Genomic DNA, 57,671 nt, shown 5'->3' with positions numbered 1-57,671 from the left:
TCGCCCCGCCGTGCGTCCTGCTGCGAAGCGCCCGGGTCGGCCGACGCCGCGAGCCTCCTCAGCCTGCGCAGCGCCTCGGTGCCGATCGGCCCCTGCCCCGAGCGGGTCCCGGCCTCCTGCCCGGCCTGCCCGTGGGACTCGGCGTCCGAAGCGACCTCCGGCTCGGTGCGCGGCCCGGACACGACCTCAAGTCGGCGCTCGGGCTCAGGCTCAGGCCGCGCCGACCCGTGTACGGCGGAGCCCCGCGTCGCCGCGTCCACGCCGGACACGGCATCTTTGCTCTGGGAGGGAGTTCGCGTCTCCGAGATCGCCGAGGGGGCTACATCCTTCGCGCCGGCCTCCGTCGCGACCACGACAGGCCCGGAGACACCACTCGCCGGGGAACCGGCGCTCGCGGGAGCGGCCTCCTCGTGAGCGCTCCCCGCGCCGTCCCGCTCGACCTCTCCTCCGGCATCCGCTCCACGCGCCGCCGCAACGGCCTGGCCTGTCCGGGGCTCGGGCTTCGTACGGACCACCTCTGCGACGACGGCCGCGTCGGCGGCCTCGGCCCGGTCGGCCGGGGGCAAGGCGGCGGATTCGCGGGGGACGACGGGGGCGGAAACGTCGGGCGTCCCTGGCGTGAGCGACGCCGCCGTCGCGGAAACCTCCGGGGCGGCGGGCGGGACAGCGGACGGGACAAGGGTGGTGGACGCCCGGGACGGCTCGTTGCCGTCGGGCGCGGTGGTGGTGCCCACGGGGTGCGCGGCAGCCGTGTCGGCCCCGGTCGCGTCGGACGAGGCCGCTTCGCCACGCGCGGTGGCGGGGTGGGGGGCGGGAGCCGTACCGGGCTGGGGGCGCACCCGCTCGTCGGCCGGCGGGCGTGCGGGCTCGGACCACGGTGTGGCGGGCACGCGGGGTCCCGCCGGCGGGCGGGAGGTGGCGGGCAGGGCGGGGGCATCGGCGAGCGGCGCGCGGGCGGCAGCGGCCACGGCGGGCCGGACCTGGCGCGGCGCGGGCGCGGTCTCGCGCTTGTCGGTCTTGCCGGCCTTCTCAGGCTTCCCGGCCTTCTCCGGCTTCCCGGCCTTGACCTTGGCGCGGCCCTTGGCCTGCGCGTGGCGGGCCTTCACGCGCACGGCGTCGGCCCGGCCGGGGCCGACACGCCACACACGGCCGGTGAGCGTGATCTCCGAGGGCTCGGAGAGCGGCGCCATACGGCACCATGTGCGGGGTTCGCCGAGGTAGCGCGCCTGGGACTGGATCAGCTCGGTGAGACGCTTGCTCTCGATCACGGGGCGTGTCGACAGCCAGGTGACCACGCCGGGGGGCACGAGGTAGAGCACGTGCCAGGGCGCCTCGAAGTTGATGCCGACCAGCCAGAGTAGGAGCGACCACGGGACCAGGACGCCCACGAACACGCCGATCCAGACGATCGGAAGGGGCATCGGGAGCCGTAGGTCATACAGCTTGTAGAGCCGCTTCTCGATTCGCCAAATATTCGTATACGTGGGTAGATCCACTCGCTCCTCCTCTCACCCCTCGTTCAATCACCGCCAGGGGACGATCTCAACCCTCATTGGATTCCCAGGGCCCCCGCGATCGCCCTGGCCATCATCTCGATGATGTCGGGCACGTAGAAGATCACTCCGATGGCGATGGCCAGGATGATGAACTGCACGAATCTCGTGATCTCCCTCGTGAAGAGGAAGAAGAGCGCGACCACCGACACTATGACAAGGAAAAGCGGCGCGAAGAACCGCCGTAGGAAGTCCGCCAACCCCTCCGTGTTGACGCCGGTCGGAGCCGGGGACGGCGCCGCGGCCAGGTCGGCGACGTGATCCATCGCCTGCAACAACATGATCTTCAACATGAAATCAGCTCCTCCTCGGGGGTTGGATCAGCCGCGGTGAGCCTCTTTCATCCGTCCGGGCGGATCCGGCCCCGAGCGGCGAGAGCCGTACGCGGCGCCCTTCCGCGACGACCGAACGGAGCTCCACGGGACGGGGTGCGATGAGGCCGGTCGGGAAGTGGTGGTTCACCGGTCAACCCAGGTTCCGAGCGGCACCGCTGATCTCCTTGACGAACCACTTGCCGCCGGTCTTCACGACGGTCAGGCTGTACGCCTGCTCAAGCTTGCCCGTGGACCTCGCGGGGTCCTCCGCTGCCGCGGGGTCGCCCGGGGCGCTCGACGGCACAGACCAGACCACCACGGCCCGGACCCGGCGCTCCGCCTCGCCGGGCGGCACGCGCACATCTTTGAGCGAGGAGAAGTCGAAGGCCCCGTTCAGGCTCTCCAGGCGCACATCGGCGGCCAGGAAGCGCTGCAGCTCGACGGTGTCGCCCTCGGCGTATTGCCGGAAGAAGCTCTCCAGCTGGGGCCGGAGCTCGCTCTCGGCGGCCTCGTCACGCGGGCTGTCGGGCGGCGACGGATACGTGGCCTTGGCCGGCGCGGGAAGCACCGCCGGCAGTCCCGAGACCAATAGGGAATTACCCGAGGAATATACGGGAACCGACAGCATCATGCGCCGGTTTCCCGATTGAAAAAGCACAGTGACCAGCGCATTTCGGTCATCGATAACCTTGGTTTCATACGGTCGGATCGCTCCCGCCCTCATGAGACCGAGACCGTCCCAGCCGAATTGCGCGCCGGCCTCGTCGCGAATATAAGGCGCGAGGCGCCCCGCCCGCTCGTCGGGCCGTGAACCGTCGATGTTGAGGTAGACCTCGGCGAACTGGCCGGCGAACGACTCCGCTCGCTGGACGGGGAACTCGACCTCCGGCGCCGGGGGCGGCGCGGACGGCGAGGACCCCTGCATGAACCGCTCGAACGGAGCGCGCACGCCGTTGACCACGATCACGATGATCAAGGCCCACAGCACCGCGCGCCCGGCCCACACGAGCCAGCGCCCACCGCCTCCGGCCCACCCGCCGCGGCGCGGCGCGCCCCTGCCCCGCGCCGGCGGCTGGTCGAGGTCGGACGAATCCGAGTATGCCGGTAGCTCAGGGTCGCCAACCGTCCGAGGACCGTGCTGGACAGTTGCCCTTCGAGCCATCACGCCTCCGCTCGCCGCCGATCCCCCGGCCGGCGCGGTCTCGCCCTACATCTCGACCCGGCTGATCCGTGGTGAAGTAATCACCCTATCGGCCTCGCCAATTGTTTCAGGAAAGCCACGCTGATGCTGCAAGCATCGCCGCAACCGGGTAACCGAGACCGAATACGGAGTCAGAGCCCCGCGGCATGAGCCGTACCCGCCGCGCATTAGCGCAGGCCAGCGCACTATGCCATTACCTAAAGGCAACCGATGCCTACCCAAAAGGGGCCAAGAGTGTTTCGATCTTCACATTAGCCACCAAACACCCCAAACAGGCATATACAAGGACATAGACCCCAAGCGAAACCCATCACACACGGCCGGCGGACGCCGCCGCCGCAGCGCGGCCCAGGGGGTCTCCTCCCCGCGGGCGTCACGCCGATTTGCACCTGACGTCAACGTCAGGTTCTAGCGTCGGCGACACAGCCATCCGCCGAGTATCACCGGCGTCCTTGAGGAGAAAAGACCATGCGTGCAGCCCGCTTCCACGAGCACGGCGAGGCAGACACCCTTGTGATCGAGCAGGCGCCGGAACCCCACTCCGGCCCCGGTCAGATCCGTATCCGTGTCGCGGCGGCCGGCGTCAACCCCATCGACTGGAAAGTGCGCAGCGGTGCACTGCGTGCAGGCACCGAACCGGCCGACACCGACAATCACCGACTGCCGACCGGTCCACAGGGCGGCCTGCCGGGCTCTCAGGCGCCGACTCGACCGGCCTTCCAGGCGTGGTAGTGCTCGCCCGGGGGCACCTGTGAAGGAAGCTTGCCGAGGGCGGCGACCGAGCAGGCGGTACGCTTTGGCGCTGGTGACGAGCTCGTGCTGGTTGGTGTCCGCTAGACGTTGAAGCGGAACTCCACGACGTCGCCGTCGCGCATGACGTAGTCCTTGCCCTCGATGCGGGCCCTGCCCGCGGAGCGGGCGGCGGCGATGGAGCCGGCCTCGACGAGGTCGGCGAAGGAGACGACTTCGGCCTTGATGAAGCCGCGCTGGAAGTCGGTGTGGATGACGCCGGCGGCCTCGGGGGCGGTGGCGTTCCTCCGGATGGTCCAGGCGCGGGCCTCCTTGGGCCCGGCGGTGAGGTAGGTCTGCAGGCCGAGGGTCTCAAAGCCGACCCGGGCGAGCTGGGACAGGCCGGACTCCTCCTGGCCGACGGACTGGAGGAGTTCGAGCGCCTCCTCGTCGGACAGCTCGACGAGCTCGGACTCGATCTTGGCGTCGAGGAAGACGGCTTCGGCGGGCGCGACGATGGCGGAGAGCCGGTCGCGCAGCTCGGTGTCGGTGAGCTCGTCGGCGTCGAGGTTGAAGACGTAGAGGAACGGCTTGGCCGTGAGCAGGTGCAGTTCGCGGATGTCGGCGGGGTCGATGCCGGCGGCCTTGGCCCCGGCGTAAAGGGTGGTGCCGGAGTCGAGCACCTTGACCGCGGCCTCGGCCGCGTCCAAGGCGACCTTGCGGTCCTTGTTGAACTTGGCTTCCTTGGCGAGGCGCGGCAGCGCCTTCTCCAGAGTCTGGAGGTCGGCCAGGATCAACTCGGTGTTGATCGTCTCGATGTCGCGCTGCGGCGACACATCGCCGTCGACGTGGGTGACGTCGGGGTCTGCGAAGACGCGGATCACCTGGCAGATGGCGTCGGTCTCGCGGATGTTGGCGAGGAACTGGTTTCCGCGCCCCTGCCCTTCCGAGGCTCCGCGGACGAGCCCGGCGATGTCCACGAACTCCACCTTGGCGGGGAGGATGCGGGCGGAGCCAAAGATCTCGGCGAGCTTGCCCAGACGCGCGTCGGGGACGCCGACGATGCCGACGTTGGGCTCGATGGTGGCGAACGGGTAGTTCGCCGCGAGGGCGTTGCCGCTCTTGGTCAGCGCGTTGAAAAGCGTGGACTTGCCAACGTTGGGCAGGCCGACGATGCCGATGCTCAGGCTCACGTAGGCCGAGTTTAGAGGGCCGGACGCACTGCCCGCGCCCCGGGCGGGCGCATGCGGCACAGCCGGAGAGGGCCGGAAGGGCCGGAAGAGCCGGAAGAGCCGGTACGGCACGGCCCGGCGGTGCCGTACGCGGCGGATCTCGGCAGAAGGTCAGCAGAAGGTCAGCGGAGGTCAGCGGGAATCGGCGGATGTCAGGCGCAGGCAGGTCACGGGGCGCGGCGACCGGTGGTCGCCCGCGCGCAGCGACCGGTCGGACCCCTTCGGGCACTCGCCGGGGCCGGCGGCGAAGGCCGTCACGCGGGCCCAGGCCCGCTTGGACGCGCAGGGCACCTTGCGCAGGTCCGCCCTGGTCAGGTCCCGCGACGCCGGTTCGGCCAGGCAGTGTCCCCGGGCGGGCACCCGGCCGCCGGGGCCGAGGCAGATGACGGGGCCTCCGGTGAGCGCGACCGTGGTCAGGGTGGAGGACGGGCAGCGTGTCGCGCCGCGGACGACGGCGACGGCTTTGCCGTACCACGTGCCCCCGGCGCATGGGAGCTCCTGTCCGCGGGCGGTGACGCAGTCGCCGCTTCTCAGCAGGCCGCCGCCGGCGCCCGGGTCGCCCGGGTGGGGTGCGCGCAGGTTGCGCAGGCAGGCCGTACGGCTGCCGCCGATCGCGGCGAAGTCGTCGGTGTCGGGCGGGCAGGCGGTGGGTTTCCCGGTGACGACGCGGGTCACGGCGGTCTGGCCGACCGCGCAGGGGGCGAGGGCGTACCCGGCGCCTTCCCTGCGGGCGCAGGCGCCCGCCGCCCACGTGGGCGGGCTGGGGCGGGCGGTGGCCTGGGCGGTCGGCGTGTAGTTGTCCGCGACGTGTACGACGACGACCGCGACGCCGGCGATGATCACGGCCAGGGACACCGCCACCGCGATCCAGAGGGAGAACGCCCACTTGGGGCGCACGCCGTACGACATTCACACTCCTAGCACTCCGCATTCGTATCAGTACTTTGGGTGACAATGACCGTTCACACAAGCGGAACGCGGCAGTCCACAACGGCCCCCGCCTCAGGGCGTGTCGTGGGGCATGAGCCGTACGAGCCCTGAAATCATGCGGATGTGGACGTCATGGCACTCGCTTTCCAGCTCGCCGTGGGCCTCGCGGCCGGCCTCGCCATCGGTTACATGCTCGGCCGATCCCACGGCGCGGCCGGGTCGGCCAAGGTCGCCGAGGCGGAGGCCCGCGCCAAGGCCGCCGAGGAGAAACTCGCGTACGTCGAGGGGCAGCTCACCGACCGCTTCCAGGCCATCTCCACCCGGGCGCTCGACGTCAACAACCTGCGTTTCCTGGAGCTGGCCGAGTCGCGCCTGGCCGCGTCCCGCGCCGAGGCCGCAGGCGACCTCGACCAGCGCAAGCTGGCCGTGGAGCACATGATCGAGCCGCTGCGCACCGCCCTCGACAAGATCGAGGCGCAGCTTCGCGACACCGAGTCCGGCCAGCGCGCCGCGCGGGCGGAGCTGACGCAGCAGATGGAGTTCGTACGGCAGAGCGCCGACCAGCTCAAGTCCCAGACCATGGCCCTGGTCCGGGCGCTGCAGCGGCCCGAGGCACGGGGACGCTGGGGGGAGCTGCAGCTCCGCCGGGTGGCCGAGATCGCGGGCATGCAGCACCACTGCGACTTCGACGAGCAGGCCAGTGCGGCGACCGCGGAGGGGACGCTCCGCCCCGACATGGTCGTACGGCTGGCCGGCGGCAAGAACATCGTCGTCGACTCCAAGGTCTCCCTCGCCGCCTACCTGGAGGCGGCGGAGGCCGAGGAGCCGACCATGCAGACCGCACGGCTGGACGCGCACGCCAAACACCTGCGCGACCACGTCGACCGGCTCGCCGCCAAGGCGTACTGGCAGGCGTTCAACCCCGCGCCCGAGTTCGTGGTGCTGTTCATCCCCGGCGAGGCGTTCCTCGCGCCGGCGTTGGAGCGCGATCCCGCGCTGCTGGAATACGCGATGGGGCGCCGGGTCCACATCGCCACGCCGACGACGCTGATCACGATGCTGCGCACCGCGCAATACGCCTGGCAGCAGGCCGCGCTCAGCGAGAACGCGCGGGCCGTGTTCGAGCTCGGCCGTGAGCTTTACGACCGCCTCGGCAGTCTCGGGCGCAACGTCGACCAGTTGGGCCGGTCGCTGAACCGGGCGGTGGAGACGTACAACAAGACCGTCGGGTCGCTGGAGAGCCGGGTGCTGGTGACCGCGCGCAAACTTCACGATCTCGGCGTCGTGGACGGCAGACTGGACACGCCGAACGTCGTCGAGGAGGTCCCGCGTGCTCTCAGTTCACCCGAACTGATTCAGGAAGAGGACGTAAGCTCACCTCTGATCTCCCGGCTGAACGGTAAATTGGCCAACGACCTGTCATGACGCGCGCCGACTCGGCGGCCGGCTCCACCGAGCAGACCCGTGGAGTCCACGACATCACTCGCGCGGGCGGGCTAAGGGGGGATGATGAGCGGGGGAAGCCGACCGGAGCAGCGGTCCCGCGTCAAATTGACCGCCCGGGGTGCCGTCGCGTTCGTCCTGGTGGCCTCGGTGGCCGGGCACGCGCTCGCCGCCCTCACGGGCGTGGCCGCGCTCAGCGGGCTGTCCTTCGTGGCCGCCTGCCTAGCGGGCGTGGCGCTGGTCAACCCGCGTGACCTGCTCGCACTCGTCGTCGCGCCGCCGCTGGTGTTCCTGGTCGCCGGGATCGTCGCCGAGGCCGTGCGCGCCATCGGCGCCGAGTCGGTGGCGCAGACGTTCGCGCTCGGCATGTTCACCGCCCTGTCGGCGGGCGCTCCATGGCTTTTCGCCGGATCGGCCGTGGTCCTCGTCGTGGCGTGGCGCCGCGGCCTGGGCGGCAACGTGCGCGAGCTGCGTCAGGAGCTCGCCGCCACCCGGCCGGAGTCGCGGCGGGGGAAGCGCTCCGAGGCGGCTCCCGCCGTGCCGAAGGCCAGGTCGGCTGGGCGCGACCGCGCGCGTTCCAAGGACAAGAGCCGCGAAAACGCCGTCTACGCGCCTGAGCCTGAGGGATACTTCGAACCCACGGTTTACGGCACAGCCCGCAACACCGAGCGCTGACGCGACCCGGCCCCGGCGCCACCCGGGTGGTCGACGTCAGGAACGCAGGTCGCGGCGGAGTTCGTGAGGGAGGGCGAAATGCACCTTCTCCGCCATCGCCTCGACCTCTGTCACGTCTCCGTAGCCGCGCTCGGCCAGGTAGGCGAGCACGCCCTCCACCAGCTCCTCCGGGACGGAGGCCCCGCTGGTGACGCCCACGGTCGAGACGCCCTCCAGCCACTCCTCGCGGATGAAGCCGGCGTTGTCGACCAGGTAGGACGCGGCGGCGCCGGCGTCGAGGGCGACTTCGACAAGCCGCTTGGAGTTGGACGAGTTGTCCGAACCGACCACGATCACCAGGTCTGCTTCGCGGGCGATCTCCTTGACGGCCACCTGGCGGTTCTGCGTGGCGTAGCAGATGTCGTCGCTCGGCGGGTTGACCATGTCGGGAAAGCGCTCGCGCAGCCGGTCGACGGTCTCGATCGTCTCGTCGACCGAGAGGGTCGTCTGGGACAGCCACACCACGCGGCTCGGGTCGCGCACCTGGACGTTGCGCACACCGTCGAGGCCGTCCACGAGCTGGATGCGCTCGGGCGCCTCGCCCGCGGTGCCCTCGACCTCCTCGTGGCCCTCATGGCCGATGAGCAGGATGTCGTAGTCGTCCTTGGCGAACCGCTGTGCCTCTTTGTGCACCTTGGTGACCAGTGGGCATGTCGCGTCGATCGTGCGCAGCGACCGCTTCGCCGCCTCCTCGTGCACCGCGGGCGACACCCCGTGTGCGGAGAACACCACGATGGAGCCCTCGGGCACCTCGGCGGTCTCCTCCACGAAGATCGCTCCACGCTTCTCCAGGGTCTGGACCACGTGGGTGTTGTGCACGATCTGTTTGCGCACGTAGATCGGCGCACCGTAGCGTTCGAGAGCTTGCTCGACCGCCAGGACCGCCCGGTCCACCCCCGCACAATAGCCACGAGGCTTGGCCACAAGAACGCGTCGGGTTGTCGGGGTCGCCGCACCAGTCATGTTTCCTATGCTACGTGGAACGGCGTAGGGCACCGCGCGCATGGACGCGCACTCAGGGCCATTCGGTCTTGCCTGACTTATCAATCAATACCTGACCTCCCAGGGAGTCGGCATGTCTCTCACGGACCTAGTCCGTTCCATCGCAAAGTCCTTCCGCGACACCCTCACAGGTCGAGAGGACGGCAAGGAACCCGGCGAGCCGAAGGACACGCAGCAGGCCGCGACGGCCGACAAGACCGGTGACCCCGCCGAAGCGAAGAACGCCGAGCCGAAGGACACAGAGCCGAAGAGCACAGAGCCGAAGAGCACGGAGCCGAAGGACACGGGCACGGACCGGGGCGCGACCCAAGGCACCGCCCAAGGGGCCGCTCAGGGCACTGCTCAAGGGGCTGCCGGCGGTCCGTCCGAGGGGCCGTCCGAAGACAGGGAGAAGCCGTCGGAGGCCAAGGCCGACGATCTCCCGACCTCGCTGTTCAAGAGCGCTCTGAACGCGTTCACCAGGCTCAGGGGCTCAAGCGACCGCGACGAGGACGCCGCCACCGGCAAGACCGCGCAGGCCGAGTACGGCAAAGCCGACGCGGTCGGCGACCCCTGGGGCGATGCCGTACGCGACGACACCGCGGACAAGGCCGCAGCCGCCTCCGGAACCCCTGGCAAGACGACCTCCGCCGCCCACGCCGACACCGGGAACGCCAGTGAGGCCGGTGAGGCCAAGGACGCCGCGGACGCCGAGGCCAAGCCCACACGCCGCCCGCCCGTGATCTTCGCCCCGCGCCCGGCCAAGCCCGACGCCACCGTCTCCAACGGGACCTCCGCCCCCCGCCCCGAACCGGTCATCTTCACCCCGGCCACTCCCCCGGCTCAGGCCGAGCCGAACGGCTCCGCCGCCCCGGTCGCCCCGGTCGCCCCGGCCGCCCCGGTCGCCCCGGCCGCCCCGGCCGCCCCGGCAGCTTCGGCTGCGCAGACCGATCCGGCTCCGGCTGAAGTGTCGGCCAACACCCCCGCCTCGGCCGCTCCGGCCACCGCCGAGCCGTCCCCGTCCGCCGATACCGAGACCGCCGACGCCGCCGGAGACGCTCCCTCCCCGGGCGCGACCACCGTGGCGTCCACCAGCACGGCCGAGGCCGCGACCAAGAGCGGGAGCAAGGGCACCAGCAAGGACACCGCCGCAGACGTCACCGCAGGCACGGCCGACGCCACCGCCGAAGGCACGAAGGCCGCTACCCGCAAGACCACCAGGGCCAAGGCGACGGCCACGGACGCGAGCGCGACCGAAACCGCCGCCCGAGCCACCGCCCAGGCCGACGCCACAGGCCCGGACACCGCTGTCGCCGAAACCAAGGCCGGGAAGGCGACCACGCGGAAGACCGCCAAGCCCAAGGCCCCGGCTACGGCTGCGGACGCGGACGCGGCCGGGGGTACGGCCGACGCCGGGGGTACGGCCGACGCCCCGGCGAAGACGAGGACCCGGAAGACCGCCACGCCGAAGGCCGCGGAGGCCGAGGCGCAGGCCGAGGTCGCCGTGACGGCGGCCGAGCCCGCTCCGGAGGCGGCCCCGGCTCCCAAGAAGCGCGCCCCCAGAAAGACCACCGCGAAGGCCGAGGCCGCGGAGGCCGGCCCGGCGGCAGCGAGCCTCTCGGCCGCGGAGACCGCGGAGACCAAGACCGGCGGCAAGGCCACCACCAAGACCCAGCGCGCCACCAAGGCCACCACCAAGGCCACCGCCGAAACGCAGGCCGCGGCCCGGCCCGGCGGCACCGGCGCGGCAAAGGCCACCGAGAGCACGGCCACGGCAGAGCCCCAAGCCACGGCAGAGAGCCGAACCCCGGCCCAGCCAAGCGACACCGGCGAAGCCCCGGCCACCGGTGCCCGGGCCGGGGAGGCTTCCGCCGTACCGGCTGAGCCGATTCCCGGTTACGCGGAGATGACGCTGGCGTCGCTTCGGGGGCGGCTGCGCAGCCAGTCGGTCGAGCAGATCCGCGGCCTGCTCGCCTACGAGCGGGCGACGGCCGACCGGGCGGCGGTGGTGAAGATGTACGAGAACCGGCTCGCGAAGTTGGAAGCCGGAGAATAGTCGGTCGTGCCCTTTAGGCTCGCTCCATGAGCGCGAAAACCTCGCCGGAGCAGCCGCTGCCGGTCCGCACGGTGCTCCAGATGGTGGCCGGGTGGATCGGCAAGTTGGGCACGATCTGGGTGGAAGGTCAGATCACCGAGTTGACCGCGAGAGGCGGCACGGTGTTCATGACGTTGCGTGATCCGGTGGCCAATGTGTCCGCCCGGGTGACGTGTCCGCGTGGCGTTTACGAGGTGGCGGTGCCGCGGCCTGTGGACGGGGCGCGGGTCGTGGTGCACGTGAAGCCGGATTTCTGGGTCAACCGGGGGTCGTTCGCGTTCACGGCGCTGGAGATCCGGCCGGTCGGCGTGGGCGAGCTGCTGGCGCGGCTTGAGCGTCTGCGCCGCCTGCTCGCCTCCGAGGGGCTGTTCAGCGCCGACCGCAAGCGGCGGCTGCCTTTCCTGCCGGGCACGATCGGGCTGGTCTGCGGCCGTGATTCGGCGGCGGAGCGCGATGTGCTGGAGAACGCGCGGCGGCGCTGGCCGGCGGTGCGGTTCAAGGTCGAGCAGGTGGCGGTCCAGGGCCCTTACGCGGTGGGTGAGGTGACCGAGGCGGTGCGCAAGCTCGACGCCGACCGCGAGGTCGACGTGATCATCGTGGCGCGGGGAGGCGGCTCCCTTGAGGATCTCCTTCCGTTCTCGGACGAGTCGCTGGTGCGGGCGGTGGCCGCATGCCTCACCCCGGTGGTGAGCGCGATCGGCCACGAGCAGGACAGCCCGATTCTGGATCTCGTGGCCGATCTTCGGGCTTCGACGCCGACGGACGCGGCGAAGAAGGTCGTTCCGGATGTCGGGGAGCAGCTTGTGATGATCCGCCAGCTCCGCGATCGGGGCCGGCGTGTCGTCGGGGGCTGGGTGGAGCGGGAGTGGTCGTGGCTGGGGTCGATGCGGTCGCGTCCTTCGCTGGCCGACCCGGTGCGTGAGATCGAGCGCCGCGCCGAGCAGGTGGATCAGTTCCGGGACCGCGCCCGCCGCTGCCTGGCCGGGTCGCTCGACCGCGCGGAGGACGGCATCCGCCATCTGAGTGCCCGCCTGGTCGCGCTGTCGCCCGCGGCGACGCTGGAGCGCGGCTACGCGATCGCGCAGCGCCCGTCGGGCGAGGTCGTCCGGCGTGCGGCCGACGTGTCGCCGGGCGACGAGCTGACCGTGCGTTTCGCCGACGACCGGGTGCGGGCGCGGGTGGAGCCGGCCGACGAGGGCTGAGCCGGGCCGCCTTCCGGGGCGTCGCGGCGGGGCGGGCATGCGGCGCGCGGCGCGCGGGCGGGCCTTAGGGTGTGCGGCGGGGCGGGCTTTGGGGCCGTGCCGTACTGGGGACTGAGGGTCTGTGCGGGGTGGAGGGTCGCTTGATCTACGTTGAGACGCCGCTGACCGACGCCATGCGGCGGTCGGTCGAGGAGGCGTGGGGCCGGGGTGTCGACGGCGACGCGGTGCGTTTGCACGGTGGGGAGGAGTCGGCTGCCTACCGGCTCGGCGATGTGGTGTTGCGTGTGGGGCCGGAGTGGCGGAGCGCCGCCGAGGCGGAGTGGTGTCACGGGGTCGCCGTGCATGCGGCGCTGACCTTGCCGGAGGCCGTCGCTCCGATTCCTGCGCGCGGCGGGGCGACGGTGCTTCGCGTCGATGGCCGTCCGCTTTCGCTGTGGCCTTATGTGGAGGGGGCGTGGCCGGACAGCGACCGGCCGTGGGTGTGTGCGGAGGGTGCGCGGCTTCTCGCCCGGTTGCACCGTTCGCTCGTGTCGTTTCGCCCGCCGCCGCGTCCGGTGGCCGCGTCGGTGGAGATCGGCCTGTACGGCGAGCCGCCCCGCGATGTGCCGTATCTCGCCGACCCGGAGCTCGACCGGTGGCTGGCGGATTTCCACGCCCGTGGTCTTGCGCGTCATGCGCTGCACGGCGACTTCTACGCGGGCAACACGCTGGCTTCGGAGGGTCGTCTGGTGGCCGTGCTCGACTGGGATGAGGCCATCGTCGGGGCGCCTGAGCTGGAGGTGGCGTGGGCGGCGATGGAGTGGGCGGACGAATACGGCGGTTCGCCCACCCTGCTTCGCCGTTTCGTCGCCGATTATCACCGGGCGGGCGGGACGGCGGGCGACATGGACGACCGCATGATCGCGCAGTTGATCAGGCATCGGCTGCGCCGTGAGGCGGCCTACTTCGAGGGGGCGCGCAAGCGGGGGGTCGAGCATGACGAGGAAGGCCTTGACTACCACAAGCGACGCGTCGAGGCGTTTTTCGATCTGGCCCCGTGATCTGGCCCCCTGATCTGACCCGTGATCTGACCCGTGATCTGACCCCGTGATGTGGCCGCGTTGGGGGCGTGCGGCGCGGCCGGCCGACATTCGGCGTGTCCTCGGCTTGGCGCGGGGTCGGCGGAGCGTTCGCGGCGGCGGCAGGGCCTAGGGTGGGGGTGTGGCTGAGGAGACGACGACACCGTCCTATGAGCAGGCGCGCGAGGAGCTGACCGAGGTGGTGCGCCGCCTTGAGGCGGGCGGCCTGACGCTGGAGCAGTCGATCGAGCTGTGGGAGCGCGGGGAGCGGCTCGCCGCGGTGTGCGAGGAGTGGCTGCAGGGCGCGCGGGTGAAGCTCGCGGCCGCGATGGCCCGCAGGTCGGAGCCGTCGGGCAAGGGCGACGACGAGGGCGGCAGGCCGTTCTGAGCGCGGGCGGCCCGTGCGACCGTCCGACGGGCTAGTCGCTGATCTTGGTCTGGGGTTGCAGGGACGACGCGAGGGCGACGAGTTCGTCCCAGTCGGCGGTGCCCGTGACGATCACCGTGGTGTCGGGGAGGAAGCGCACGAGGGTGCGCTGCTTCTTGTCCTCGCGGAAGCGCTCTTCCCAGGTGGCCCCGCCGATTTGGCGTGTGCCGACGACGGCGTTGGAGTTGGCGAGGCGGTCGGCGAATTCCGCGGGGGGCTTTTCGCTGCTCTGCGCCAGCATGGCGTGGGCCCGCTTGGCGGTGGCGAAGCCGAGGCGCCATGTGCCGGCGCCTTTTTCGTTGGTGATGCGGGAGCTGGTCGGCACCCATCCCTTGGCGACGGCGGATGGGGCGTAGATGGTGTGGTCGGCGGTGCGCCGCAGACCGGCGAGGTCCATCGAGTAGTTCACCTGGGGAATGTGCTCGGTCCTGCTCTGCGGGGTGACGAACAGGAATAGGCCGACCCCCGCCAAGCACACGGCCACGGCGACCACATATCCGAGGAATCCCTTGGTGAAGCGCTCCACGGATGCCGAGACTACCCGCTCTGCGGACCGGTCGGGCTTGCGGGCCTGCGGATCTGGCCGATGATCGCGAGCACGTCGTCGGAGAGTCTGCGGGCGGCGTCCTCGTCGTCGGAGAGCACGACTTCGGAGACCGCGGCGGCGAGCGCGCCGGTGATCACGACGACGAGGGCGCCTTCGTCGCCTTCGAACAGGGCGGCGTTGCGCTTGGCCCACTGCCGGAGGCGGTCACGCATGGTGACCTCGAAGCCGGGCGGCCCGTCACCGCGCAGGAAGAGGGCGGCGAGGTCGCGTTCGGCGAGGGATCCTTCGAGGTAGGCGCGGGCGCCGGCGATGAAGTGGCGCATCGGGTCGGTCTCCCCGGCCGCGCGGACGGCGTGGACGGCCTGCTTGGTGCGCTGGGCCTGCCGGGTCTGGAACTCTTCGAACAGCGTCAGGTAGAGATCGGCTTTCCCAGAAAAATGATGGTAAAGGCTGCCGACGCTGGCGCCGGCCCGGGCCACGACGTCGGTGACCCCCGCCTCGGCGAAGCCGTTCGTGACGAAGATCTCCCGTGCCGCCTCCAGAAGCGCGGTGCGCGTGGCCGCACCCCGCTCCGACGTGCGAACCGCCACACCCGTCACCGACTGTTCCGCGTCACTGCTCATGGTGGGCACATTATCCTCCCGATGATCGGCGAAAGGCTGCTGACTACGATCGGTGCAGTAGTCCATGAGAGGGGTCTGTCGCCATGTCCGGTCAATTGTCCGATCAGACGTCCGTTCCTGCCGCACTCGCCACCGGCAAACACGCGCCCGACCGAAACCTCGCTTTGGAATTGGTCCGGGTCACCGAGGCCGCGGCGATGGCCGCGGCACGATGGGTGGGCCGCGGCGACAAGAACGGCGCGGACGGCGCCGCCGTCAATGCCATGCGCCAACTCATCAACACGGTGTCGATGAACGGCGTCGTCGTTATTGGTGAAGGTGAAAAGGATAACGCCCCCATGCTTTTCAACGGGGAGCGCATCGGTGACGGCAGCGGGCCGGAATGCGACGTGGCCGTGGATCCGATCGACGGCACCCGCTTGACGGCGATGGGGATGCCCAATGCGGTCTCGGTCATCGCGGTGAGTGAGCGCGGTTCCATGTATGACCCGTCGGCGGTCTTCTACATGGAGAAACTCGCCACGGGCCCGGAGGCGGCGGACGCCGTGGACATCGAGGCGCCGGTCGCCGACAACATCCGGGCCGTGGCCCGGGCGAAGGGCGCCTCGCCTTCGGACGTGACCGTGGTCATCCTTGACCGGCCGCGCCACGAGAACATCGTCAAGGAGATCCGGAGCGCCGGAGCCCGGATCAAGTTCATCACCGACGGTGACGTGGCGGGGGCGATCATGGCGGCCCGCGAGGGCACCGGGGTGGACCTCATGCTCGGCATCGGCGGCACGCCCGAGGGCATCATCGCGGCCTGCGCGCTCAAGTGCATGGGCGGCGTCATCCAGGGCAAGCTGTGGCCGCAGAACGACGAGGAGCGCCGCCGCGCCTTGGACGCCGGGCTCGACCTGGACCAGGTCCTCAGCACAGACGACCTCGTGACGTCCGACGACGTGTTCTTCGCCGCCACCGGCATCACCGAGGGCGAACTGATGCACGGGGTGCGTTTCCGCGGCGGCCACGCCACCACGCACTCGCTGGTCATGCGCGGACGTTCCGGCACGATCCGCCACGTGGCGAGTGAGCACCAGCTCGCCAAGCTCCGCGCCTACAGCGCGATCAACTTCGACAGCGCCACCTGACCCCACCCCGTCTGGTGCCTCCTGAGGGCGTACGGCACGGGCCCACCCGGCCCGCCCCGCCGAAGGCCGGCCACGCGGCACGGGCCCGGCGGCGGCCACCGGCCCGGCTTGTGCCGTACGGCCACCGGCCCGGCTGGTGCCGTACGCATGGCTCCGGGTGCCAGGCGGTCAGGGCAGGGAGCGGCGGCGCAGCAGGCCGCCCAACCGCGGCTGCTTGGGGGGTTTGGGGGTCTTGGCGATGATGGTGCCCATGCTCACAAAGCCGGTGATCTCGATGGTGGGGGCGTCGGGCCGGGCGTCGCCCGCGACCTGGCTCTTCTTGCTCCCGAGGAACGAGGACGCGGGCATGAGCACCTTCACCCCCTGCGGCACGAGGAGGGTGAGCGTGCCGCCGACCACGGTCGCCTGGAGGCGGATGTGGCCGGTCTGGAGCACCGCGTCCCGAAGGTCCAGGGTGACGTTGGCGCAGAGGGCGGTGGCGGAGTAGTGCGGTGGCACGACCCAGCGGCCCTCCTTGCGCTCGGTCCGGAAGAACGCCAGCACCGGCCGCGTGTCGGTGCGCAGCGGCTGCTCTTCGGGCGGGAGCAGGTCGGCGGTGAGGCCGCTCAGCTCGCCGAGGGTGCGGGCGCTGTAGGCGAGCGTGGCGCGTTCCTCCAGCTCGTCGGGGGTCAGTCGACCGTCGGCCGCGGCGTCGCTCAGGACGGCGACGATGCGTTCGCGGTCGGAGTCGGCCGCGCGCAACTGGTCGGGACGCGGGGTGCCTCCCGCGTATGAGGGAGGGCCGCTCGGGCCGTGTGACATGAGACCGTCCACCCTTCGACGATAGATCAGGCAGCGGGAAAACCTCGTGGAGAACTTTCGGTGCCGACTTCTATGGTGGCGGTATGACGATGCCCGGCTCTGCCGTCTCCATCCGCGGCGCAGTCAAACGCTCTGGCGAGATCACCGTTGTGAACGGCCTTGACCTGGAGGTGCCCGAGGGCCGGTGATCGTCGGGGAGGTCGGCGGCGAGGGCGGCCACCACCTCGTCGGCGCGGCGAGGGGGCAGGCGGCCGAAGCCGACGACGAGCGCGGGCGGGCCGGGCCGGGTGCGCATGATGGCGAGCGGCTCGGCGGGCAGCCCGCAGGCGGTCGCGGCCTTGGCGACGGCCCGCTCGTCCCAGTGCGGCGGCAACTCCAGGCAGGCGTGCATGCCCGCCGACACGCCGAGGGGTCTCACCTGGGGCAGATGGCGGCGGAGCGCGCCCACCAGGGCGTCGCGCTTGATGCGATACTCGCGGCGCATCCGCCGCAGATGCCTGTCGTAGGACCCGACGGCGATGAAATGCGCGAGCGCGTACTGGTCGATCACCGGAGAGCCCAGGTCGAGCAGGGCGCGGGCGCGCCGTACGGCTCTGGCCAGGTGGGGCGGTGCGGCGACCCAGCCGAGCCGCAGCCCGGGGGCGAGGGATTTGCTGACGGAGCCGGTGAGCACCACGGAGGCGGGGGCGAGCCCCTGCAGGCACCCGACGGGTTCGCGGTCGAACCGGAACTCCGCGTTGTAGTCGTCCTCGATGATGACGGCGCCGGTGTCCGCCGCCCACGCGGCCAGAGCCGTACGGCGAGCCGGCGAGAGCACGACCCCGGTCGGATACTGGTGCGCCGGCGTCACGAGGACCGCGTCGACGTCAACGGCGCGCAGGGCCGCCACGTCGATGCCCTCGTCGTCGACGGGCACCGGCACCGTGGTGACGCCGATGGCGGTGATGACGGCGTTCTGGCGGTGGCCCGCGGGGTCCTCGACGGCGAGCCGCGCCCCGGGGCCGAGGGCGCGGAGGGTGAGGGTGAGCCCCTGCACGACTCCGCCGACGACGACGACCGTGTCGGGGGTGACGGCGGCGGCCCGCACCCGGCCCAGGTAGGCGGCGATCTCCTCGCGGAGCTCGCGCACCCCTCCGGGGTCGGCGTAGTCGAACGCCTCGACCGGCATGGTGGCGAGGGCGTGCCGCACCGACGCCAGCCAGCGCTCCCTCGGGAACGCGCTGAGTTCGGGCGAGGTGGGCCTGTAGGGCGGCAGGACCGGGCGCCGCGGACGCACCTGGTCGGGGACGGCGACCGCCGCGTCGGCCAGCGGCGCCACGAAGGTGCCCGCACCCACGCGGGACAGCAGAAAGCCTTCGGCCACGAGCTGCTCGTACGCCTCGACGACCACGCCGCGTGAGACTCCGAGGTCTTTGGCGAGCTCTCGGCTGGCGGGCAGCCGTACGTCGGCCACCAGGCGCCCGCTCCTGATCGCGCCGCGGAGCTCACGCGCGATCTGGCCGGCGATGCCTCCGGCGGCCCGGTCGACCGCGAGGTGAAGGTCTGCCAATTGGTCCTCCGATCTGCCCTTGGATTGGACAGGAAGTGCGATCCATTGCCTTCCTAGCATTCCGACATATGAACGCGACTGTCCACGGCATTTCCCCGTGGCGAGGACGCGCCGCGGCGGGCTCGGCCGCCGCGGCGATGTTCCTGATGGGGACCCTCGCACCGGTATCCGACCTGATCAAGGACTATCCCGTGTACGGGGGGATGGCCGTGCGCTACACGATGGGCGCCGCGGTGCTGGTGGCCGTCTGCGCGGCGATGCGCCTGCGTTTCGTACGGCTGACGCCTCGCGAGATCGTCCTCCTCGCCGCGCTGACGCTGGTCGGCCTGGTGCTGTTCAACGTGGGCGTGGTGGAGGCGACCCGGCACGGTGGCGCGACGCTCGCGGGCACGGTGCTGGGCGCGGTGCCGCTGGTGTTGGCGCTGGTGGGCGGGGGCAGGCCGACGCCGCGGCTGCTGGCCGGGGCGGGTGTGGTCGTGGTGGGCACCACGGTGGCCACGGGGCTCGGGACGGGCGGGCCCACGGCACTGATGTGGGCGCTTTTCGCGCTGGGCTGCGAGACCGGTTTCTCCCTGCTGGCCATACCTCTGCTGCCGAAGCTCGGGGCAGTGCGGACGTCGGCTTATGTGTCGGCTCTGGCCGTACCGATGCTGCTGGCCATGGGGTGGGTCGCGGACGGGCCCGCGATGCTGCGGGCGCCCGATCGGGGCGAGCTTCTGGGGCTGGCCTACCTCGGTGTGATCGTGACGGCGGCCGCGTTCCTGCTCTGGTACTTCGCCCTGCCCCGGCTGGGGCCGGGACGCGCCGGCCTGTTCGCCGGGGTCGTCCCGATCAGTGCGATCCTCACGGTGACGGTGCTCGGCGGCGGGCCGCCGTCGGTGGGTGAGGCGGTCGGCGCGTTGATGGTGGTCGGGGGGATTCTGATCGGGTTGAGCGCGCCACAGACCGCAACGGGTACGACCCGCTCAAAGAGCCCCTCAAAGAGCTCGACGCGCTCGAAAGGCATCGAAGTGGGTCTCTCGCAAGGCATGGCGAACGCGGCCGGGGCTCAGAGCGCGCCGGCCGTCGAGGTCTCACGGGTCAACGCACCGGCCACTGGCGGTCGGGGCCTCTGATGCCCCGCAGGACGATCGCGATCAGAGTGACCACGAGCCCTACGATCATGAAGATTCCGAAGCCGATCATGACCCAGATGCCTGCCGCCATGACTCCCCCTCGCCGTCATGGAATACGACGTATACCTCACACTAAGCCCGACTTATGGGGATTTCGATAGCGGAGTTTTCGAGGGGCGTCACGGTTCCCCCAAGAGTCGGGAGCGAAAGTCGAAAGTCGTACCCTCGTGGGGACGCCGCTCGGCTGCGACCCGCGGCGCCGGTGACCGCGCGCAAACAGAGGATCAACGACGATGCCCGAGTTCGACTACACCGATCTGCTCCCCCTCGGTCCAGATGAGACCGAATATCGCTTGGTCACCGCAGAGGGGGTGCGGGTCGTGGAAGCGGCGGGGCGCCGGTTCCTGGAGGTCGAGCCCGAGGCCCTGCGCCTGCTGACCGAGACCGCGATCCATGACATCTCCCACTTCCTGCGGGCCTCGCACCTCGCCCAGCTCCGCAAGATCATCGACGATCCCGAGGCCAGCGGCAACGACCGTTTCGTCGCGCTCGACCTGCTGAAGAACGCCTCCATCTCAGCGGGCGGCGTGCTGCCGATGTGCCAGGACACCGGCACCGCGATCGTGATGGGCAAGCGTGGCCGCCACGTGCTGACCGACGGGCAGGACGCCGAGCACATCGCGCGCGGCGTCTACGACGCCTACACCCGGCTCAACCTCCGCTACTCGCAGATGGCCCCGCTGACGATGTGGGAGGAGAAGAACACCGGCAGCAACCTGCCCGCCCAGATCGAGCTCTACGCCGAGGACCCGTACGGCCACGCCGACGAGTACAAGCTCCTCTTCATGGCCAAGGGCGGGGGAAGCGCCAACAAGTCCTTCCTCTACCAGGAGACCAAGGCCGTGCTCAACGAGAAGCGCATGCTGGCCTTCCTGGAGGAGAAGATCCGCTCGCTCGGCACGGCGGCGTGCCCGCCGTACCACCTGGCCGTCGTGGTCGGCGGCACGAGCGCGGAACACGCGCTGAAGACCGCGAAGTACGCCTCCGCCCGCTATCTGGACGCGCTGCCCACCGAAGGATCCCCCAACGGACACGGCTTCCGTGACCTGGAGCTTGAGGCCAAGGTGTTCGAGCTGACGCAGAAGCTCGGCATCGGCGCGCAGTTCGGCGGCAAGTACTTCTGCCACGACGTGCGGGTGATCCGCCTGCCGAGGCACGGCGCGTCCTGCCCGGTGGCCATCGCCGTCTCGTGCAGCGCCGACCGCCAGGCGCTCGCGAAGATCACCCCCGAGGGCATCTTCCTGGAGAAGCTGGAGACCGATCCGGCGCAGTTCCTTCCCGACACAACGGACGAGCACCTGTCCGACGACGTCATCAGCATCGACCTGAACCGCCCGATGAGCGAGGTCCTCGCCGAGCTCACGAAATATCCGGTCAAGACCCGCCTGAGCCTGACCGGCCCCCTGGTAGTCGCGCGCGACATCGCCCACGCCAAGATCGCCGAGCTTCTCGACGAGGGCGGCGAGATGCCCGCCTACCTGCGCGACCACGCGGTCTACTACGCCGGCCCGGCCAAGACCCCCGAAGGCTACGCCTCCGGCTCCTTCGGCCCCACGACCGCCGGGCGCATGGACTCCTACGTCGAGCGCTTCCAGGCCGCCGGCGGCTCCTTCGTCATGCTGGCCAAGGGCAACCGCTCACAGCAGGTGACCGAGGCGTGCCAGAAGTACGGCGGGTTCTACCTGGGCTCCATCGGCGGCCCTGCCGCCAGGCTGGCTCAGGACTGCATCAAGAAGGTCGAGGTCCTGGAGTATCCGGAGCTCGGGATGGAGGCCGTCTGGCGGATCGAGGTCGAGGACTTCCCCGCCTTCATCGTCGTCGACGACAAGGGCAACGACTTCTTCACCGACACCACGGGACCGGCGCTGACCATCGGCCGCCGCCGGAGCTGACCCCGAAGCCGATCACAGACGAACCGATCAAAAAGGAGCTGGTCACAGCCGAGCCGATCACGGCCGGCACAGAGGGCCGGCACAGAGGAACGACCCCCGTTGAGGTGACCCGGATCTCCCGCGCCGCCGCCGAAGTGACGGCGGCCCGGGAGACCAGAGACCAAACTGACACTTGCCATCATGCAGTAGTTGCAAACAACTCGCAATTACCGTCACGTTAGATCTACCGTGACACGCGCGAGCCTGGTCCTAGGACGCAAGGCTGATGCACCTGCACATGGCTTGCAATAGTGTCGGTGCGATCAACGAGGAGGTTGACCATGGGGACGTACTCTCTCCCTGACATGCCCTACGACTACGCGGCCCTGGAGCCCGCCATCACGGGCGAGATCCTGGAGCTGCACCACGCCAAGCACCACGCCGCCTACGTGAAGGGCGCCAACGACACGCTGGACCGCCTGGCCGAGGCCCGCGACAAGGGCGAGTTCGGCGGCCTGGTCGGCCTGGAGAAGACCTTCGCCTTCAACCTGTCCGGCCACGTGCTTCACACGATCTTCTGGGAGAACCTCTCCCCGGACGGCGGCGACCGCCCCGACGGCGAGCTGCGGGCCGCGATCGACGAGCACTTCGGCTCCTTCGAGGCGTTCCAGAAGCAGCTCACCACCGCGACCTCCACCGTGCAGGGGTCGGGCTGGGGCGTGCTGGCATGGGAGCCGCTCGGCCGCCGCCTGATCGTCGAGCAGGTCTACGACCACCACGGCAACGTCGGAATGAACACCGCTCCCTTGCTCGTGTTCGACGCCTGGGAGCACGCGTACTACCTGCAATACCGCAACGTGCGCCCCGACTACGTGGAGAAACTGTGGGGTCTTGTGAACTGGACCGACGTTCAGAGGCGTTTTACTGACGCCACCAGTCAATCCCGCTGACTGAAGATCTCAACAAATTATCGGCGCTGTCTCTACAGGTCGCATTACGCAAATCGGTAAGCTGCCACCCATGCGTGCGCCCTCCGGATACCTCCTCGCCGCGCGCTACCGGCTTCTGGAGCCGGTCGGACGCGGCGGCATGGGCACCGTCTGGCGGGCGCGCGACGAGCTTCTCCACCGCGATGTCGCGGTCAAGGAAGTCCGGCTGCCGGCGGTGTTGGACGAGGAGCTCCGCGCCGAGCTGTGCGCTCGGACCGAGCGTGAAGGGCGGGCGACCGCGATGGTCGCCCACCCTTCGGTCATCCACGTCTTCGACGTCGTGACCGAGGACGACCGGCCGTGGATCGTCATGGAGCTGCTGGAGGCCCGCTCCCTTGAGCAGATGATCCGCGAGGAGGGGCCGCTGCCGCCCCGGCGCGTCGCCGAGGTCGGACGCCAGATCCTCGGCGCGCTGCGGGCCGTCCACGCCAAGGGCATCCTCCACCGCGACGTCAAGCCCAGCAATGTGCTCGTGGTCGAGGAGCGGGCCGTGCTCACCGACTTCGGCCTGGCGGCGCTGGAGGGCGACGCCTCCATCACGCAGGCGGGCATCGTGCTCGGGTCGGCCGGCTATATCGCGCCTGAGCGCGTGCTCGGCGCCAAGGCCAGCCCGGCGGCCGACCTGTGGTCGCTCGGCGCGACGCTCTACACCGCCGTCGAGGGCCGGGGCCTGTCGGGCCGCCGTACGGCTGCCGCCGCGCTCGCCGCCCTCACCAGTGGCGAGCCGATCCCGATGGAGAAGGCGGGCCCGCTGGCGCCGATTCTGCGGGCGCTGCTGCGCATCGACCCCGAGACCAGGCTGGACGGTGTCCGGGCCTCGCTGATGCTGGCCCGCGTCGCCGCGGGCGGGTCGGCCGAGGAGCCGCTCGGCCAGGCGGCCAGCAAATCGGTGCGCACCTCGACGGCGATTTCGGTGCCCTCGTTCACCCGGCGTCCGGCGCATCGGGGCCTGCACCGCGCTGACGCCAAGCCGGTGCCGCCGCGTCCGTCCGCTCCCGCCGCACGGGCTCCGGCGCGTCCCGTGCTCGACATGACGCCGCCTCCTCAGGTGCCGCCGCCGAGGACGCATCGCCGGGCCGGCGAGGGGACGCACCGCAGATCCGTGGAGTCGAGACCGGCTCCGCGGCCGATCATCCGGCTCCTCGCCCCGCTGATCCAGACCCTGTTGCCCCGCCGCTTCTGGCCGCGCGAACTTCGCAAGCGCGGATAAAACCAAACCCAAGGGGAAATCGCTATCGTCATAGCATGCCGGAACTGCGCATGCTCGCTGGCCGCTACGAGCTGATCGCGCCCCTCGGCCGAGGAACGATGGGAACGGTCTGGCGTGCCCACGATCGTTCACTCGGGCGTGAGGTCGCCGTCAAGGAGATCCGCCAAGACCCGGCGCTCAGTGAGGAGCAGCGCGCCGAGCTGAGGGAGCGGATGATCCGCGAGGGGCGCAGCGCCGCCCGTGTCACCCACCCCTCCGTCGCGACGGTCTACGACGCGATCGTGGAACGCGGCAGCCCGTGGATCATTATGGAGCTGGTCGAGGGCCGCTCCCTGGAGCACGTCATCGACGAGGAGGGCCCGCTGCCGTCCCGGCTGGTGGCGGAGATCGGCGTCGAACTGCTCAGCGCCCTGCGCGCCGCGCACGCCCAAGGCATCCTGCACCGCGACGTCAAGCCGGCGAACGTGCTCCTCACGCACACGGGCCGGGTGGTGCTGACCGACTTCGGCATCGCCAAGGCCGAGGGCGACAGCAACCTCACCAAGACCGGCATGGTGATCGGCTCCCCCGGTTACACCGCTCCCGAACGGGCCAGGGGCGACTACACGGGTCCGGAGTCCGACCTGTGGTCGCTCGGCGCGACGCTGTACTTCGCGGTCGAGGGCAGGCCCGCCTACGAGCGCGCGACGGTCGCCGCCACACTCGCGGCGCTGATGACCGAGAACGCCGACCCGCCCACGCAGGCGGGGCCGCTGCGCCAGGTGCTCGACGGCCTGCTGGAGAAGGACCACCTTCAGCGGCTCGGGCCCGGCAGGGCCGCGGCCATGCTGCGCTCCGTGGCCGACACCCCGACGACGGAGATCCCGGTGTTCCCCGGGCCCGACGCCGACCTGGAGGACGAGCCCGCGGGGTGGCCGCCCGCCGCCCGCGCGGCGAGGGCCTCCGGCGGCTCCGCCGTACCGGACGGGAGTGTGCCCGGGCCGCGCAGGCCGGCGGACCGGCGGGAGCAGGCCCCTTCCCCGGAGCCTCTCGCCGACGTCGGGTCCTTCACGGCGGACGAGGACGACGCCGCCAACCGCACCGTCATGATCGCCAGGCCGGCGAAGCGTCCGCTGCCGCAGCATCTCCTCGCCGGGCGGGCACCGGAGCGGGAGCCCGAGGCCCCGCCGGAGGCGCCTGATCCCGTGCCGTGGCAGCGGGACGGCACCGGCCCGCCGCGGGCCCACGGGTACGACGACGGGCATGACGACGGGCACCACGGCGGGCACCACGGCGGGCATCACGGCGGGCACGACGGCCCCGGGCAGGACCGGGACGGCCACGCCTGGGGCGGTCAAGGCTGGGACGGCCGCGGCCAGGACGGCGGCGCCTGGGACGGCGGAGGCCGGGACGGCGAGGGACACGCCGGCCATCCGCAGCGGGAGACGGCGGGCGGGTTCCCGGCCGAGCCGGCTCCGCCGTACGGGTGGGAGACCACGGGCGAGGGCAACGTCGGCATGGACCTGTTCGGGCCGGCGGACGGCAGGGAGCGGACGCCCGCGGCGAAGCCGGCAGGCGGCCGGGTCGGCAAGATCATCCTCATCGGTGTCGGCATCATCACCCTCGTCCTGATCATCGTCATGGTGGCGTCCATCCTCTGATCGGGGCGACCTACCACGACAGGCCCCTCCAGCGGAGGCACCCGTGAGGCCCGGCGGAGGGGCGTCGGCCAGACTGAACACATGACGGACTTTCGAATCGAACACGACTCGATGGGCGAGGTCAGCGTGCCCGCGGCGGCCAAGTGGCGGGCGCAGACCCAGCGGGCCGTGGAGAACTTCCCGATCTCCGGGCGGGGCCTCGACCCCGCCCACATCGCCGCCCTCGGCCTGGTCAAGGCGCTCGCGGCCGAGGCCAACAGCGAACTCGGGGTGATCGACCGGGACATGGCCGAGGCCATCGCCCAGGCCGCGACCGATGTGGCGGAGAACGAATACGACGCGGAGTTCCCCGTCGACGTGTTCCAGACGGGGTCGGGCACCTCATCCAACATGAACGCGAACGAGGTCATCGCCACGCTCGCCGAGGAGCGCCTGGGCCGCCCGGTCCACCCGAACGACCACGTCAACGCCTCCCAGTCGTCCAACGACGTCTTCCCGACGACGATCCACGTGGCGGCGACCACCGAGACGGTCTACCACCTGATCCCCTCGCTGGAGCACCTGGCGAACGAGCTGCGGTTGAAGTCCCTGGAGTTCGCCGAGGTCGTCAAGGCCGGCCGTACGCATCTCATGGACGCGACGCCGGTGACGCTCGGGCAGGAGTTCGGCGGCTACGCCACGCAGATCGACAACGCCGTGGCGCGGCTGAAGTCGACGCTGCCGAGGGTCGGCGCGCTGCCCCTCGGAGGCACGGCGGTCGGCACCGGGGTCAACACGCCTCCCGGGTTCGCCGGCGCGGTGATCGAGAGGCTGCGCGAGGCCACGGGCATCCCGTTCACGGAGGCGGCCGACCACTTCGAGGCGCAGAGCGCGCGCGATGCGATCGTGGAACTGTCGGGGCAGCTCCGCGTCGCGGCGGTCTCGCTGAACAAGATCGTCAATGACCTGCGGTGGATGGGCTCGGGCCCCCGCGCCGGACTCGGCGAGATCAACCTGCCCGACCTCCAGCCCGGCTCCTCGATCATGCCCGGGAAGGTCAACCCGGTAGTGCCCGAGGCCGTCGCCATGGTGGCCGCGCAGGTCATCGGCAACGACGCCGCGATCGCGTTCGCCGGGGCCTCCGGCAACTTCGAGCTCAACGTCATGCTCCCGGTCATCGCGCGCAACATCCTGGAGTCCATCCGGCTGCTGGCCGCCGCCTCCCGGCTGCTGGCCGACCGATGCGTCAACGGCATCACCGCCAACGTCGAGCGCTGCCGCGAATACGCGGAGTCCTCGCCGTCGATTGTGACGCCGCTGAACCGGCACGTCGGCTACGAGGAGGCCGCGAAGATCGCCAAGCAGGCGCTGGCCGAGCGCAAGACCATCCGGGAGGTGGTCATCGAACGCGGCCACACGGCGAACGGCGCGATCACCGAGGCCGAACTGGACGCGCTGCTCGACGTGCTCGCGATGACCCGCCCGCCGCAGTGACCCGCGACCCGGCACGGGGAAGATCCACGGAAAGCTGGAGAATATCCGTGTGAACGAGCTTGTGTTCCTCGAACTGCTGGCCAAGGAGGCCGGCGCTGTGGAGTTCGAGGAACCGGTGCTCGCCGCGCGGGCGGCAGGCGCCGACGCCGAGACCGTGCGGCGGCTTTCGGCCGCCAAGGTGGAGGCGCTCAAGGTCCGGGCCGTACTGCGCCGCCGCGCCAGACGCGAAGCCGAGCTGTCGGCGCTCTACGACTCGGCGAGCGACCTCGCCGGACTGCGCGATCTCGACGCCCTGCTTGAGGCGATCGTGCGCAGGGCCAGGCTGCTGCTCGGCACCGACACCGCGTCACTGGCGCTGCACGACCCCGAGCGGGGCGACACCTACATGCGGGTCACCGACGGGTCGGTCTCGGCGCGGTTCCGGGCGCTGCGGCTGGCCATGGGGGCGGGTCTCGGCGGGCTTGTGGCCCAGGTCGGCACGCCGTACGCGACTCCCGACTACTTCGCCGACGGCCGTTTCGCGCACACGGGCGACATCGATGTGGCCGTGAAGGAGGAGGGCCTGGTGGCCATCCTCGGGGTGCCGCTGCGGCTCGGCACCCGGGTGATCGGTGTGCTGTTCGCCGCCGACCGCACACCCCGAACGTTCGCCCGGGAGGAAGTGGCGCTGCTCGGTTCGCTGGCCGCGCACGCGGCCGTGGCCATCGACAGTGCCCGCCTGCTCGACGAGACCAGGGCCGCGCTCGCGGACCTGAGCGAGGCGAACCGGCTGATGAGGGCCCACACTGAGGCCGTGGAACGCGCCGCGCGCGCCCACGACCGCATGGCGGGCCTGGTGCTGCGGGGAGGTGGTGTCGAGGAGGTGGCCTCGGTGGTCACCGACGCGCTCGGCGGCACGCTCACCGTGCTCGACGGCGATGGCAGGCCGCTCCACGGCGATTCCGCCGGCACGGGGCTCACGGACGCGCAGACGGCGGAGGCCGCGCGGGAGGCCAGGGCGCTGGGCCGGGCCGTACGCCGCGGCCGTGTGCTGGTGGCCTCCGTGGAGGTGAGCTCGGAGCCGCTGTGCACGCTGGTGCTGCGTCCCGGTGCGACCGCAGCGGACGCGGACGCGGACATAAACGCGGACGCGGACATAAACGCGGACGCGGACATAAACGCGGACGCGGACGTGGAGGGGGACGCGGACGCGGACGTGGAGGGCAGCGACTCCCTCATTTTGGAACGTGCCGCACTGATCACGGCTCTGCTGCTGCTGTTCCGGCGGAGTGTGGCCGAGGCGGAGGGCCGCGTGCGAGGTGAGCTGCTCGACGATCTGATCGCGCGGCCCGTCACCGATCCCGCAGGGCTGCGCGACCGCGCCCGCCGGGTCGGTGTCGATCTTTCCGCGCCCCACGTGGTGATCGTGGTCAAGCACGGCGGCAGGCGGGAGCGTGCGGCGTTCTGGGCGGCGTCGACGGCGACGATCGCCGGCGGCCTCGCCGCCGGGCACGGCGAGGCGGTCGTGTTGCTGCTTCCCGCGCCCCAGGAGCCCTCTGGCGGCCCGTACGGCACAAGCCCCGCCACATATGCCACAAACACCGCCAAACGCATAGCAGCCGATTTGAGCGTCTCCCTGGGCAGTCCCGCGACCGCGGGGGCGGCGGGTCCGGTGCGCGGCCCCGCGGGGGTCGCGCCCGCGTACCGCGAGGCGCAGCGGTGCGCCGAGGCGCTCATCGCGCTGGGCCGCGCCGGCGACGGCGCGAGCGCGGCCGAGCTCGGTTTCGTGGGCCTGCTGGTGGGCGGGCACGGCGACGTGGCCGCGTTCACCGAGGCGACCCTCGGCCCGGTCCTCGCCTACGACGCCCGGCGGGGCACCTCACTCGCCGGCACGCTGGCCGCCTTCTTCGCCACCGGCGGCTCCCCGACCCGTACGGCGGAAGCCCTGCACATCCACGTCAACACCGTCACCCAGCGCCTGGAACGCGTCGGGCGGCTACTCGGGGACGACTGGCATGAGCCCGACCGGGCGCTGGAGATCCAGCTCGCGCTGCGCCTGCACCGGCTGCGCCACCTCGATCAGAGGTAGCGGCTCCTCCCCTTGCGCGCGGCCCGGGCCACATGCCGGGCGCCCGGGATCCGCAGCGCGACGCGCCGCAGGATCGAGTCACGTTCCAGCAGCGGCCGCTGCGCCGCGTCCACGGCCGACGACGGCCGCACCTCCGCGTGGCCGCGCCGTACGTGGATCCCGAACCGCAGCCCCTCCTCCTCGCCGTCGATGCGCAGCGTGGGCGTCCACCCCCCCGGTCCGAGGAAGCCCTCGGCCGTGAGCCTCCGTACCGGGAGTTTGGCGACGAGCTGGCCCGGCAGCCGACCGGGCACCCCCGGCTCGACCAGGGCGGGCGCGGCGACCTCCCGCCCGGTGAGGACGTGCCGCAGCACCAGCTCCACCGGCGGCCCCCCGCTCGGCGGCACGTAGGGCACGGGCACGACGACGTAGACCTGGCCGTCCCGCTGCGTGACCGACGCGCCGAAGGAGACGAGCGCGATGGACTCGGCGAACGAGCGCGGCTCGACGCACACGCCGAGCTCGCCGTCGTCGGACCAGCAGGGGACGACGAGCCGCCTCGGATGGTCGACGAGGACGCCGAGGCAGTTGATCGGCATGCCGCCGCGGCGCACGCGGGTGCGGGCGTGGTGGGCTCCGCCGTACATCCGCACGTGGACGTTCCACAGCCCGGCGGGGAGAGGGTTGCCGATGGCGGCGCTGCCCACGTCGAGCCGTGCCTCGCCGCTGATGCGCATCCGCACGTGCCCGCCGTCGGGGATGTGGGTGACCTGGCTCTCCACGGGGAGCATGTAGATCATGCCGCTCTCGGCGTGGCGCACGTAGACCTCGACGCGGGAGCGCGCCACCGCCTCGGTGACGTCGGCGAGCTCGGCGGTGAACGCCGCGGGGTCGAGGGGCACCGGCGGCTGCCAGAACACGCGGTCGCCGTCGGCTCGGAAGCGCTGGGGCGCGCCGCCGCCGCCGACGACCTCGACGTCGAGCCTCAGCACCAGGATGTCGTTCTCCCAGCGGACGTCGCACAGGTCGGCGGCGAGCGTGGTGCCGCGCGACGCCCGGGCGAGCGTGACGATCTGGTCGAGGCGGCCCGCGCGCAGAAGCGCCGCCATGGCCCGGAGGTGGACGGGCAGGTGCGTGTCCACCTCCTCGGGGAAGCGGTCCGTGACGAGAGCGCGGAAGGGGGCGTACACCGCGTAGCGCTCGTGGGACGACGTCACAAAGCGGGGATTCATCAGCGACCGCAGCACGACCGTCCGGAGCCAGTGGGCGTACAGCCGGTCGCGCTGCCTGCCGGGTTCGGTGTGGGCGTCCACGATGTCGAGCAGCGCCCGCAGCTCCGCGGCGGTGTCGACCGGCCGCGTCGGCGCCGGCTCAGGCGGCTCCCCCAGGTGGCAGCAGACCTGGTCGGCCAGCACGGTGATGGCCTTGGCGGTCAGAAGCGCGCGTACGGCGAACGCCTGCTCGGCCACCTTCCCGCCGGGGTCGTCGAACCGCAGCGCGTTGGCCGTGAGGAACTCCTTGCGGTAGAGCTTCTGCGGGGTGAGCAGCGTGAACAGCTTGTCGCGCACGACATCGGCACGCTCCCTGCTGCCGGCGAAGGCGGCCTGCGGAGGGCCCTGGCCGCGGACCAGACGCCCGATCAGCACGTCGGCGTCGGTTTCGACGGCCCGGAGGTACATCCGCCGCAGCGCGCCCCGGTCGAGCCTGTCGCCCTGTTCGAGCAGGTAGACGTATTCGCCCTGGGCCACGGCGAGCCCGACGTTGCGGGCCCGCATGATCGAGTCCGTGGACTGCAGGTGCAGCACCCTGACGTTGGGACGGACCGCCGAGACGCTGTCGAGCCGCTCGGCGATGCCGTCGACCGACCCCGTGTCGGCGAAGATGACCTCGTATTCCCCCTGCGGGAGGGACTGCTCAAGCACCGAGCGGATGCAGGCATCCGCCGCGTCACCGGGGTTGCGGACCGGCACGACCACGCTGACCTTCACACGCATGCGGCCAAGCGTGCGGCGCTCTCAGGCGAAAGGCACTCAGGCTTGCCGAATCCAGGAACAAGCGTGACCCGGAAGGGAACAATCTTCGTCCTTCCGGGCCACGTGGACAGTCACAGCGTCCCTGCTCAGGGCACGGGCTTGCCCTACAGGCGAAGCCTTGCCCCGAAAACCCGACTAATACCAGCCCTTGGCCTGAGAATGGCCCCATGCCCCGCATGGCGACCCATAGCGTCCCTTGATATAGGTGAGACCCCATTCGATTTGAGTGGCGGGGTTGACCTGCCAGTCGGTGCCGACGCTGGCCATCTTGCTGCCGGGCAGAGACTGCGGAATGCCGTATGCCCCGCTGTAGCGGTTCATCGCCCGCTCGTTCCAGTTACTCTCCTTCTCCCAGAGCTTCTCAAGACAGCCCCATTCGCCCGCCCATCCGCGCGCGGCGTTCATCCTCTGGCCGAGCGCCTTGTTGCTGCCGGGGTCGGGGTTGCTGCCCGGGGGGAAGGCGGCGGCGGGGAAGCCGTCGCCTCCGGGCGCCTTCTCGGGCACGTAGACCGAATCGAGCTTTCGTTTCGTGCCACCGCGGCTCTCTTTGAGCTCGTCAGCGCGCAACGCCTGCGCCGCCTGCGCTTTGAGCATGTCTGTCGTGGCGTCGGGCGCGAACGGGTCACCCCCGCCCGCCAGCGCGCCGAGCTCGGCGAGGCCGAGCGGCTGGGGGGTCCGCTTGGCGTTCTCCATGGCCGTGTAGACCACGAAGCCGCCCCCACCGGCGAGGCAGACCACGGTCAGCCCGACGATCACGACACGCTTCGGAGTGAGCCACGAGCGGGAGGGCTTACGCGCTGCGCGGCGGGCGCGCGGACCTTCGCGCTCCCTCAACTGCGGACCTGAACTCACGGCTTACGAGCTTGCCGTGTGGAGGGGGGTGGTGCGCAACCGGAACGTGGATTTCCCGACGGGCTCTAGCTCCTAACTGCCTGGTTAAAGACCGTTTACCCCCGGGGTGTGATTTTGGTCACGTTCCCAGACTCACCCTTCGCACCCCCGAACCGAAGGGTGAGCCCACACCAGGATGTCGGCGACAGGTGCGGGTTCCGTCCGTGATATGTCACAGTTCTGTGACGGGTAGGGGTTTGTCGCGTAGTGCAACAATAATGACCGCGTGGCAGGCATCCTCCTGGTTGAAGACGACCCCTCGGTGCGCACGGCCCTTGAGCTCGCGCTGAGCAGGCAAGGGCACTCGGTGACGGCGTACAGCACGGGCGAGGAGGCCCTCGACCACATCCGTGCGCGTCGACCCGAAATCGCGATCCTCGACGTCATGCTGCCAGGAATCAACGGCGTGGAGGTATGCCGCAGGATCAGGAAACTCGACCAACTCCCGGTGATCCTGCTCACAGCCCGTGGCGACGACCTCGACATCGTCGTCGGACTTGAGGCCGGCGCGGACGACTATGTCGTCAAACCCGTCGAACCCCGTGTCCTGGACGCCCGTATCCGCGCGGTGCTGCGCCGGGTGGAGTCCGCCTCGTCGGACCGCCTGACCTTCGGCGACCTCGTCATCGACCGGGGCGCGCTGAAGGTAATGCTCGCCGGGCGGGAGATCCACCTGACCCCGACCGAACTGCGCCTCCTCCTCGAACTGGTCCGCCACCCCGGCCAGGTCCTCAACCGGCGCTACCTCCTGCGCGTCATCTGGGACCACACCCACGCCGCCGACTCGCGCCTGGTCGACACCTGCGTCCAGCGGGTGCGCGCCAAACTCGAACGGGTGCCGGCCAACCCCACCTACATCCAGACCGTGCGCGGCTTCGGCTACCGGTTCAGCCCACCGTGAAAGCGGCCCATCGGCTGCTCCCCACAGGTCTGCGCGGCCGCCTCGTCATCACGTTCACGCTCGTCGCCATAGCCGCCTCCGCCCTCGTCGCCGGTATGGGCTATGGGCTGGCCAAGAACGCCCTGACCACGCGCACGGAGGACGTGGCCGTCACCAGCGTGTCCACCGCGCTCGAACGGATCACGCTGCCGCTGGGCAGTCTGTGGCCGGGCGAGCCCGCCCCCACGGCCCAGGACCTCGAAGAACTCAGATCCTCACTCGGCGGATCCGGCCGCCAAGTGGTCATGGAATACCAGGACAACGTCTACGCGGGGTCGATGCTCACCATCGCCGACGTCCCGAACGAACTGCGCGCCCGCGCCGCGTGGCGGCTGGTCACCCAGCGGGTGCGGGTGGCCGACCGCCTGTGGCTGCTCCTCGGCACGCAGGTGCAGCGGACCACCCGGGGCGGGCAGGTTCAGCCCACCGGGCTGAAGGTGTTCGTCTTCGTCTCGCTCGACGAGGAGGAGCGCCTGCTCAACGAGCTGCGCAGCTCGCTGGCCACGGCGGGCGGCATCACGCTGCTCATCGCCCTCACCGGCGCCCTCTTCTCGGCCAGGCGGGTGCTGCTGCCGGTACGGCGCCTGCGCGACGCGGCCCGCGCCCTCGGCGCCGGCCACCTCAACACCCGCCTGCCGGTGCGGGGACGCGACGAGTTGGCCGAGCTCACGGCCACGTTCAACGAAACGGCGGCGGCGCTGGAGAAGAGCGTGGCCGAACTGCGCAACCTCGAAGCGATGTCCCGCCGTTTCGTGGCCGACGTCTCCCACGAGCTGCGCACGCCGCTCACCGCGATGACCGCGGTCACCGAACTGCTGTTGGAGGAGGCCGAGCGCCTGCCGAAGGCGCCGGCGGAAGCCGTACGGCTGGTGCTGCATGAGGTCGAGAGGCTGCGTGTCCTGGTCGAGCAGTTGATCGAGACGAGCAAGTTCGACTCGGGGGCCGCGACGTTGAGCCTGGAGACGGTCAACGTCAACGACGTGATCTGCGACTCGCTGGAGATCCGGGGATGGACGGGCGCCGTCCGGGTCGAGGCGTCGGAGTGGCTCACCTTCCACCTGGACCCACGACGTTTCGATGTCATCGTGGCAAACCTGGTGGGAAACGCTCAAAAGCACGGCGCGCCACCGGTGGAGCTCACGGTGCGCGACACCCCCCACGGGCTGGAGGTGAAAGTGCGAGACCACGGCAAAGGCATCCCTCCGGAGGCCATCGGGCGCGTGTTCGACCGCTTTTACAAGTCGTCGAGCTCCGGAAGCGGACTCGGCCTCCCGATCGCGCGATCCAACGCCCAACTCCACGGAGGCACGATCTCGGTACGCCCCCAGGACCCCGGCGTCCTCTTCACGGTCTGGCTACCCCGCCGATGACGTCCGCCTCGGTGAGAGCCCTGCCCAAGGCCCTCGCGGGGGCCGCCATCACAGTGCTGCTCGGCGCGCTCGCCGGCTGCGGCGTACAGCCCAGCGACCCGGTGGAGCGGGGCGTCGCCCCGGTGATCGACGCCCAGCCCAAGCTCATCACGATCTACCTGGTACGCGACGGGCGTCTCGCGCCCGTGCCGGTGTACGTGCCCTCGACCGCCATCGAGGACGTGATGCAGGTCCTGTTCGAGAGGGGTGACCAGCCGCCGAGTAATGACCTGTCCACCGGCCTGAGCGGGTTGACCCACCGCGAAAGCAGGCTCAGCAGATACGGCGCCTTCGTGCGCAACGACCCCGACGTCGCCTCCGGGCTGCGCCTCGACGTCTCGGTCGCGGGCGACCGCCCGCCGAGCCGTACGGCTCTCGCGCAGATCACCTGTACGGCACGGGGCGCGCGTGACGAGATCTGGATCGTGAAGATCACCTATGTCGAGCGGGGCCGGACGCGGTCACTGGGGGAGCACATCTGCAGCGAGTACCACGACCTCGCGCAGCCAGGCGCCGAACTCCCCCCGTGACCGCTCCCGCTCCCGGGGCGTTACAGGCTGATGTCCTCCAGCATCTCCGTGACCAGGGCCGCGATCGGCGACCGCTCGGACCTCGTCAGCGTGATGTGGGCGAACAGGGGGTGCCCCTTGAGCTTCTCGACCACCGCGACCACGCCGTCATGCCGGCCGACCCGCAGGTTGTCGCGCTGGGCGACGTCGTGGGTGAGGACCACGCGCGAGTTGGCCCCGACGCGGGACAGCACGGTGAGCAGCACGCCGCGCTCCAGCGACTGGGCTTCGTCCACGATCACGAACGCGTCGTGGAGCGACCGGCCCCGGATATGGGTGAGGGGCAGGACCTCCAGCATGCCCCGGTCGATCACCTCTTCGATCACCTCCGGCGTGGTGACCGCGCCGAGCGTGTCGTAGACCGCCTGGGCCCACGGCCCCATCTTGTCGTTCTCCGAGCCCGGCAGGTAGCCGAGGTCCTGGCCTCCCACGGCGTACAGCGGGCGGAACACCACCACCTTGCGGTGCTGGCGGCGCTCCAGGACGGCCTCAAGGCCAGCGCAGAGTGCGAGCGCGGACTTGCCGGTGCCCGCCCGGCCGCCCAGGGAGACGATGCCCACGTCGGGGTCCATCAGCAGGTCAAGGGCGATGCGCTGCTCGGCGGAGCGGCCGTGCAGGCCGAACGCCTCCCGGTCGCCCCGGACGAGCTTGACGGACTTGTCGGGAAGCATGCGGCCGAGTGCCGACCCCTTGGCCGACAGGAGCCGCAGTCCGGTGTGGCAGGGCAGGTCCCTGGCGTCCTCGATCTCGGCGGTGCCGTTCTCGAACAGCGCTTCGATGTCGGTCGAGGCCACCTGGAGTTCGGCCATGCCGGTCCAGCCGGACTCCACCACGAGCTCGGCGCGGTACTCCTCGGCGGCGAGCCCGATCGAGGCCGCTTTGACCCGCATGGGGAGATCCTTGGAGACGAGGACCACGTCGCAGCCTTCGGCGGCCAGGTGCCGGGCCACCGTCAGGATGCGGGTGTCGTTGTCGCCGAGCCGGAACCCGACAGGGAGGATCGACGGGTCACTGTGGTTGAGTTCCACCCTCAAGGTTCCGTCGCCTACGGGCATGGGGTCGTCCAGCCTGCCGTGCCGTACGCGCAGATCGTCGAGGTAGCGCAGCGCCTTGCGGGCGAAGTAGCCGAGCTCGGGGTGATGGCGCTTGGCCTCGAGCTCAGTGATCACGACGATCGGGAGCACGACGTCATGCTCGGCGAACCGGGTCAGTGAGGCCGGGTCAGCCAGCAGGACCGATGTGTCCAGCACGTAGGTGCGCCGCTGCGGTGCGCTGCGGCGGCGGGACGGAGACGTGCGTGCAGCCGGCCGCTTGGCTACCGGCGACGGCTGACCGCTTGAGGACGACGGGATGGTCGAGGACACTGCCACGCGATCTCCCCCGGGCGCCTGGTAGGGGCGCCCTGCCAGATGAGGTGGTGAGCGGACCAGACCCGCACGCGCGCCCACGGCTGCTTCAGGCGGCACCGGAACCCGGCCCCCCTCGGCAGTGAGCGGAGATCATCCCGTACGGCGACCCGGGGGGCGCCGCCGGCCGTGCCGGCCGGACGTCCGCCCTCCGCGGGCTCGGCCGTAGCCGAAGGTCGCCCACAAGGATGAAGAACACTCAGTGTGTGGCGCAAAGGCGGGCCCTCTCCGGAGCAGCCGGCCGATGACCGGCTACGTCCTACGGTAGGTCCTGAATGCCCTGATCCCAAGAGGTAATGCCTGACCGAAAGGGGGTGTTCACATGCCGTTTCCGGTTCATTGCGTAGTCCGGAGGCATGTGTATGGCAGACCACGTCCTGGAAAATGGGGGTTTCAGGAACCGAACCGCCGGTGCCGCGCGGCATAGGAGCGGATCGCCCGCAAGAAGTCGACCCTGCGAAAATCAGGCCAGTAGGCCTCGCAGAAGTAGAACTCGGAGTGGGCGCTCTGCCAGAGCAGGAATCCTGAGAGCCGCTGCTCTCCCGAGGTGCGGATGACGAGATCCGGATCGGGTATACCGCGCGTGTAGAGATGCTCGGCGATGTGCTCGACATCGAGGACTTCGACGAGGTCCTCAATGCTCGCGCCCTTACTCGCATGCTCTTGCAGGAGTGAGCGCACCGCATCAGCGATCTCACGTCTTCCTCCATACCCAACTGCCACGTTCACAATCAGGCCAGGACGGTGTGATGTCGCTTCTTTAGCATTTTTCAGGACACGGGCGGTCTGATCGGGCAGGAGATCGAGTGCCCCCACAGGGTTGATATGCCACCCCGCGTCGACCAGCTCCTGGACGACGTCCTCGATGATCTTCATCAGGGGTACGAGCTCGTTCTTCGGCCGGTCGAGGTTCTCACTCGACAGCAGCCAGACGGTGACCACCTCGACACCGGTCTCACTGCACCAGGCCACCAGCTCGGAGATCTTGTCGGCGCCCTTGCGGTGGCCCCGGCTGACGTCCTTGATGCCCATCGAGCGCGCCCAACGGCGATTGCCATCGACGATCACGGCGACATGCCGGGGGATCATCTCGGGTGAGAGCTTGGCCTCCAGGCGGCGCTCATACAACCGGTAGACCAGATCGCGCACGCCCAATGGAGTCCCTCCCCTCGGCGCCCGCTCCTTCCAAAAAGCGGTGCTGACAGGCAATTATCTCCGCCTTCTCCACCATCGTGCGCCCGCGACGAGATCCTTAGGGCTCTCTGGGCCGGAAAAACGCCCGGGCCACTCGGCCAACCAGGGCTTTCACAAAGTTGGTGAATTCCAAAGAGATCAGCGCAACCCGCGCTTCTTGGACAAGCCTGTACCGATCAACCACCGCCACCAAGCGTGCAGGCCCGCCGCCCGCAGGACCCGCGGCACCGGGCCCGGTTCAGCCGACGGTTCGGCTGACGCCTCGGCGTATGGTTCGGTGAATGGCTCGGTGAATGGCTCGGTGAATGGCTCGGCGGGGAGATGGCCGCGCTCGCGCAGCCACGCCTCGAACCCCTCCGCGTCGGCATGGGAGTCGCCCGGTTTGGGCCGCCCCTCGGCGTACTCCAGGAACAGGCGGCGGAACCCGCCGCCGAGGCGCATCGCCAGATCGGGCCGGCACCGCGCGGCGAGGCCGCGGCGCTTCACCAACAGGCTTCTCACCTGCGCCTCGACCCGCCGCCGGTCGAACCCCGCGGGCACCTCGCCGCCCGCCACCAGCGCCGCGAGCAACTCGCTCTGGGCCGCCGCCAGCGCCGCCCTGGGGTCCTCGGCGCCCTCGGCGCCGCGCTCCGGATCCCTCACCGTCTGTACGGCACCGGCCTTCTCGGCGCCGCCCCGGTCAGCCACCGCCACCGCCACCGCCGTCTCCACCGCCACCACCGCCGCCGTCTCCGCCTCCGCCGTCTCCACCGCCGACTCCGCCGTCACTCCAGTAGCCACCCGAACCCGAGCCTCCCGTGTGACCACGGCCGCCGTGATACCTGGTTCCGGAGCCTCGCCTCGCACGCACAGAACCCCACACAATGCAGATCGCCATAAATAACGCAATGCCAATGAGGAACAGTGCCACCGGATAGGACACTTCCGCCTCCAGAAGGATCAGAATGCACGAGCCATGGCCTGCCTGATGCGGTCGAGTTCACTTTCGAGCACCGCATCAGCAGGATAGGCGTCATCCCACTCCAGCAGCACTCCCTGCGGAGTGACTCTGGCGCACAGCTCCGTAAGCAGGTCGAGCACCGGATCGGGGACCGACGCGGTGTGGGTGTCGTGCCAGAGCCCCTCGTGCGCCTGGCCTCCCGCCACATGCACGTAGGCGAGCGACTCCAAGGGCAGCGTGTCGAGGGCCTCCATGGCGGACAGTCCGAGGTTGACCTGGTTCGTGTAGAGGTTGGCCACGTCGATCAGCAGCGACACGCCCGTACGCTCGACCAGCTCGCCGAGGAACTGCGCCTCGGTCATCTCGTCCTGCGGCCAGCCGAAGAGGGCGGAGACGTTCTCCAAGGCCAGCGGCACGGGGAGGGCCGCCTGCGCACGCCGTACGTTGTCGACGACGACCTCTAGCGCGTCCCGGGTGCGGGGCACGGGGAGCAGATGGCCGGCCGAGAGGTCGCCCGCGCGCACGAACGCGACATGCTCGCTCACCAGCGGGGCCCCGAGCGCCTCGGCGCATGCCGCGAGGTGGGCGAGACGGTCGGCGTCAAGGGGTTCGGCCCCGCCCACCCCCAGGCTCACCCCGTGCGGCACCACGGGCACGCCGCGCTCGCGCAGGAGGACGAGCGACTCCGGCAGACGCTCCGGGCGGACGCCTTCGGCGATCACCTCGACGAAGCCGACGCCGGGCATCCTCTCCACCGTCCGGTCGATCTCCGGCCGCCATCCGATCCCTACCCCGAGCACACCGACTCCGGACATATTCCAGCAATCTCCCCAATTTCAGATCTTGCACACCTACCTCGTCGCCCCTTGTCGCCACAAAGCCGATCCGGAAGCCGCGACGTGGGTCGCGGGCCGGGGGTGTCCGGCTCGCCCGAGCCGGACACCCCCGTCTTCACAGTGCAGGTCTTCGCGGCGCAGGTTCCCGCGGCGCAGGTCTCCGCGGTACGGCTACGCCACGTATACGACGCGCCTCGCCGGAGCGAGGTCAGCCGCCACCACCACCACCGCAGCCGCCACCGCCGCCACCGCAACCACCGCCGCAGCTCGATCCACCGCTGCCGCCACCGCCACCTGAGCTGCCATCGGACCCGCCGTCGGACCCGCTGCCGCTCATGTCACCACCGCCGCAGGCACCGGGGGCGGCCCCTCCATCGCCGGAGGAACGCGACTCCCGCGCCGAGAGCTCGTCACGGATCTCGGCGTCGCCGATCTCGCTCATGCCGTACAGAGCGACGGGGATCAGCGCGATGGCCACCGCCCCCTCCACGCGTACGCCGGGGATGTGGCGCCGCCGGGCCGAGGCGACGGCCTCGCGGCCCGGACCGCTCAGAGGGGCATCGACGAGGCCCTGCTGATGTCGGCGCAGCATGATGAGCCCGATGACACCGGCGACGGCGGCCACGATGACCGCCGCCGTGGCCGTCAGTCGCGGATGGATCAGCGTGATCTCGGCGATCAGCGACGCCACGGAGATCACGATCGAGACGATCGACGCGATGCGCAGCCCCGTAGCGCGTCCGCGCAGCCGCGCCAGGGACTCGTCGGGGATGACGAGTCCGTGGCCGGTCATCCGCTCCTTCAGCGCGGCCATGGCCGTCCCCCTGGCCACCGTGCTTCGGAGGGCTCCGATCTGCATGGAGCCTCCGGCGTCGGTCAGGGCGGCGATGATGTCCTGCTGGACGGGTTCAGCGGGCGGAGAGGCCCCGCTCACCAAGGTCACCAGGCCGCCACGGGCGATGCGGACGGCCTCGGCGCTCGCGAGGCCGGCAAGCGCGGTGTTGACCACACGGCGCGGGCCCCCGGCGAGGTAGGCCAGCTCGTATGTCGTCAGATCGTCTCGGTGGAGATCGCTCGCCACCTCATGCACACGCGCGTGCTCAGCGGTCAACCTGTTCGCTGAAGTTCCTGTGTAGATAGCAGTGGCCGCCGCGGCGACCAGTAAAACAAACTCCATGCCGAACCTCCCCTTCCGCAAAGGAGGAGTTTTTTCGTCATGGTGACAGACGCGGCAACCTATGGGGAGGTTTATGAGAGCTTTCAGGGATTCGTCAAGTCTGGATGTCGGAGCTCCTTGAAAACGAAGCACACAGGGGTGCCCGACGCCTTTGGCGGACACCCCCGGGCGCCCGGATCGAATCCGGGCGGTCAGGTCAGCCCAGACGGGTGACCAGGTCGTTGTACTCGTCCCAGAGTTCCTTCGGAAGTTGCTCGCCAAAGGTCCGGAAATGAGCAGGAATCAAGGACGCTTCGTGCTTCCAGACCTCGGTGTCGACGGAAAGCAGAGTGTCCAGGTCGGCCGAATCGATGTCCAGGCCCTCGGTGTCCAGCGCGGATGCCGGAGGAACGAGCCCGATCGGCGTGGACACGGCCTCCGCCGTGCCGTTGAGGCGCTCGACGATCCACTTGAGGACCCGGCTGTTCTCACCGAAGCCCGGCCACAGGAAGGAGCCGTCCTCCCCCTTGCGGAACCAGTTGACGTAGTAGAGACGCGGAAGCCGGTCCGGTTCCGCGGCTCTGCCGACCGACAGCCAGTGCTCGAAGTAGTCGCCCATGTTGTAGCCGCAGAAGGGCAGCATCGCGAACGGGTCGTGGCGCAACTCGCCGACCGTACCCTCGGCGGCGGCCGTCTTCTCCGACGCCACGTTCGCGCCCAGGAACACACCGTGCTGCCAGCTCAGCGACTCGGTGACGAGCGGTACGGCCGTCGCCCGCCTGCCGCCGAACAGGATCGCGGAAATGGGCACGCCCTTCGGGTCCTGCCATTCGGGCGCGATCGTCGGGCACTGCGCGGCGGGAGTCGTGAACCTGGCATTGGGGTGGGCCGCGGGCTCGGCGGCGCCGGGCGTCCAGTCGCGGCCCTTCCAGTCGGTCAGATGCGCGGGCGGCTCATCGGTCAGCCCCTCCCACCAGACATCCCCGTTGTCGGTGAGGGCGACGTTGGTGAAAATGCTGTTGCCCCACAGCGTTCTGATCGCGTTGGCGTTCGTCGACTCGCCTGTGCCCGGCGCGACCCCGAAGAAGCCCGCCTCGGGGTTGATCGCATAAAGCCGGCCGTCCTCACCGAAACGCATCCACGCGATGTCGTCGCCGATCGTCTCGACCTTCCACCCTGGAATGGTCGGCTGGAGCATGGCGAGGTTGGTCTTTCCGCACGCGCTCGGGAAGGCGGCGGCGACGTAACGAGACTCCCCTCGCGGCGGGGTCAGCTTCAAAATCAGCATGTGCTCGGCCAGCCAGCCCTCGTCGCGCGCCATGACACTGGCTATCCGCAGGGCGTAGCACTTCTTGCCGAGCAGCGCGTTGCCGCCGTAGCCCGAGCCGTAGGACCAGATCTCCCTGGTCTCGGGGAAGTGGCTGATGTATTTCGTCCGGCTGCACGGCCAGGGCACGTCCTTCTGGCCGGGCGCCAGGGGCGCGCCGACCGAGTGCACCGCTTTGACGTAGGTGCCGCGCTCCTCGATGAGGCGCAGCGCGCGGTCCCCCATCCTGGTCATCACGCGCATCGAGACCACGACGTAGGGAGAGTCGGTGATCTCCACGCCGAGCTGGGAGATCTCACCACCGAGCGGCCCCATGCAGAACGGCACGACGTACATGACGCGGCCGCGCATACAGCCTTTGAAGAGTTCGCCGAAGGTGGCCCGCATCTCGTCCGGAGCGATCCAGTTGTTGGTGGGCCCGGCGTCGTCCTCGCGCTCCGAGCAGATGTAGGTGCGGTCCTCGACCCGCGCTACGTCCGTCGGATCCGAGGCCGCGTAGAAGCTGTTCTGCCGCTTACTGAGGCGCTTGAACGTGCCCTGCTCCACCAGCAGGTTCGTCAAGCGCGTCCACTCGGCCTCGGAGCCGTCACACCACTCGACCCGGTCCGGTTCGGTCAATTGCGCGATCTGTTCGACCCAGGCGGCCAGTTCGGAATGCGACGTCGGGGCGGGTACCTCGATTGACACTGACACGACAGCGGCTCCTCACGCTCTCAGGGGCCAGAACATCATCAGCGAAGTATCCGCAATCAATCCAATTGGCATAGACCATTCGAACGGCGGGTTGCGGACCGTTTAACGATCTGGCGACGGCGTTTCCATTCGGTTGTCTCTGTTGTCATGGAGTGAATTCCGTGATGCGCGCACGACCGCCCGCGCACTTTCGACACGGCGCACCGCGCGTGATCTCCCACCGCACATCCACGCAGGCGGTCGCCGCGGTATCCAGAACTCCTACCCATCTATAGGCAAGATTATGAGAACAATTTTTGGAATTGGTCCAGACCATTCAAGGAGGTCTAAACCAATCGGGAAAGAGGTTTAGTCCATTGGGCGGCCGTTTCCGCTGCCCAGTCGGGATCGGCGCACGGGCCGCTGCCGAGCGCCACCGCGGCACTCCGCAGTTCCTCAATCGTCAACCCGTGGTCCCCTCTCGCCCGCACACCCGACCCGCCTCGGCACCTCGCGAAGATCGGGGAGCCGCGCCCCGGTGGTCCCAGCGCACCAGACGCACACGTCCGGCCGAGAACCGGCGTGCCGGCCGTCTGGCGCTCCGGGCGCCGCTGCCGGGCCATGCCTGGGACCGGCGGTGTGGCGAACATCACTCCCCCGAACGTCACCGGGGCGGTGGAAACACCGCGGTACGGCCCGCGCCCCGGTGGCCCGAGGTCAGCGGACGCGAGCGGCGACATTCGGGCTGATGCGTACCACCCCGGCGAGGTTGCGTGTCGTGACCGGAGCCATCTTGACGACGTCGCCCGTGCGCGGGGCGTGCAGCATCTTCCCGTCACCCCAGTAGATCGCCACATGCGAGACATAGCCGGGGTTCGTGGGATCGTGGCGCCAGAAGATGAGGTCTCCCGGACGCGCCTGCTCCAGCGGAATCTGCGCACCCGCGACGAACTGCTGATGCGTCACCCGGGGCACCCTGATGCCCGCCTGGGCGAAGGCCCACTGGACCAGGCCCGAGCAGTCGAAGGAGTCCGGCCCCTCTGCCCCCCACACATAGGGCCGTCCCAGCTTGCTCGCGGCCGCGGTGAGCGCGGTGCGGATCTGGTTGTCGCTCGCGAAGGCCGTGGGCGGCAAGGCGGTCGTCCGCCCAGTGCCCGCGGCCCGAACCGACACGGGGTTGACCAGCGCGATCTGCGTGCCCTTCGGCAGCACCCGCAGCAATGTCCGGCGCAGCCGGGTCGAATCGACCGAGGGGGCGCTCACGATCAGGGCGTTGTTCTCGGGGATGCCGAGCATGCGCGCGGTCTGCCTGGACACGACGGCGTCGATCGCCCCCATGCCCGTCGTGGCGTACGCCCCGACACGCAGCGATCGCCCCCCGCTGGAGGCGACCGTGCCGAGCGGTAACCCACCGTCGTTGCCGAGGACGAAGGACACGGCCACGTCCCCGGCCGCGATGTTCGCCCACAGTTCGTTGGACTTCGCCGTGCGTTCGGGGGTGAAGGCCCGGAAGGTCGACGGGCTGACGCCCAGCGTCTGAACCTGTTTGCCGTCGATCCGCACCGAGGCCGCGTCGGCGGCCTCCACCGCGCGGACCCCTTTGGCCCGGGCCACCCGCTCCGCCGTGGCGCGGGTCACGCTCTTCTTGGTGACGACGAAGAGATGCGGCGTGCGTAATGCCTTCAGGGGGGCCACAGGCTCGACCGCGGGCCGGACCGGGGCCGAGCCCGCCACGAAACCGCCCTGCCGTTCCGCGGGCCGCCTTGTCACGCTCGTGCTCTCGGCGGGCCCGTCGGTCACGGCCATCTGCTTCCACGCCAGCAGGCCGATCACCAGGCTGGCCGCCACCCCCACCGCCACGGCCGCCATGGTGCCGCGGGCCGCGCGGGGGCTTGTGCCGTACGGCCGGAGCCTCGGCCTGTAGGCGAGATCCCGCCTGGCCGCGGCGACCGCGCGTGACAGGCCGCGACGGCCGGCGGGCCGGCCTTGGGGAGGCTCCTGGGGGTCGGGGGGCATGGCACGCGCTCGCTGGTCGAGCACGCGACCACCCCTTTCCTCCGCTTCGGAGACACCCTCCAGAAGCTCTACCCGAAGATCAGCGTGGAGGCAATGCCTCCTATTTCACCAATCCCCATAGGTCTCCCCATTTTGGCCATTTGAGATCTTGTGCGAAATACAAAGATCCGCTGGGAGGCCCCGGCCCCCAGCGGATCGCCAGTCTCTGTGTCAGTTCCCGACGTATGGAACCGCCTCAAGGATCTCGACGGTGTTCTGCCGCCCGTTGGGCATCGTGTAGGTCGCCACCTCGCCGATCTTCTTGCCGTTGATCGCCGCACCGAGCGGGGACCTCGGCGAGTAGACGTCGATGGGCGCCCCGCTCTCCTCCCGCGAGGCGAGGAGGAAGGTCACCTCCTCCTCATCACCCTGGAATCGGATGGTGACGGTCATGCCTGGACCGACCACGCCCTCGGTGCGCGGCGCTTCGCCGACCCTCGCGCTGTCGAGGAGGTGGCGAAGCTGGAGGATGCGGCCCTCCATCTTGCCCTGTTCTTCCTTCGCGGCGTGGTATCCGCCGTTCTCCCGAAGGTCGCCCTCCTCGCGGGCGGCTTCGATCTTCCTCGCGATGTCGACGCGCCCGGGGCCCGAGAGGTATTCCAGCTCCGCCTTAAGGCGGTCATACGCCTCCTGCGTCAGCCAGGTGACGTTAGCGTCGTGGGACTCGGCCACGGGTTCTCCTTGCTTCCTCTGGGGGCTAGAGCTTTGGTTACAGACGTTCGAATCTCGACAGGCTAACAAGTAACCTGCCGGAACGCTTCCCCGAATATCTCACTATGTGAGATGACAGTAGTAGACGCTGACCGATGTGGCCTGGGCGCTGGTCGCCAGCGTCTCCTTGAGCCGGACAATTCCCTCACCAGCGGGGATAGTGACCTCGCGGCTGCCCACCTCCACATGGTTGACATCATCGGCTCGGATCCTGCAGACAGCGCTCCGATCGGCCGGCTTGACTATCTCAAATGTTATCCCGGCGGAGTCGGGTCTACTCGTGTCGAAACTGATCGTCTGATCGATGATCGCGGGGTTCCCTCCGGCGGCGAGCATCAGATACCCCCACCCCCCCGCGAAGACCGCTACAAGCACCCCGATCACGGCATGCACGATGAATCGCCCGGGCCGGGCGGGTCTGTCCGGGAGATCGTCAGGACTGCCGAGAACCGGGACGGTCTGATGGCCGTTCTCGACGTCTCTGGTGACCATGAAGGAATCTCCCTGCACTTCCGCGGCGTTATCCGAAACAATTGTCCCCTGCGGGGGGCCCGCCCCCGCGCCTGCCCAAGCAAACTACCTGGCGGCAGAGCGTTCCAGTCCTAGAGGAGACTTCGAGCCCGTGAGCGCGACGTTCCGTTTGATGGCCGTGCACGCCCATCCCGACGACGAGTCCAGCAAGGGGGCCGCGACGATGGTGCGGTATGTCGCGGAGGGTGTTGACGTGCTCGTCTGTACTCTCACCGGAGGCGAACGCGGGTCGATCCTCAACCCGAAGATGGACCGCCCCGAGATCCTCGCCGACATCACCGAGGTGCGCAGAAAGGAAATGGAGCGTGCCCGCGAGATCCTCGGGGTGCAGCAGCGCTTCCTCGGCTTCATCGACTCCGGCCTGCCCGAGAGCGAGGAGGAGGAGCTGCCCGAGGGCTGCTTCGCCCTCCAGCCCCTGGAGGTGGCCTCCGCTCCCCTGGTCGCCGCCGTACGGGAGTTCAAGCCTCACGTGATCTTGACCTATGACGACGACGGCGGCTACCCGCACCCCGACCACATCATGACCAACCGCGTGTCCGTCGAGGCGTTCGAGGCCGCGGGGGATCCCGACCGTTACCCCGGCACCGGCGACCCGTGGCAGCCGCTCAAGCTCTACTACCACATGGGTTTCAGCAAGGAGAAGTTCGAGGTGCTGCACGAGGCGATGACCTCGCGCGGCATGGGCTCGCCGTACGCCGACTGGATCAGCAGGTGGGAGGACCGGCCGGAGAAGTGGCCCGTCACCACGAAGATCACCTGCGACGAGTACTACGAGATCCGCGACCAGGCGCTGATCGCACACGCCACGCAGGTCGACCCGGACGGGCCGTGGTTCTCCTGCCCCATCGAGCTGCAGCGGGAGGTGTGGCCCACCGAGGAATACCACCTGGCGCGGTCCCTCGTCCCGAGTGAGCTGCCCGAGGACGACCTGTTCAGCGGCATTCACGCAGGCGAGGTGACGCGGGCCTGCCACTGACGGCGGCGCGGGTACCAGGTGGCAGACTGGAACGGTGAACCCTGCCAACTCCGTCGCAGCCGTGACCCCCGGGGTCCTCGGTTTCCTGGTCATCGCAGCGATCGCGTTCGCGCTGTTCCTGCTCATCAAATCGATGAACAGGCACATCGCCCGCATCGAGGTGCCCTCCGAGGCCGACTTCAAGAAGAAGAGGAAGGAGAACGGCGGCTCCTAGCAGGAGCCTCGTTCTCCTTCGTCGCATTCAATCGGTTCGCGCCAGTTGTGGACCGAGCCCGCACCAAGAAAGGCACGGCATGGGGCAAGACATCCGGGTCGTCGACAATCCCCAGGCGTCCCGCTATGAAGTGCTGGTCGACGGCGCTCTGGCGGGATTCGCGGAATACCGCCTCAAGCGGGAAAAGATCATTTTCCCGCACACCGAGGTGAACCCCGAGTTCGAAGGCCAGGGGCTCGGCAGCCGCCTCGCCCGCGCCGCGCTCGACGCGAGCCGGGACGCCGGGCTGACCGTCGTGCCCGCCTGCCCGTTCATCGCGGCCTATATCCGCCGCCACCCGGACTACGTGGAGCTCGTGGCCGAGTCCTACCTCGCCAGCGTCCGCGGTGACCAGCCTTAGGCCGGCCCTAGGCCGGGTCACGAGTCCGCCGGGTCACAAGTCAGCCGGGCCACAGGGTCTGGGGCGGTCAGTCGGCCTGCGCCCAGGCCCTTTCCACGGCCTTCGGCAGCCCCCACCAGCCGAGCGGGGTCAAGACCTCGCCGGAGTCGACGATGCCGAGCCGCTCCTCGATCATCTGTTCAACGAGTCGGCGAGCGGGTGGACCGCCTTGAGGGACTGCTTGTCTAAGACCTGCTAACGCAATGAGTTCAGACGGCGCCAGCAGATCCCGCATGGCACCACCTGGGTGACATCCTTGCGGTTGCCGCCTATCAAAGCGAATGCCGGTGGCGTCAGCGATCAGGTGGTGCGTGCTACCTGAGCGGCCTCAGTCGACCGGCTCGGCTCCCCCTTTGACGCTCCAATGTGGGAAGAATTCATCACAGCGTAGGAGAAGTCGAGGACGTCGGCAGCAGCGGATCGAGGAGGACCGCGTGCAAGCGCTGTCGGACGCCGCCCTTTGCCACTCGGTCGGCCGCCGCCGACACGTCATGTCCGATCCCGTAGCCCGGTTCCCGCTGCAGTTGCTCCGTGCGATCCCGGTGTTCAGGACGAACAAGATGCGCTGCGCCACCTGGCGGTCATCCAGCCGCTTGCGCCCCGAGTGGCGGATCCGGTGCCGGTGCTTGGGCAGCAGTGACTTGAAGACCGCCCGTGACTCGCCACTGACCTCTCACGGCTTCAGCCGCGCCACCTATCGCTCCTCTCTCTGGATACCGCGAGAGATCAAACCACAACGGAGATCATTCTGTAGGGGCTAAGCGACGAGTTTCGCACTCAGAGACCCCTGCTGCTCCCGGGAATCGTCACACCGTGATCCCAGATCAGGGTGTTCTGTGGCAGATCAGCCCCGACACCGAGAAGGAGCCCCTCAACAAACGGGGTCACGATCACGTTCAAGGCAAACCCACCGGAAGCTATGCGGTTACACTGAGGCACCCAACGAAAATAGATCGTTCAAGGACACCATAGATCGACTGTACAAGCTGATACTACCCGCCCGAAGGGCTTAAAGTTCACGTGCCTACCGAACGCCTCATCTACCACTTCACACATATACAAAATTTGCCTCAAATCCTCAATAGTGGGGCACTGCTTTGTGATTCACTGGTCCGAGAAGCCCAGAAGCTTGTGGTCGAAGTGGGAGATCTTGATGTCAAGCGTAGACGCAGGTCGATAGCGGTCACACGACCACCGGGAGGATTCCCGGCCAACTATGTCCCCTTCTATTTCGCCCCACGATCGCCAATGCTATATGTGATCAGCAAAGGAAGTGTCGAACAGTATCAAGATGGCCAAGATTCGCTCATCTATCTAGTTACATCAGTTGACCAAATATCGTCCAAGCGGCTAGACTTTGTTTTTACAGACGGCAACTGCGCCAGCGAGATCACCGAATACTTCGATAATCTAGAGAGCTTAGAGCGAGTCATAGACTGGCCGCTGATGGAGTCCAGGCATTGGCATAACACAGCCGAAGACCCGGACAGAATGCGCCGACGCATGGCGGAATTTCTCGTACACCGCGAGGTACCCTGGCACTGCTTACTCGGCATAGCAACAATGACCTCCGATAAAGAGGAGGAGGTGAATAGAATTCTCGAAGAGAACGACAAACCCACTTACGTGGTATGTCGAAGAGATTGGTATTACTAGAAAAGCCGCACGGGTTCAATCTTTGCGCAGGCGGAAGTGGAGGCCGCTAAAGTGATCGAAGAGGTTCGAGGAAACATGCTCGATACCGACGTCGAAGCAGCGGTCAACACCGTTAACACTGTCGGCGTTATGGGTAAAGGGATTGCACTGCAGTTTAAGCAGGCATTCCCCGAGAACTACCGAGCCTACAAGTCTGCTTGCGCCCGCGGGGAAGTCCGGCTTGGCCACATGCATGTCCACGACAACGGTCGACTCGACAACCCCAGATACATCATAAACTTCCCCACCAAGGACCACTGGCGATCAAAGTCCCGACTCAAGGATATCGAGCAAGGACTTGCCGATCTGGTCAGAGTCATCTCGCAGTACGAGATTTCCTCAATAGCAGTACCGGCACTGGGATGCGGCAACGGAGGACTTGAATGGGATGCGGTTCGCCCTGTGATCATTAAGGCGCTACTGCCACTTGAAGGTGTGAGAGTCCAGCTATTTCCACCCGCAGGAGCACCAGAGCCCACTGCAATGCCCATAGCAACTTCACCACCCCACATGACTCGGGGACGCGCCGCCCTTCTCGAACTCATGCATCGCTATATGGGCATCGCAAAAGCCGAGAATTTCGTTATTCTTGACGGCGTTTCGCTTCTAGAGATCCAGAAGCTCACCTACCTGCTTCAGGCGTGGGGAGAGAATCTTCAACTGAGGTTCATGCGAGGGCGATACGGTCCTTACGCCGAGAATCTAAACCATGTTCTCCAGCGGATGGAAGGACACTATCTACGCGGATACGGAGACCGCTCCGAGCATGTGCTGAAGCTCCGACCAATACAGCTAATGCCCAACGCTGCGGCCACGGCCCAAATCTGGGTCGACAAGAACGCTCCCGGCCTGCGCGAAGGATTCACCGCAATCGAAGAGCTCCTCCTCGGTTTTTCATCGCCCTACGGCGTCGAACTTCTCAGCACTGTCCACTGGGTCGCCATTGAATCCGGACTGGAATCCATGCCAACCGTTGCCGACGTAATTCAAGGAGTTCAGGATTGGAGCAATCGCAAGCAAGAGCTTTTCACGCCGAATCACATTCAACGGGCATATGATCAACTCGCTAAGCATGGATGGCTGAAATCCTAGCCAATCCAGTTGCGAACAACTTATTCGGATCCTGCGGCACAGGTCCAGGAAAGACAGCAGACCTCGAACAGGACTGCCAGTTGACCTGCTACCGTGTGCAACACATGACGCTTGTGAAATCTAGGTCCGACGGAGTCTCAAGGCGGCGAGTGTATCTGTTTGCCTACTAGCAAACCTATTCGTTGCGGGATGTACCTTCATCAATGCGCTGGAGGACGATATCAAGGCGTGAATCACAACGGCGAACAAGAATCTCCAGCTGTGCTGGGATTGAAACCATAGATCAGGCCGTCGGCGCCTTCGAAAAGCACCTTTCCCAGTCGGTCAGGGCAGTCCGGGCAAAGATGATCGTACCGATCTCAGGCGCACGGCGTCAGTACCTCAGTCTCCACCCAAGCCCAGGTCACCTGGGGCCGGGCCACAGGGTCTGGGGCGGTCAGTCGGCCTGCGCCCAGGCCCTTTCCACGGCCTTCGGCAGCCCCCACCAGCCGAGCGGGGTCAAGACCTCGCCGGAGTCGACGATGCCGAGCCGCTCCCAGAGCGGCACGACGGACGCGAACAGCGTCTCGATAGCCTCAAGATCGTCAGGGTCGTCCATCTCGACGTCGATGTCATCGGACTCGGCGATCAGCCGGGCCACGCGCTCCGGCGACACGAGCACGCCCGGCCCCCTGCGCACCAGGGCCCCCGTCACGGCGAGCCAGTCGGCGTGGTGGATCGCGCACAGCGCCGCGAGCGTGGAGTCCTCCAGCGTGAGGCCCACGTCGAGATCGGTGAACCTCTCCACCGCCTCCTCATCGGCCACATCGGAGATCGGGCCCACGATGCCCGCCGCCACCGCCACCCACAGCTCGGCGTCGTCGGCGGGGAACTCGTCCCCGTCGAAACCCGCGCACGCCTTGAGGACGTTGCCGGGATAGATCGGATCGACCAGCAGCCGGCGCAGCTCCGCACACACCTGCGCCAACTCGGCGGCGGAGGGCTCCGGCGGCCTCACCGGCAGCTCCTGGACGATGCGGCGCAGCTCGCTCAGCGCGAACGCCTCCTCCTCGTCCCAGGCCGCGAACAGCTCCTGGTCCTGCTCGTCACCGATCACGATGCTCGGAACCCTGCCGTCGGGCAGCGGACTGTTCAGCCAGCGCTCCTGGAGCGTCTCGTAGGCGTCGCGCGCCGCCCGGTCGCCGAGGGCCAGCGCGTCGGGGGCGATCTCCCCCTTCGCGACGAGCTCCTCAAGGTAGGCCACGAGCATGGCGTGGAGCTCTTTCGCCTTCGGCCCCCGCTCGTCCTCCTCCGGCCAGACGAAGTAGTCGCGCGTCAGCAGGATCGGCTCGGTGCCGCTCGACTCCAGCCACCGGTGCACGTCGCCGACGGTCGCCTCACCCGCCTCGATGGAGCGCAGCGCCTCGCGCGCCGAGTCCCAGAAGACCGGTGTCAGCGGGTCGCCCTCGGCCAGCATCGCGCGGCGCAGGCCGGGAAGCGCGACTAGGGCGGCTCCGGAGGGGATGGAGAGAAGCGCTCTGATCACGTCTCTTCTGGTGAGGGCGGAGAGCGGCCGGCCGGCATGGGCCGAGACGTCGTGCGGATCCACGAGCACTGAGCCTACGCCCGGCCGCCCCTCCCCGCATCCCACTGGCCCCCGCCGTACCGCGGCGACCGGCCGACCTGGGCATTTCGCCGTACCCCCGCAGGGTTAGGTTGGGTTCATGAGCAATCTCGACACCCATCCGGCCGTCACCGTGTGCGGCGGGCACCGGGACACGGCGGCGGAGCCGGTCCACCAGTTGTTCCCCGGCCGCATGGTGCGGCTCGGCGAGAGCACTCAGGTGCGCCGGCTGCTGCCGACGCTCGGCCGCCGGATGGTGGGCGCCTGGTGCTTCATCGATCACTACGGGCCGGACGACATCGCCACCGAGCCGGGCATGCAGGTACCGCCGCACCCGCACATCGGGCTGCAGACCGTGAGCTGGCTGCTGGACGGCGAGGTCCTGCACCGCGACAGCCTGGGCAGCCTGCAGACCATTCGGCCGGGCGAGCTCGGGCTGATGACGGCCGGGCGCGCTATCGCGCACTCGGAGGAGTCACCGCACACCCATCCGCCCATCCTCCACGGGGCTCAGCTCTGGGTGGCGCTACCGGACGCCCACCGCCATGTCGCGCCGGCGTTCGAACACCACGTCGCGCTGCCGGTCCTGCGCGAAAGGCAGGTGACCGCGACCGTCGTCATGGGTGAGCTCGCCGGCGCCGCCTCGCCGGGCACGGCGTACTCGCCGCTGGTCGGGGCCGATCTCGTGCTGTCCGCCGACGCCGACGTGCGGCTGCCCGTCGAGTACGACTTCGAGCATGCCGTCGTCAACCTCTCCGGGGAGACGGAGGTCGACGGCGTCCCCGTGCCTCCCGGAGCGCTCCTTTACCTCGGCACGGGCCGCCGCGAGCTGCGCTTGCGCACCTCGGCGGGCAGCCGCCTGATGCTGCTCGGAGGCGAGCCGTTCGACGAGGAGATCGTCATGTGGTGGAACTTCGTGGGGCGCACCGGCCAGGAGATCGCGCAGGCCCGGCAGGAATGGGCGGACGGCGAGCTCTTCGGCACCGTGCACGGCTATGCGGGACCCCGTCTGAACGCGCCGGCGCTGCCCGCCGTACCACTCAAACCCCGCGGACGCACACGCTGACCCGACTCGTCCCTCCCCCACACAGACAGACAACTTCAGCCGAGCTATAGTTCAGCGAGTTAAACAATCTGTCGGGGGTAGCGCCGCGTGCCCTTCCCCGCTGTCCCGCCGCGCCCGCCGGACAGGCAGGCCGGCGCAGGGAAAGGTACAAACCCATGTTCATCGCATTCGTCATCGTGGCCGTGATCACGGCCATCCTCTTCGTCCTGGCGGGCCTGCCCAAGCTGCTCGCCCAGCCGGCCATGGTCACCGAGCTGGGGCGCCTAGGCGTGGCCCCCGGTTTCATGCGGATCGTCGGCCTCCTGGAGGTGCTCGGCGGTCTCGGCGTGCTCGCCGGCATCTGGATCGGCATCCTGGGCATCCTCGCCCCCGCGGGGCTCATCCTGGTCATGCTCGGCGCGATCGGCACCCACGTCCGGGCGGGCGACACGGCCAACCAGACGCTCCGGCCGCTGCCGCTGCTGATCCTCGCCATCGCCGCGCTCGTCCTGCGCGTGCTCGCCTTCTGATCACGCCACCGAGCCCGTACGGCCTGTGCCCCGGCCGGGCTTATGCCGTGATCACACACCACACCGTATGGCGTAGGCCCTTTGGCCTACGCCATACGGAATTTCCGGAATGTCATCTGTGATGAAATCGTTTCGGTGGTGACGCCGGTTTCTGGGGAGGCTCCCGTATGTCAACGCCCTTGGACGAGTCGGGCACCCGCCCTCAGGACGACGAGGTCGAATCCCTCACACGGTTGATCGTCGTCATGGCGAGGCTCAGGACGCATCTGGAGACCTCGGCGGCGGCGATCGGCCTCTCCCCGCCTCAGGCTCACGTTCTCCTGCGGCTCGGGAATCCCCTGCGTCTCGGCGAGATCGCCGGTCAGATGCACTGCGAGCCCTCACACATCACCGGCATCGCTGACGAACTCGAACAACTCGGGCTTGCCGAGCGCCAGCCCGACCCCGCCGACCGCCGCGCCAAGCAGCTCGTCGCCACCCAGCGCGGCCACGAGATGAGACAGCGGTTCATCGTCCACCTGCTGAAGAACACGCCGATCCTGTCGGCCCTGACCGCCGATCAACGCGTGACGCTCCTGGACCTGCTCCGCAGCGCCGACGAGGGACCAGGGGGCCGTCGGGGCGCGCAGTGACGGGGACACCGGTGTGAAAGTCTGAACTCATGAACCGGCTTGGCACAGCGACCTCTCCATATCTCCTGCAACACGCCGACAACCCGGTCCACTGGTTCGAGTGGGGCGAGGAGGCGTTCACGGAGGCCCGCCGACGGGACGTGCCGCTGCTGATCAGCGTGGGCTATTCAGCCTGCCACTGGTGCCATGTCATGGCCCACGAGTGCTTTGAGGACGAGGCGACCGCGGCGCTGATGAACGAGCACTTCGTCAATGTCAAGGTCGACCGGGAGGAACGGCCCGACGTCGACGCGGTCTACATGTCGGCGACCCAGGCCATGAGCGGTCAGGGCGGCTGGCCGATGACGGTGTTCGCCACACCTGAAGGACATCCGTTCTACTGCGGCACCTACTTCCCGAAGCCGCATTTCCAGCGGCTGCTGAGCGGTGTCGCGGCCGCCTGGCGCGACGAGCGCGAACAGGTGATCACCCAAGGGGCCAAGGTCGTGGCGGCTCTCACCGACGCCTCGTCGTTCCCCACCGGGCCGGTGCCGGGCCGCGAGGCGGTGGTCGAGGCCCTCCAGAACCTCACGGGCGAGTTCGACCCGGTTCGCGGGGGGTTCGGAGGGGCACCGAAGTTCCCACCGTCGATGGTTCTGGAGTTCCTACTGCGCCACGGCGGGGCCGAGGCACTCTCCATGGCCGAGCACACGCTGTCCGCGATGGCACGGGGCGGGATCTACGACCAGCTCGCGGGGGGATTCGCCCGCTACAGCGTCGACGCCAAGTGGGTCGTGCCGCACTTCGAGAAGATGCTCTACGACAACGCCCTCCTGCTGCGGGTCTACACCCATTGGTGGCGGACCACGGGCACCGTGCTGGCGCGCAGGGTCGCGCTGGAGACCGCCGACTGGCTGCTGGCGGAGATGCGTACGCCGGAAGGCGGGTTCGCCTCGGCCCTCGACGCCGACAGCGAGGGGGTCGAGGGCAAGTTCTACGTGTGGACTCCGGACGAGCTGCGCGAGGTGCTTGGCGAGGAGGACGCCGCCTTCGCCGCCGCGGCCTTCTCGGTCACCCGGGCGGGCACCTTCGAGCACGGCGCGTCCGTGCTGCAGCTTCTCAACGACGTTCCCGACAGTGCCAGGCTGGCCCGCGTCCGTGCCGCTCTGCTCGCCGCCCGCGCCGGCCGCGTGCGCCCCGGGCGCGATGACAAGGTGGTCGCCGCGTGGAACGGCCTGGCCGTCGCGGCGCTCGCGGAGACCGGCCTCCTGTTCGAGCGGCCCGACCTGATCGAGGCGGCGCGCCAGGCGGCGGAGCTCCTCGACTCGCTGCACATCGACCGCGGACGTCTGGCCCGCACCTCGAAGGACGGGCGGGTCGGTGCCAACGCGGGCGTGCTTGAGGACTACGCCGATGTGGCCGAGGGACTGCTCGCGCTCTACTCCGTCACCGGGGAGACCCGCTGGTTCGCCAGGGCCGGCGAGCTGCTCGACGTCGTCCTCGACCGTTTCGGCGACGGCGAGGGCGGCTTCTACGACACCGCCGACGACGCCGAATCCCTGTTCCAACGGCCCAAAGACCCCACGGACAACGCCACCCCCTCCGGGCGGTTCGCGGCGGCGGGCGCGCTGCTGACCTACGCGGCCCTCACCGGGTCCGCCCGTCACCGCGAGGCCGCCCTGCAGGCTCTCGGCACGGTTTCCGTTCTCGCCCCCCGGCACGCGCGCTTCGCCGGCTGGGGCCTCGCCGTGACCGAGGCCGCTCTCGCGGGTCCCGTCGAGGTGGCCGTCGTCGGTCCGCTCGACGCCCCGAACACGCGGGCTCTGCACCGTACAGCGCTGCTGTCCAGTTCGCCCGGTCTCGTCGTCGCCCTGGCCGACACAGAGGGCAGCGATATGGAAGGCGACCCCGAAGGGGACGCGGAGGGCGACACCGCCCACCCGGGCGGCTCCGGCGTGGTGCCGCTCCTCGAAGGACGCGGTCCGGTGCGCGGCGCCCCCGCGGCCTACGTGTGCCGCGGTTTCACCTGCCGGATGCCGGTGACCTCCCCCGCCGACCTCGCCGAGGAGATCAGCGGGACCGCCGCCGGCTCCTGAGCGGCCGGCGGCCCGGCCGGTCGGCTAGGTGTACTGACCTGACAGGTTAGGTACACGGCTGCCGGGCGGTCGGCCGGAGAGCGCGGTGCGGCCGCAGTTCCCCGCCCGGCTCTCCGCATTGATGAGAGTCGCGCCGACTTGGGCTTTCTCCCATCGCGTCATCGGCGGCGTTGAGCATCGCCCGTTGTGGGGATGCCAAGCATCGATAGAATCATTCCTCGATCATCTCGCACACGTCCCGCACTTGGAGGTCATCGAGCGGGGCAGCCCTAGTGCCGTGTCCAGGATCGTTGTTCGTGTAATTGATGTTTAGCAACGGGTGAGCCACGCTACTTGCGGACGCTGTCTCGGAGGTGGCGATGGGGCGATTACCCGAAGTGTTCGTCAGGCCGGTCACGATGGCCGAGGGGCGACGGCTGCAGCAGATCGGCCGCACCGCCAAAGACCCCGTCAAACTGCGGCGGGCGATCGTCGTGCTGATGTCCGCCCAGGGGCGGAGCGCACCCGACATCGCGCACCTGCTCGTCTGCTCGCAGGAGTACGTGCGGGGCGTCATCCACGACTTCAACGACATCGGATTCGCGGCCCTGAACCCAAAATGGAGCGGGGGCAGGCCCAGGACGATCGGTGAGGCGATCCGCCGCCGGATCCGCCTGACCGCCCTGTGCCGCCCCCGCGACCTGGGCCTGCCCTTCTCGGTCTGGAGCCTGGCCAAGCTCGCCGAGTACCTGGTCGCAACCGGTGCGGTGGCCTCGATCAGCCGCGAGAGCGTGCGGCGCGTCCTGCTCGAGGCGGGGATCACCTGGCAGGCGACCAAGACGTGGAAGGCGTCCAACGACCCGGAATTCATCCCCCGGATGCGCCGGGTACTGGAACTGTACGACTTCCCGCCGGCCGACGGCCGGGGGTGTGCGTGGACGAGTTCGGGCCTTTGAACCTGCAGCCGCGGCCCGGACGCGCCTGGCGGCCGACCGCCCGGCCGGTCCGGCTGCGAGCGGTGTACAACCGCCCCGCGGGAGTGCGGCACATGCTCGCCGCGCTCGATCTGGGCAGCGGAAAGCTGGTGTACCGCATCCGCGAGCGCAAACGGTGGCGCGAGTTCCTGTCTTTTCTGAAGGTGCTGCGCGCGCGGTGGCCGGACGGGAAGCTCTACCTTGTCATGGACAACTTCGCACCGCACAAGCACGCGGAGGTGCGGTCCTGGGCGGCGGGCAACGCCGTCGACCTGGTGTTCGTGCCGACGTACACCTCCTGGTTGAACTGGATCGAGTCCGAGTTCGCGGCGCCGCGCTACTTCGCCCTCAACGGCACCGACCACCGCAGCCACGCCGAGCAGGGCGATGCCATCGCCGCATACCTCCGCTGGCGCAACGCGCGAGCCGAACCCAAGCGCGATTTCGCGCCTGGATCAGTCATTCGAAGCTGGACCGGTTACAAGACCAACGTTGCATGACGCGGCACTAGAGAGGTTTAAAGGCTGAGGTTAGGGCGGCTGGAAGTCCAGCCCCGTCTTGGCGATGAACCCGGCGATGAGGTCAGGCCTGCGCTGCACACGCCTGAGCCGACCACGCACCACCGAAACCAGCTCCTCCACGGTGCGCACCGGCAGGTTGGCCATGCTCTTCTTCATGTGAGCCCATACCGCCTCGACCGGGTTCAGCTCCGGCGCATACGGCGGAAGCCGGAACACCGTCAGCCACGGCCGGGCCTCGATCAGCCGCCTCATCACGGCCGAGGTGTGCGTGTTCAAGTTGTCCCACACCAGC

General features: G+C 69.3%; 51 protein-coding genes and 2 pseudogenes (1 of these 53 running past the window's edge). 29 read left to right on the top strand and 24 right to left on the bottom strand.

All coding sequences use genetic code 11. The features are described 5' to 3' along the window. The 3 genes from BLQ73_RS34580 to BLQ73_RS11475 all read right to left on the bottom strand — a co-directional run. Positions 1–1,496 carry the start of a TcpE family conjugal transfer membrane protein gene (locus tag BLQ73_RS34580; RefSeq protein WP_093170390.1) on the bottom strand. It extends 1,579 nt beyond the left edge of the window, so only the first 1,496 of its 3,075 coding nucleotides appear in the window; the start codon lies at positions 1,494–1,496; the stop codon falls past the left edge of the window. 53 nt (positions 1,497–1,549) lie between these two features. Continuing rightward, the gene (locus BLQ73_RS11480) at positions 1,550–1,834 is read right to left on the bottom strand and encodes a hypothetical protein (RefSeq protein ID WP_093170542.1); all 285 of its coding nucleotides are present in this window, start codon (positions 1,832–1,834) and stop codon (positions 1,550–1,552) included. A gap of 184 nt (positions 1,835–2,018) precedes the next feature. After that, complete coding sequence (locus BLQ73_RS11475; RefSeq protein WP_093170389.1) at positions 2,019–3,029, bottom strand: conjugal transfer protein; 1,011 nt, start codon at positions 3,027–3,029, stop codon at positions 2,019–2,021. Positions 3,030–3,536: 507 nt separating this feature from the next. On the opposite strand from BLQ73_RS11475, the pseudogene BLQ73_RS34985 reads away from it, so the two are divergent. Continuing rightward, positions 3,537–3,692: pseudogene (locus tag BLQ73_RS34985) on the top strand (NADP-dependent oxidoreductase); the annotation flags it as partial. Positions 3,693–3,901: 209 nt separating this feature from the next. Here BLQ73_RS34985 and ychF read toward each other — a convergent pair. Continuing rightward, entirely contained in the window at positions 3,902–4,990 is a 1,089-nt protein-coding gene (gene ychF / locus BLQ73_RS11465) for a redox-regulated ATPase YchF (protein WP_093170541.1), read from the bottom strand. Positions 4,991–5,161: 171 nt separating this feature from the next. Further along, the gene (locus tag BLQ73_RS11460) at positions 5,162–5,938 is read right to left on the bottom strand and encodes a hypothetical protein (protein ID WP_093170387.1); all 777 of its coding nucleotides are present in this window, start codon (positions 5,936–5,938) and stop codon (positions 5,162–5,164) included. Positions 5,939–6,091: 153 nt separating this feature from the next. Here BLQ73_RS11460 and BLQ73_RS11455 point away from each other — a divergent pair, with 153 nt between their 5' ends. Next, on the top strand, positions 6,092–7,384 hold the full coding sequence (locus tag BLQ73_RS11455; RefSeq protein ID WP_093170540.1) for a DNA recombination protein RmuC: 1,293 nt from the start codon (positions 6,092–6,094) through the stop codon (positions 7,382–7,384). A gap of 81 nt (positions 7,385–7,465) precedes the next feature. Next, complete coding sequence (locus tag BLQ73_RS11450; protein ID WP_245691004.1) at positions 7,466–8,077, top strand: DUF6542 domain-containing protein; 612 nt, start codon at positions 7,466–7,468, stop codon at positions 8,075–8,077. A gap of 36 nt (positions 8,078–8,113) precedes the next feature. Here the strand turns inward: BLQ73_RS11450 and BLQ73_RS11445 are convergent, their stop codons facing one another. Further along, complete coding sequence (locus tag BLQ73_RS11445) at positions 8,114–9,079, bottom strand: 4-hydroxy-3-methylbut-2-enyl diphosphate reductase (RefSeq protein WP_093170386.1); 966 nt, start codon at positions 9,077–9,079, stop codon at positions 8,114–8,116. Positions 9,080–9,191: 112 nt separating this feature from the next. Here BLQ73_RS11445 and BLQ73_RS32240 point away from each other — a divergent pair, with 112 nt between their 5' ends. The 4 genes from BLQ73_RS32240 (at position 9,192) to BLQ73_RS11425 (ending at position 13,840) form a co-directional block, all read left to right on the top strand. After that, positions 9,192–11,153: a hypothetical protein gene (locus BLQ73_RS32240; RefSeq protein WP_093170385.1), complete on the top strand. Its 1,962-nt coding sequence runs from the start codon at positions 9,192–9,194 to the stop codon at positions 11,151–11,153. A 26-nt stretch (positions 11,154–11,179) separates the two neighbouring features. Continuing rightward, on the top strand, positions 11,180–12,394 hold the full coding sequence (gene xseA, locus BLQ73_RS11435) for an exodeoxyribonuclease VII large subunit (protein WP_093170384.1): 1,215 nt from the start codon (positions 11,180–11,182) through the stop codon (positions 12,392–12,394). Between the two features lie 140 nt (positions 12,395–12,534). Then, the gene (locus BLQ73_RS11430; protein ID WP_093170383.1) at positions 12,535–13,434 is read left to right on the top strand and encodes a phosphotransferase enzyme family protein; all 900 of its coding nucleotides are present in this window, start codon (positions 12,535–12,537) and stop codon (positions 13,432–13,434) included. A 160-nt stretch (positions 13,435–13,594) separates the two neighbouring features. Beyond that, a complete protein-coding gene (locus tag BLQ73_RS11425; RefSeq protein WP_093170382.1) occupies positions 13,595–13,840 on the top strand; it encodes an exodeoxyribonuclease VII small subunit in 246 nt (81 codons plus the stop codon). Between the two features lie 31 nt (positions 13,841–13,871). On the opposite strand, the gene BLQ73_RS11420 is transcribed toward BLQ73_RS11425, so the two are convergent. Both BLQ73_RS11420 and BLQ73_RS11415 read right to left on the bottom strand, forming a co-directional pair. Then, a complete protein-coding gene (locus BLQ73_RS11420; protein ID WP_093170381.1) occupies positions 13,872–14,405 on the bottom strand; it encodes a DUF4245 domain-containing protein in 534 nt (177 codons plus the stop codon). An 11-nt stretch (positions 14,406–14,416) separates the two neighbouring features. Then, positions 14,417–15,049, bottom strand: a complete 633-nt coding sequence (locus BLQ73_RS11415; RefSeq protein ID WP_093170380.1) for a TetR/AcrR family transcriptional regulator — start codon at positions 15,047–15,049, stop codon at positions 14,417–14,419. Positions 15,050–15,132: 83 nt separating this feature from the next. Here BLQ73_RS11415 and glpX point away from each other — a divergent pair, with 83 nt between their 5' ends. Continuing rightward, a complete protein-coding gene (gene glpX / locus BLQ73_RS11410; RefSeq protein ID WP_093170379.1) occupies positions 15,133–16,179 on the top strand; it encodes a class II fructose-bisphosphatase in 1,047 nt (348 codons plus the stop codon). A 168-nt stretch (positions 16,180–16,347) separates the two neighbouring features. On the opposite strand, the gene BLQ73_RS11405 is transcribed toward glpX, so the two are convergent. After that, positions 16,348–16,992 (bottom strand): DUF1707 SHOCT-like domain-containing protein, encoded by a 645-nt coding sequence (locus BLQ73_RS11405; protein ID WP_245691003.1) that lies wholly within the window; start codon positions 16,990–16,992, stop codon positions 16,348–16,350. A 58-nt stretch (positions 16,993–17,050) separates the two neighbouring features. Further along, positions 17,051–18,529, bottom strand: a complete 1,479-nt coding sequence (gene pdxR, locus BLQ73_RS11400; RefSeq protein ID WP_093170378.1) for a MocR-like pyridoxine biosynthesis transcription factor PdxR — start codon at positions 18,527–18,529, stop codon at positions 17,051–17,053. A 68-nt stretch (positions 18,530–18,597) separates the two neighbouring features. Here pdxR and BLQ73_RS11395 point away from each other — a divergent pair, with 68 nt between their 5' ends. From BLQ73_RS11395 to BLQ73_RS11365, 7 genes are all read left to right on the top strand, one after another. Further along, a complete protein-coding gene (locus BLQ73_RS11395; RefSeq protein WP_218125782.1) occupies positions 18,598–19,644 on the top strand; it encodes a DMT family transporter in 1,047 nt (348 codons plus the stop codon). Between the two features lie 293 nt (positions 19,645–19,937). Beyond that, a complete protein-coding gene (locus BLQ73_RS11390; protein ID WP_093170377.1) occupies positions 19,938–21,596 on the top strand; it encodes a fumarate hydratase in 1,659 nt (552 codons plus the stop codon). A 320-nt stretch (positions 21,597–21,916) separates the two neighbouring features. Then, positions 21,917–22,525, top strand: coding sequence for a superoxide dismutase (locus BLQ73_RS11385; RefSeq protein WP_093170376.1), 609 nt, complete (start codon positions 21,917–21,919; stop codon positions 22,523–22,525). 70 nt (positions 22,526–22,595) lie between these two features. Then, positions 22,596–23,774, top strand: coding sequence for a serine/threonine-protein kinase (locus BLQ73_RS11380; RefSeq protein ID WP_093170375.1), 1,179 nt, complete (start codon positions 22,596–22,598; stop codon positions 23,772–23,774). A 35-nt stretch (positions 23,775–23,809) separates the two neighbouring features. Beyond that, positions 23,810–25,414: a serine/threonine-protein kinase gene (locus BLQ73_RS33400; protein WP_218125780.1), complete on the top strand. Its 1,605-nt coding sequence runs from the start codon at positions 23,810–23,812 to the stop codon at positions 25,412–25,414. A gap of 81 nt (positions 25,415–25,495) precedes the next feature. Continuing rightward, positions 25,496–26,887 (top strand): class II fumarate hydratase, encoded by a 1,392-nt coding sequence (locus BLQ73_RS11370; RefSeq protein ID WP_093170374.1) that lies wholly within the window; start codon positions 25,496–25,498, stop codon positions 26,885–26,887. A 43-nt stretch (positions 26,888–26,930) separates the two neighbouring features. Beyond that, positions 26,931–28,955: a helix-turn-helix domain-containing protein gene (locus BLQ73_RS11365; RefSeq protein WP_093170373.1), complete on the top strand. Its 2,025-nt coding sequence runs from the start codon at positions 26,931–26,933 to the stop codon at positions 28,953–28,955. On the opposite strand, the gene BLQ73_RS11360 is transcribed toward BLQ73_RS11365, so the two are convergent. After that, positions 28,946–30,928: a glycosyltransferase family 2 protein gene (locus BLQ73_RS11360; protein WP_093170372.1), complete on the bottom strand. Its 1,983-nt coding sequence runs from the start codon at positions 30,926–30,928 to the stop codon at positions 28,946–28,948. The genes BLQ73_RS11365 and BLQ73_RS11360 overlap by 10 nt on opposite strands. Before the next feature lie 174 nt (positions 30,929–31,102). Next, positions 31,103–31,819 carry an aggregation-promoting factor C-terminal-like domain-containing protein gene (locus BLQ73_RS11355; RefSeq protein ID WP_245691001.1) on the bottom strand — a complete coding sequence of 239 codons (717 nt, stop codon included), beginning with the start codon at positions 31,817–31,819 and terminating at the stop codon, positions 31,103–31,105. A gap of 265 nt (positions 31,820–32,084) precedes the next feature. Between BLQ73_RS11355 and BLQ73_RS11350 the strand changes: the two genes are divergently transcribed. Genes BLQ73_RS11350 through BLQ73_RS11340 form a run of 3 tightly spaced genes read left to right on the top strand, consistent with a single transcriptional unit; the run spans position 32,085 to position 34,737 of the window. After that, the gene (locus tag BLQ73_RS11350; protein ID WP_093170370.1) at positions 32,085–32,759 is read left to right on the top strand and encodes a response regulator transcription factor; all 675 of its coding nucleotides are present in this window, start codon (positions 32,085–32,087) and stop codon (positions 32,757–32,759) included. After that, complete coding sequence (locus tag BLQ73_RS11345; RefSeq protein WP_245691000.1) at positions 32,756–34,168, top strand: sensor histidine kinase; 1,413 nt, start codon at positions 32,756–32,758, stop codon at positions 34,166–34,168. The genes BLQ73_RS11350 and BLQ73_RS11345 overlap by 4 nt, the downstream gene beginning before the upstream one ends. Before the next feature lie 11 nt (positions 34,169–34,179). Further along, on the top strand, positions 34,180–34,737 hold the full coding sequence (locus tag BLQ73_RS11340; protein ID WP_143020207.1) for a hypothetical protein: 558 nt from the start codon (positions 34,180–34,182) through the stop codon (positions 34,735–34,737). 20 nt (positions 34,738–34,757) lie between these two features. Here BLQ73_RS11340 and BLQ73_RS11335 read toward each other — a convergent pair whose 3' ends face one another. The 9 genes from BLQ73_RS11335 to BLQ73_RS11295 form a co-directional block, all read right to left on the bottom strand. Then, positions 34,758–36,026 (bottom strand): RNA 5'-3' helicase PhoH2, encoded by a 1,269-nt coding sequence (locus BLQ73_RS11335; protein ID WP_093170535.1) that lies wholly within the window; start codon positions 36,024–36,026, stop codon positions 34,758–34,760. Between the two features lie 549 nt (positions 36,027–36,575). After that, a complete protein-coding gene (locus tag BLQ73_RS11330) occupies positions 36,576–37,337 on the bottom strand; it encodes an isoprenyl transferase (protein WP_093170368.1) in 762 nt (253 codons plus the stop codon). 177 nt (positions 37,338–37,514) lie between these two features. Then, complete coding sequence (locus BLQ73_RS32235; RefSeq protein WP_176955379.1) at positions 37,515–38,156, bottom strand: SCO6045 C-terminal-like domain-containing protein; 642 nt, start codon at positions 38,154–38,156, stop codon at positions 37,515–37,517. Between the two features lie 159 nt (positions 38,157–38,315). After that, positions 38,316–39,131: an MbnB/TglH/ChrH family RiPP precursor modification enzyme gene (locus BLQ73_RS11320; protein WP_093170366.1), complete on the bottom strand. Its 816-nt coding sequence runs from the start codon at positions 39,129–39,131 to the stop codon at positions 38,316–38,318. A 229-nt stretch (positions 39,132–39,360) separates the two neighbouring features. After that, entirely contained in the window at positions 39,361–40,329 is a 969-nt protein-coding gene (locus tag BLQ73_RS11315; RefSeq protein ID WP_093170365.1) for a TIGR04222 domain-containing membrane protein, read from the bottom strand. Positions 40,330–40,525: 196 nt separating this feature from the next. Further along, complete coding sequence (locus tag BLQ73_RS11310; RefSeq protein ID WP_420820005.1) at positions 40,526–42,328, bottom strand: phosphoenolpyruvate carboxykinase (GTP); 1,803 nt, start codon at positions 42,326–42,328, stop codon at positions 40,526–40,528. A 696-nt stretch (positions 42,329–43,024) separates the two neighbouring features. Next, the gene (locus BLQ73_RS11305) at positions 43,025–44,347 is read right to left on the bottom strand and encodes a C40 family peptidase (protein ID WP_245690998.1); all 1,323 of its coding nucleotides are present in this window, start codon (positions 44,345–44,347) and stop codon (positions 43,025–43,027) included. Positions 44,348–44,533: 186 nt separating this feature from the next. Then, a complete protein-coding gene (gene greA / locus BLQ73_RS11300) occupies positions 44,534–45,034 on the bottom strand; it encodes a transcription elongation factor GreA (protein ID WP_093170364.1) in 501 nt (166 codons plus the stop codon). 102 nt (positions 45,035–45,136) lie between these two features. Continuing rightward, positions 45,137–45,565 (bottom strand): DUF4307 domain-containing protein, encoded by a 429-nt coding sequence (locus tag BLQ73_RS11295; protein WP_093170532.1) that lies wholly within the window; start codon positions 45,563–45,565, stop codon positions 45,137–45,139. Positions 45,566–45,695: 130 nt separating this feature from the next. On the opposite strand from BLQ73_RS11295, the gene mca reads away from it, so the two are divergent. From mca to BLQ73_RS11280, 3 genes are all read left to right on the top strand, one after another. Continuing rightward, positions 45,696–46,580: a mycothiol conjugate amidase Mca gene (gene mca / locus BLQ73_RS11290; protein ID WP_245690997.1), complete on the top strand. Its 885-nt coding sequence runs from the start codon at positions 45,696–45,698 to the stop codon at positions 46,578–46,580. A gap of 34 nt (positions 46,581–46,614) precedes the next feature. Then, positions 46,615–46,794, top strand: a complete 180-nt coding sequence (locus BLQ73_RS11285) for a hypothetical protein (RefSeq protein WP_093170362.1) — start codon at positions 46,615–46,617, stop codon at positions 46,792–46,794. A 79-nt stretch (positions 46,795–46,873) separates the two neighbouring features. Then, positions 46,874–47,194 (top strand): GNAT family N-acetyltransferase, encoded by a 321-nt coding sequence (locus BLQ73_RS11280; protein WP_093170361.1) that lies wholly within the window; start codon positions 46,874–46,876, stop codon positions 47,192–47,194. 367 nt (positions 47,195–47,561) lie between these two features. Here the strand turns inward: BLQ73_RS11280 and BLQ73_RS34980 are convergent. Next, positions 47,562–47,873 (bottom strand): annotated as a pseudogene (locus BLQ73_RS34980) (hypothetical protein); the annotation flags it as partial. A 380-nt stretch (positions 47,874–48,253) separates the two neighbouring features. On the opposite strand from BLQ73_RS34980, the gene darT reads away from it, so the two are divergent. Together darT and darG are read left to right on the top strand one after the other, a co-directional pair. Further along, positions 48,254–48,889 carry a type II toxin-antitoxin system toxin DNA ADP-ribosyl transferase DarT gene (gene darT / locus BLQ73_RS34975; RefSeq protein WP_093170359.1) on the top strand — a complete coding sequence of 212 codons (636 nt, stop codon included), beginning with the start codon at positions 48,254–48,256 and terminating at the stop codon, positions 48,887–48,889. Between the two features lie 51 nt (positions 48,890–48,940). Beyond that, the gene (darG, locus tag BLQ73_RS11265) at positions 48,941–50,020 is read left to right on the top strand and encodes a type II toxin-antitoxin system antitoxin DNA ADP-ribosyl glycohydrolase DarG (RefSeq protein WP_093170358.1); all 1,080 of its coding nucleotides are present in this window, start codon (positions 48,941–48,943) and stop codon (positions 50,018–50,020) included. Between the two features lie 436 nt (positions 50,021–50,456). Here darG and BLQ73_RS11260 read toward each other — a convergent pair whose 3' ends face one another. Beyond that, on the bottom strand, positions 50,457–51,608 hold the full coding sequence (locus BLQ73_RS11260) for a hypothetical protein (protein WP_093170531.1): 1,152 nt from the start codon (positions 51,606–51,608) through the stop codon (positions 50,457–50,459). Between the two features lie 115 nt (positions 51,609–51,723). Between BLQ73_RS11260 and BLQ73_RS11255 the strand changes: the two genes are divergently transcribed. The 6 genes from BLQ73_RS11255 to BLQ73_RS33390 all read left to right on the top strand — a co-directional run bounded on the left by BLQ73_RS11255 (position 51,724) and on the right by BLQ73_RS33390 (position 57,358). Continuing rightward, a complete protein-coding gene (locus BLQ73_RS11255; protein WP_093170357.1) occupies positions 51,724–52,689 on the top strand; it encodes a pirin family protein in 966 nt (321 codons plus the stop codon). Between the two features lie 155 nt (positions 52,690–52,844). Next, a complete protein-coding gene (locus BLQ73_RS11250; RefSeq protein ID WP_093170356.1) occupies positions 52,845–53,198 on the top strand; it encodes a DoxX family protein in 354 nt (117 codons plus the stop codon). Between the two features lie 167 nt (positions 53,199–53,365). Further along, positions 53,366–53,830 carry a MarR family winged helix-turn-helix transcriptional regulator gene (locus BLQ73_RS11245; protein ID WP_093170355.1) on the top strand — a complete coding sequence of 155 codons (465 nt, stop codon included), beginning with the start codon at positions 53,366–53,368 and terminating at the stop codon, positions 53,828–53,830. A 29-nt stretch (positions 53,831–53,859) separates the two neighbouring features. Continuing rightward, positions 53,860–55,905 carry a thioredoxin domain-containing protein gene (locus BLQ73_RS11240; protein WP_093170354.1) on the top strand — a complete coding sequence of 682 codons (2,046 nt, stop codon included), beginning with the start codon at positions 53,860–53,862 and terminating at the stop codon, positions 55,903–55,905. 359 nt (positions 55,906–56,264) lie between these two features. Beyond that, positions 56,265–56,840 (top strand): helix-turn-helix domain-containing protein, encoded by a 576-nt coding sequence (locus BLQ73_RS33395; protein ID WP_218125778.1) that lies wholly within the window; start codon positions 56,265–56,267, stop codon positions 56,838–56,840. Then, a complete protein-coding gene (locus tag BLQ73_RS33390; protein ID WP_218125775.1) occupies positions 56,837–57,358 on the top strand; it encodes a transposase in 522 nt (173 codons plus the stop codon). Before BLQ73_RS33395 ends, BLQ73_RS33390 begins: the two co-directional genes overlap by 4 nt. A 30-nt stretch (positions 57,359–57,388) precedes the next feature. On the opposite strand, the gene BLQ73_RS11230 is transcribed toward BLQ73_RS33390, so the two are convergent. Continuing rightward, a partial coding sequence (locus BLQ73_RS11230) for a transposase (protein WP_176955378.1) occupies positions 57,389–57,671 on the bottom strand: 283 nt, incomplete at its 5' end.

The sequence above is a fragment of the Sinosporangium album genome, assembly GCF_900100605.1.
Taxonomy (GTDB): domain Bacteria; phylum Actinomycetota; class Actinomycetes; order Streptosporangiales; family Streptosporangiaceae; genus Sinosporangium; species Sinosporangium album.
The sequence above is the reverse complement of the archived record's forward strand: the minus strand, read 5'-3'. Positions and strand labels throughout refer to the sequence as shown.

Coding starts and splice junctions, on each gene's coding strand:
- BLQ73_RS11390 (WP_093170377.1), top strand. CDS start 19,938: ATGCCCGAGTTCGACTACACCGATCTGCTCCCCCTCGGTCCAGATGAG.
- BLQ73_RS11245 (WP_093170355.1), top strand. CDS start 53,366: ATGTCAACGCCCTTGGACGAGTCGGGCACCCGCCCTCAGGACGACGAG.
- BLQ73_RS11480 (WP_093170542.1), bottom strand. CDS start 1,834: ATGTTGTTGCAGGCGATGGATCACGTCGCCGACCTGGCCGCGGCGCCG.
- BLQ73_RS11240 (WP_093170354.1), top strand. CDS start 53,860: ATGAACCGGCTTGGCACAGCGACCTCTCCATATCTCCTGCAACACGCC.
- BLQ73_RS11445 (WP_093170386.1), bottom strand. CDS start 9,079: ATGACTGGTGCGGCGACCCCGACAACCCGACGCGTTCTTGTGGCCAAG.
- BLQ73_RS11460 (WP_093170387.1), bottom strand. CDS start 5,938: ATGTCGTACGGCGTGCGCCCCAAGTGGGCGTTCTCCCTCTGGATCGCG.
- glpX (WP_093170379.1), top strand. CDS start 15,133: ATGTCCGGTCAATTGTCCGATCAGACGTCCGTTCCTGCCGCACTCGCC.
- BLQ73_RS32240 (WP_093170385.1), top strand. CDS start 9,192: ATGTCTCTCACGGACCTAGTCCGTTCCATCGCAAAGTCCTTCCGCGAC.
- BLQ73_RS11380 (WP_093170375.1), top strand. CDS start 22,596: ATGCGTGCGCCCTCCGGATACCTCCTCGCCGCGCGCTACCGGCTTCTG.
- BLQ73_RS11455 (WP_093170540.1), top strand. CDS start 6,092: ATGGCACTCGCTTTCCAGCTCGCCGTGGGCCTCGCGGCCGGCCTCGCC.
- BLQ73_RS11450 (WP_245691004.1), top strand. CDS start 7,466: ATGATGAGCGGGGGAAGCCGACCGGAGCAGCGGTCCCGCGTCAAATTG.
- BLQ73_RS11280 (WP_093170361.1), top strand. CDS start 46,874: ATGGGGCAAGACATCCGGGTCGTCGACAATCCCCAGGCGTCCCGCTAT.
- BLQ73_RS11415 (WP_093170380.1), bottom strand. CDS start 15,049: ATGAGCAGTGACGCGGAACAGTCGGTGACGGGTGTGGCGGTTCGCACG.
- BLQ73_RS11295 (WP_093170532.1), bottom strand. CDS start 45,565: ATGGTCACCAGAGACGTCGAGAACGGCCATCAGACCGTCCCGGTTCTC.
- BLQ73_RS33400 (WP_218125780.1), top strand. CDS start 23,810: ATGCCGGAACTGCGCATGCTCGCTGGCCGCTACGAGCTGATCGCGCCC.
- BLQ73_RS11250 (WP_093170356.1), top strand. CDS start 52,845: ATGTTCATCGCATTCGTCATCGTGGCCGTGATCACGGCCATCCTCTTC.
- BLQ73_RS11360 (WP_093170372.1), bottom strand. CDS start 30,928: ATGCGTGTGAAGGTCAGCGTGGTCGTGCCGGTCCGCAACCCCGGTGAC.
- BLQ73_RS11255 (WP_093170357.1), top strand. CDS start 51,724: ATGAGCAATCTCGACACCCATCCGGCCGTCACCGTGTGCGGCGGGCAC.
- BLQ73_RS11395 (WP_218125782.1), top strand. CDS start 18,598: ATGAACGCGACTGTCCACGGCATTTCCCCGTGGCGAGGACGCGCCGCG.
- BLQ73_RS11320 (WP_093170366.1), bottom strand. CDS start 39,131: ATGTCCGGAGTCGGTGTGCTCGGGGTAGGGATCGGATGGCGGCCGGAG.
- BLQ73_RS11385 (WP_093170376.1), top strand. CDS start 21,917: ATGGGGACGTACTCTCTCCCTGACATGCCCTACGACTACGCGGCCCTG.
- BLQ73_RS11475 (WP_093170389.1), bottom strand. CDS start 3,029: ATGGCTCGAAGGGCAACTGTCCAGCACGGTCCTCGGACGGTTGGCGAC.
- xseA (WP_093170384.1), top strand. CDS start 11,180: ATGAGCGCGAAAACCTCGCCGGAGCAGCCGCTGCCGGTCCGCACGGTG.
- BLQ73_RS11315 (WP_093170365.1), bottom strand. CDS start 40,329: ATGGAGTTTGTTTTACTGGTCGCCGCGGCGGCCACTGCTATCTACACA.
- BLQ73_RS33395 (WP_218125778.1), top strand. CDS start 56,265: ATGGGGCGATTACCCGAAGTGTTCGTCAGGCCGGTCACGATGGCCGAG.
- BLQ73_RS11370 (WP_093170374.1), top strand. CDS start 25,496: ATGACGGACTTTCGAATCGAACACGACTCGATGGGCGAGGTCAGCGTG.